General features: G+C 61.2%; 52 protein-coding genes and 1 other RNA gene (1 of these 53 only partly in view). 30 read left to right on the top strand and 23 right to left on the bottom strand.

Features of this window, described 5'->3' with window-relative positions:
* Positions 1 to 574: 574 nt before the first annotated feature.
* The 3 genes from LC298_RS12365 to LC298_RS12355 all read left to right on the top strand — a co-directional run bounded on the left by LC298_RS12365 (position 575) and on the right by LC298_RS12355 (position 4,728).
* Positions 575 to 1,567 carry a 2-hydroxyacid dehydrogenase gene (locus tag LC298_RS12365; protein WP_131567587.1) on the top strand — a complete coding sequence of 331 codons (993 nt, stop codon included), beginning with the start codon at positions 575 to 577 and terminating at the stop codon, positions 1,565 to 1,567.
* Between the two features lie 209 nt (positions 1,568 to 1,776).
* On the top strand, positions 1,777 to 3,843 hold the full coding sequence (locus LC298_RS12360; RefSeq protein WP_131567585.1) for a putative bifunctional diguanylate cyclase/phosphodiesterase: 2,067 nt from the start codon (positions 1,777 to 1,779) through the stop codon (positions 3,841 to 3,843).
* 159 nt (positions 3,844 to 4,002) lie between these two features.
* On the top strand, positions 4,003 to 4,728 hold the full coding sequence (locus tag LC298_RS12355) for a DUF1013 domain-containing protein (RefSeq protein WP_131567583.1): 726 nt from the start codon (positions 4,003 to 4,005) through the stop codon (positions 4,726 to 4,728).
* A gap of 34 nt (positions 4,729 to 4,762) precedes the next feature.
* Here the strand turns inward: LC298_RS12355 and LC298_RS12350 are convergent, their stop codons facing one another.
* The 11 genes from LC298_RS12350 to LC298_RS12300 form a co-directional block, all read right to left on the bottom strand.
* Entirely contained in the window at positions 4,763 to 5,473 is a 711-nt protein-coding gene (locus LC298_RS12350; protein WP_131567581.1) for a helix-turn-helix transcriptional regulator, read from the bottom strand.
* Positions 5,474 to 5,477: 4 nt separating this feature from the next.
* Positions 5,478 to 5,855, bottom strand: a complete 378-nt coding sequence (locus LC298_RS12345) for a VOC family protein (protein WP_131567579.1) — start codon at positions 5,853 to 5,855, stop codon at positions 5,478 to 5,480.
* A 72-nt stretch (positions 5,856 to 5,927) separates the two neighbouring features.
* Complete coding sequence (locus LC298_RS12340) at positions 5,928 to 6,719, bottom strand: SDR family NAD(P)-dependent oxidoreductase (protein ID WP_131567577.1); 792 nt, start codon at positions 6,717 to 6,719, stop codon at positions 5,928 to 5,930.
* A gap of 109 nt (positions 6,720 to 6,828) precedes the next feature.
* Positions 6,829 to 7,221, bottom strand: a complete 393-nt coding sequence (locus LC298_RS12335; protein WP_131567575.1) for a TadE/TadG family type IV pilus assembly protein — start codon at positions 7,219 to 7,221, stop codon at positions 6,829 to 6,831.
* Positions 7,222 to 7,224: 3 nt separating this feature from the next.
* A complete protein-coding gene (locus LC298_RS12330) occupies positions 7,225 to 7,737 on the bottom strand; it encodes a TadE/TadG family type IV pilus assembly protein (RefSeq protein WP_131567573.1) in 513 nt (170 codons plus the stop codon).
* A gap of 9 nt (positions 7,738 to 7,746) precedes the next feature.
* Complete coding sequence (locus LC298_RS12325) at positions 7,747 to 9,015, bottom strand: TadE/TadG family type IV pilus assembly protein (RefSeq protein WP_131567571.1); 1,269 nt, start codon at positions 9,013 to 9,015, stop codon at positions 7,747 to 7,749.
* Positions 9,016 to 9,159: 144 nt separating this feature from the next.
* Entirely contained in the window at positions 9,160 to 11,109 is a 1,950-nt protein-coding gene (locus LC298_RS12320; RefSeq protein ID WP_131567569.1) for a propionyl-CoA synthetase, read from the bottom strand.
* Between the two features lie 173 nt (positions 11,110 to 11,282).
* Entirely contained in the window at positions 11,283 to 12,164 is an 882-nt protein-coding gene (locus LC298_RS12315; protein ID WP_428977536.1) for an SGNH/GDSL hydrolase family protein, read from the bottom strand.
* 28 nt (positions 12,165 to 12,192) lie between these two features.
* Entirely contained in the window at positions 12,193 to 13,086 is an 894-nt protein-coding gene (locus LC298_RS12310) for a fructose bisphosphate aldolase (RefSeq protein ID WP_131567567.1), read from the bottom strand.
* A gap of 44 nt (positions 13,087 to 13,130) precedes the next feature.
* On the bottom strand, positions 13,131 to 14,330 hold the full coding sequence (locus LC298_RS12305; protein ID WP_131567565.1) for a phosphoglycerate kinase: 1,200 nt from the start codon (positions 14,328 to 14,330) through the stop codon (positions 13,131 to 13,133).
* A gap of 778 nt (positions 14,331 to 15,108) precedes the next feature.
* Complete coding sequence (locus tag LC298_RS12300) at positions 15,109 to 16,023, bottom strand: LysR family transcriptional regulator (RefSeq protein ID WP_131567563.1); 915 nt, start codon at positions 16,021 to 16,023, stop codon at positions 15,109 to 15,111.
* An 86-nt stretch (positions 16,024 to 16,109) separates the two neighbouring features.
* Between LC298_RS12300 and LC298_RS12295 the strand changes: the two genes are divergently transcribed.
* The gene (locus LC298_RS12295; RefSeq protein WP_131567561.1) at positions 16,110 to 16,748 is read left to right on the top strand and encodes a class I SAM-dependent methyltransferase; all 639 of its coding nucleotides are present in this window, start codon (positions 16,110 to 16,112) and stop codon (positions 16,746 to 16,748) included.
* 77 nt (positions 16,749 to 16,825) lie between these two features.
* Here LC298_RS12295 and gap read toward each other — a convergent pair whose 3' ends face one another.
* Complete coding sequence (gene gap / locus LC298_RS12290; protein ID WP_131567559.1) at positions 16,826 to 17,836, bottom strand: type I glyceraldehyde-3-phosphate dehydrogenase; 1,011 nt, start codon at positions 17,834 to 17,836, stop codon at positions 16,826 to 16,828.
* 30 nt (positions 17,837 to 17,866) lie between these two features.
* Entirely contained in the window at positions 17,867 to 19,870 is a 2,004-nt protein-coding gene (tkt, locus tag LC298_RS12285; protein WP_131567557.1) for a transketolase, read from the bottom strand.
* 292 nt (positions 19,871 to 20,162) lie between these two features.
* On the opposite strand from tkt, the gene LC298_RS12280 reads away from it, so the two are divergent.
* From LC298_RS12280 to LC298_RS12260, 5 genes are all read left to right on the top strand, one after another.
* On the top strand, positions 20,163 to 20,435 hold the full coding sequence (locus LC298_RS12280; protein WP_131567555.1) for a DUF4164 domain-containing protein: 273 nt from the start codon (positions 20,163 to 20,165) through the stop codon (positions 20,433 to 20,435).
* Positions 20,436 to 20,454: 19 nt separating this feature from the next.
* Positions 20,455 to 20,808, top strand: a complete 354-nt coding sequence (locus LC298_RS12275) for a cell division protein ZapA (RefSeq protein WP_131567553.1) — start codon at positions 20,455 to 20,457, stop codon at positions 20,806 to 20,808.
* 53 nt (positions 20,809 to 20,861) lie between these two features.
* Positions 20,862 to 21,017, top strand: a non-coding RNA gene (gene ssrS, locus LC298_RS12270) — 6S RNA.
* A 55-nt stretch (positions 21,018 to 21,072) separates the two neighbouring features.
* A complete protein-coding gene (locus LC298_RS12265) occupies positions 21,073 to 21,639 on the top strand; it encodes a 5-formyltetrahydrofolate cyclo-ligase (RefSeq protein ID WP_131567551.1) in 567 nt (188 codons plus the stop codon).
* Positions 21,640 to 21,647: 8 nt separating this feature from the next.
* Positions 21,648 to 22,469, top strand: coding sequence for a TIGR00282 family metallophosphoesterase (locus tag LC298_RS12260; protein ID WP_131567549.1), 822 nt, complete (start codon positions 21,648 to 21,650; stop codon positions 22,467 to 22,469).
* 79 nt (positions 22,470 to 22,548) lie between these two features.
* On the opposite strand, the gene LC298_RS12255 is transcribed toward LC298_RS12260, so the two are convergent.
* The 8 genes from LC298_RS12255 to LC298_RS12220 form a co-directional block, all read right to left on the bottom strand.
* Positions 22,549 to 23,223 (bottom strand): type 1 glutamine amidotransferase domain-containing protein, encoded by a 675-nt coding sequence (locus tag LC298_RS12255; RefSeq protein WP_131567547.1) that lies wholly within the window; start codon positions 23,221 to 23,223, stop codon positions 22,549 to 22,551.
* A 257-nt stretch (positions 23,224 to 23,480) separates the two neighbouring features.
* Entirely contained in the window at positions 23,481 to 26,138 is a 2,658-nt protein-coding gene (locus LC298_RS12250; protein WP_131567545.1) for a bifunctional diguanylate cyclase/phosphodiesterase, read from the bottom strand.
* Between the two features lie 281 nt (positions 26,139 to 26,419).
* The gene (gene minE, locus LC298_RS12245; protein ID WP_131567543.1) at positions 26,420 to 26,683 is read right to left on the bottom strand and encodes a cell division topological specificity factor MinE; all 264 of its coding nucleotides are present in this window, start codon (positions 26,681 to 26,683) and stop codon (positions 26,420 to 26,422) included.
* A complete protein-coding gene (minD, locus tag LC298_RS12240) occupies positions 26,680 to 27,495 on the bottom strand; it encodes a septum site-determining protein MinD (protein WP_131567542.1) in 816 nt (271 codons plus the stop codon). The genes minE and minD overlap by 4 nt, the downstream gene beginning before the upstream one ends.
* Before the next feature lie 40 nt (positions 27,496 to 27,535).
* Positions 27,536 to 28,273 carry a septum site-determining protein MinC gene (gene minC, locus LC298_RS12235; RefSeq protein ID WP_131567540.1) on the bottom strand — a complete coding sequence of 246 codons (738 nt, stop codon included), beginning with the start codon at positions 28,271 to 28,273 and terminating at the stop codon, positions 27,536 to 27,538.
* A 136-nt stretch (positions 28,274 to 28,409) separates the two neighbouring features.
* Positions 28,410 to 29,240: an MBL fold metallo-hydrolase gene (locus LC298_RS12230; protein WP_131567538.1), complete on the bottom strand. Its 831-nt coding sequence runs from the start codon at positions 29,238 to 29,240 to the stop codon at positions 28,410 to 28,412.
* Positions 29,241 to 29,322: 82 nt separating this feature from the next.
* Positions 29,323 to 29,772: a GFA family protein gene (locus tag LC298_RS12225; RefSeq protein WP_131567536.1), complete on the bottom strand. Its 450-nt coding sequence runs from the start codon at positions 29,770 to 29,772 to the stop codon at positions 29,323 to 29,325.
* A 6-nt stretch (positions 29,773 to 29,778) separates the two neighbouring features.
* Entirely contained in the window at positions 29,779 to 30,066 is a 288-nt protein-coding gene (locus tag LC298_RS12220) for a hypothetical protein (protein WP_131567534.1), read from the bottom strand.
* Positions 30,067 to 30,162: 96 nt separating this feature from the next.
* On the opposite strand from LC298_RS12220, the gene LC298_RS12215 reads away from it, so the two are divergent.
* The 5 genes from LC298_RS12215 to ruvB all read left to right on the top strand — a co-directional run bounded on the left by LC298_RS12215 (position 30,163) and on the right by ruvB (position 33,685).
* Positions 30,163 to 30,915, top strand: coding sequence for a YebC/PmpR family DNA-binding transcriptional regulator (locus LC298_RS12215; protein WP_131567532.1), 753 nt, complete (start codon positions 30,163 to 30,165; stop codon positions 30,913 to 30,915).
* A 97-nt stretch (positions 30,916 to 31,012) separates the two neighbouring features.
* Positions 31,013 to 31,531, top strand: coding sequence for a crossover junction endodeoxyribonuclease RuvC (gene ruvC, locus LC298_RS12210; RefSeq protein ID WP_131567530.1), 519 nt, complete (start codon positions 31,013 to 31,015; stop codon positions 31,529 to 31,531).
* On the top strand, positions 31,528 to 32,142 hold the full coding sequence (ruvA, locus tag LC298_RS12205; protein ID WP_131567528.1) for a Holliday junction branch migration protein RuvA: 615 nt from the start codon (positions 31,528 to 31,530) through the stop codon (positions 32,140 to 32,142). Before ruvC ends, ruvA begins: the two co-directional genes overlap by 4 nt.
* Positions 32,139 to 32,645, top strand: a complete 507-nt coding sequence (locus tag LC298_RS12200) for a hypothetical protein (RefSeq protein WP_131567526.1) — start codon at positions 32,139 to 32,141, stop codon at positions 32,643 to 32,645. Before ruvA ends, LC298_RS12200 begins: the two co-directional genes overlap by 4 nt.
* Positions 32,642 to 33,685, top strand: a complete 1,044-nt coding sequence (gene ruvB / locus LC298_RS12195) for a Holliday junction branch migration DNA helicase RuvB (protein WP_131567524.1) — start codon at positions 32,642 to 32,644, stop codon at positions 33,683 to 33,685. The genes LC298_RS12200 and ruvB overlap by 4 nt, the downstream gene beginning before the upstream one ends.
* Positions 33,686 to 33,698: 13 nt before the next feature.
* On the opposite strand, the gene LC298_RS12190 is transcribed toward ruvB, so the two are convergent.
* Positions 33,699 to 34,955 (bottom strand): glycoside hydrolase family 5 protein, encoded by a 1,257-nt coding sequence (locus LC298_RS12190; RefSeq protein WP_131567522.1) that lies wholly within the window; start codon positions 34,953 to 34,955, stop codon positions 33,699 to 33,701.
* Between the two features lie 58 nt (positions 34,956 to 35,013).
* Here LC298_RS12190 and LC298_RS12185 point away from each other — a divergent pair, with 58 nt between their 5' ends.
* The 14 genes from LC298_RS12185 (at position 35,014) to serA (ending at position 50,260) form a co-directional block, all read left to right on the top strand.
* Positions 35,014 to 35,463 (top strand): YbgC/FadM family acyl-CoA thioesterase, encoded by a 450-nt coding sequence (locus LC298_RS12185; RefSeq protein ID WP_131567520.1) that lies wholly within the window; start codon positions 35,014 to 35,016, stop codon positions 35,461 to 35,463.
* Positions 35,464 to 35,701: 238 nt separating this feature from the next.
* Positions 35,702 to 36,433, top strand: a complete 732-nt coding sequence (gene tolQ, locus LC298_RS12180) for a protein TolQ (RefSeq protein WP_131567518.1) — start codon at positions 35,702 to 35,704, stop codon at positions 36,431 to 36,433.
* A 21-nt stretch (positions 36,434 to 36,454) separates the two neighbouring features.
* A complete protein-coding gene (tolR, locus tag LC298_RS12175; RefSeq protein WP_131567516.1) occupies positions 36,455 to 36,907 on the top strand; it encodes a protein TolR in 453 nt (150 codons plus the stop codon).
* 5 nt (positions 36,908 to 36,912) lie between these two features.
* Positions 36,913 to 37,977 carry a cell envelope integrity TolA family protein gene (locus LC298_RS12170; protein WP_131567514.1) on the top strand — a complete coding sequence of 355 codons (1,065 nt, stop codon included), beginning with the start codon at positions 36,913 to 36,915 and terminating at the stop codon, positions 37,975 to 37,977.
* Between the two features lie 53 nt (positions 37,978 to 38,030).
* Positions 38,031 to 39,347, top strand: coding sequence for a Tol-Pal system beta propeller repeat protein TolB (gene tolB / locus LC298_RS12165; RefSeq protein ID WP_131567513.1), 1,317 nt, complete (start codon positions 38,031 to 38,033; stop codon positions 39,345 to 39,347).
* Between the two features lie 132 nt (positions 39,348 to 39,479).
* Positions 39,480 to 39,986, top strand: a complete 507-nt coding sequence (pal, locus tag LC298_RS12160; protein ID WP_131567511.1) for a peptidoglycan-associated lipoprotein Pal — start codon at positions 39,480 to 39,482, stop codon at positions 39,984 to 39,986.
* A 141-nt stretch (positions 39,987 to 40,127) separates the two neighbouring features.
* Positions 40,128 to 41,051 (top strand): tol-pal system protein YbgF, encoded by a 924-nt coding sequence (gene ybgF / locus LC298_RS12155; RefSeq protein WP_158284731.1) that lies wholly within the window; start codon positions 40,128 to 40,130, stop codon positions 41,049 to 41,051.
* Complete coding sequence (gene tilS / locus LC298_RS12150) at positions 41,045 to 42,151, top strand: tRNA lysidine(34) synthetase TilS (protein ID WP_131567507.1); 1,107 nt, start codon at positions 41,045 to 41,047, stop codon at positions 42,149 to 42,151. Before ybgF ends, tilS begins: the two co-directional genes overlap by 7 nt.
* Positions 42,152 to 42,261: 110 nt before the next feature.
* Positions 42,262 to 44,193, top strand: coding sequence for an ATP-dependent zinc metalloprotease FtsH (ftsH, locus tag LC298_RS12145; protein WP_131567505.1), 1,932 nt, complete (start codon positions 42,262 to 42,264; stop codon positions 44,191 to 44,193).
* Positions 44,194 to 44,330: 137 nt separating this feature from the next.
* A complete protein-coding gene (gene glmM, locus LC298_RS12140; protein ID WP_131567503.1) occupies positions 44,331 to 45,683 on the top strand; it encodes a phosphoglucosamine mutase in 1,353 nt (450 codons plus the stop codon).
* A 186-nt stretch (positions 45,684 to 45,869) separates the two neighbouring features.
* Entirely contained in the window at positions 45,870 to 46,724 is an 855-nt protein-coding gene (locus tag LC298_RS12135; protein ID WP_131567501.1) for an outer membrane protein, read from the top strand.
* Positions 46,725 to 46,895: 171 nt separating this feature from the next.
* Positions 46,896 to 47,246 carry a hypothetical protein gene (locus LC298_RS12130; RefSeq protein ID WP_131567499.1) on the top strand — a complete coding sequence of 117 codons (351 nt, stop codon included), beginning with the start codon at positions 46,896 to 46,898 and terminating at the stop codon, positions 47,244 to 47,246.
* Positions 47,247 to 47,424: 178 nt separating this feature from the next.
* Complete coding sequence (locus tag LC298_RS12125; RefSeq protein ID WP_131567497.1) at positions 47,425 to 48,603, top strand: phosphoserine transaminase; 1,179 nt, start codon at positions 47,425 to 47,427, stop codon at positions 48,601 to 48,603.
* A 64-nt stretch (positions 48,604 to 48,667) separates the two neighbouring features.
* Entirely contained in the window at positions 48,668 to 50,260 is a 1,593-nt protein-coding gene (serA, locus tag LC298_RS12120; RefSeq protein WP_131567495.1) for a phosphoglycerate dehydrogenase, read from the top strand.
* 139 nt (positions 50,261 to 50,399) lie between these two features.
* Here serA and LC298_RS12115 read toward each other — a convergent pair whose 3' ends face one another.
* A complete protein-coding gene (locus tag LC298_RS12115) occupies positions 50,400 to 51,314 on the bottom strand; it encodes a DMT family transporter (RefSeq protein ID WP_131567493.1) in 915 nt (304 codons plus the stop codon).
* 183 nt (positions 51,315 to 51,497) lie between these two features.
* On the opposite strand from LC298_RS12115, the gene LC298_RS12110 reads away from it, so the two are divergent.
* On the top strand, positions 51,498 to 52,796 hold the full coding sequence (locus LC298_RS12110) for an adenylosuccinate synthase (RefSeq protein ID WP_131567491.1): 1,299 nt from the start codon (positions 51,498 to 51,500) through the stop codon (positions 52,794 to 52,796).
* Positions 52,797 to 52,832: 36 nt separating this feature from the next.
* On the top strand, positions 52,833 to 54,414 hold the 5' portion of the coding sequence (locus tag LC298_RS12105; protein WP_131567490.1) for a hypothetical protein. Its footprint extends 104 nt past the window's final position; 1,582 of the gene's 1,686 nt are visible here — the first part of the coding sequence; its start codon is at positions 52,833 to 52,835; its stop codon lies beyond the right edge, outside the window.

The raw sequence follows: 54,414 nt of genomic DNA, 5'->3' as shown, positions 1-54,414 counted from the left end.
CGGGGCGTGGCAACCAAGAGGCGCGCCCGCAGGGACCCGCCAGCGACGAATGAAATGAGGAGCTTAAGGGCGGGACAAACGACTCCGCGTGGCGATGAGGAAGTGTGTCTCAATGATGAAGGTTTCCGCCGCAGCCAAACCCAACATCGTCATCCTCGGGCTTGACCCGAGGATCCATGGACCGAAAGCGCCGTGTAGCCGTGGATCCTCGGGTCAAGCCCGAGGATGACGAGGGGAGTACAGGGCACAGCGCCCTTCGTCGCTCCCACGGCGTGGGGGAGAGGTGTCGCTAAGCGACGGAGAGGGGGCCGTGCGATCGGCGCGCCTAGTGAGGAGGGAAAGAGGGCCCAAGGACCCGCCAGCGAAGGTACGGATAGCGGCTTGCCGCTTACGAAAGAAGAAAGCGACGCTCAAGGGCGGGACTGACAACTCGGCGGGACAAAGGACCCGGTCCGGCGCCTATGAGGAAAAGAGGAACTAGGCTCTTCACCCGCTACAAATTGCAATGCCTTTGTGAAAAGAGATAATTCGGATTGCAGCGCGAGATCATGATGGCAGCCTGACGGGGAAAATCGTGAAGATAACCATGTTCAGCGCGCGATCCTACGATCGCGAATCCTTCAACCGCATCGATCATCCACATTCCATCGCCTTCGAACCCGAGCTCCTGAGCGAGCGCACGGTGGCGCTCGCAGGCGACTCGGCGGGCGTGTGCATCTCGGTCAACGACACGGCCGACCGCGCCGTCCTCTCCACGCTGGAGAGCCAGGGATGCCGGATCATCGTCACGCGGTCGATGGGCCATAACCATATCGATCTCGACGCTGCGGAGGAACTCGGATTCGCTGTAGCCAGCGTCCCCCACTACTCGCCGAACTCGGTATCAGAGTTCACTGTCGGCCTCATTCTTACGCTCACCAGGAAGATCCACCGCGCCTACATTCGCAGCCGCGAATGCGATTTCGATTTGCGCGGCCTTGTCGGCAGCCAGTTGTCCGACAAGACCGTCGGTGTGGTCGGCGCCGGGCAAATAGGAGCGCTCGTCCTGCGCGCCCTTTCCGGTTTCGGTTGCCGCCTGATCTATCACGATCTGATCGAGCGGAACGAACTTCGCGGCATCGCGGAATACGTCTCCATCGCCGACCTGGCGCGTCACAGCGACATCGTCACTCTGAACGTTCCGCTGACAGAGAAAACCTACCACTTGGTCAATGCGGAAATGATCCCGGGGCTCAAGCGTGGCGTGCTGATTGTCAACACAGGACGCGGCGGCCTCATCGATGCTGCGGCACTGGTCGAGGGGATCAAGTCCGGCGCGATCGGTGGCGCGGCGCTTGACGTGTATGAAGAGGAGGCCGGGCTGTTCTACATCGACCGTTCCGAGGATATCTTGGAGGACGACACGTTTTCCCGGCTGCTTACATTTCCGAACGTGATCGTGACGTCGCACATGGCCTATCTCACCGACCATGCATTGAGCGATATCGCCAAGTCGGTAATCGGATCCTTCGATGCGTTCGGGGCCGGCCGTCCTCCCCCCGATGCACTTCGGCCTGACCGGTTGTGACATTGAATTGGATGTGTATTGCCAACAGCGGCTTCGAAGTCTTGTGGCGCCAGAGCGCCGTCGCGCTGGTGCGCCCCGTTAATACTTTCACAAACAACTATCATTAGTGTGCGAGAAGCTGCGGTCTGTCATTAACCGTACCGGGATGGTGCGACACTTGTACCGGCGGGCACGGATGTCTTCGAGGTTCCTTCTTTTGGACGGCTCTCTTGTCTTTCCAGATAAACAGCAAGAAACAGGACGAGATAGCCTCACTGGCCAAGCGGCTCACCATGGACGGGGCGGGGGGCGACCCGTATAGCGCCGAAGTTCGAGAACTGATCGGGGAGCCGGACAGGACCGGACTTCCGATCCGTTTACGAGATGCCCGCACCTCTGGCGCGATTGCGATGACGGATGAGATGAAGGGCCATCTCGCGCGATCGTATCAGCCGATCTCGCGGGCCGTTCTCGCTGCCGCCGCCTTCTATTTCGCACTCATTACTGTTGCGCATTATTTCGACGAAAACTTCGTCGGATTTCTCCTTTTGGGCAGCATCTCCGTCATTACCTCCATTGCGTGCCTTTCGATGTACCTCGAGTTTCGCCGGCGTGAGCTCGCTTATGAAGAACTCGAACTGCGCGCGCTGATCGTTTTTGGCTTGATCCACGGAAGCCTGGTCGCGCACCACATCCTGCACCTCGAGCCGCCCAAGCTGATCTACTTCACCTTCCTAGCGCTCGTGATCGCGACCGTGAGCATCAGCGCGAGAACGGCTGCCGTGGCCGTCCTCATCCCACTGTTCACCATGCTATCGTTCGCCTACCAGGCGGGACCGGAAACTCTGAGACAGCATATTTTCATCGGCATTGCCGGGACCCTTGTCGCCTATTGCATGGCAAAACTAACCGGGACTGCCATCAGAAGAGAGATCCAGGCGCGGATCGTTGCGGATCAACTCCGTAATTCGTCGGAGAGTCTGGCCGACGCCGACATGCTGACCGGGCTGCCGAATCGCAGGCACTTTTTTCGTGAACTCAAATCATATCTGAAGCGGTCGCGCCGCGCGGGCAACGGGTTCGCCCTGGCCATCATTGATCTGGATGGATTCAAGCCCGTGAATGACAAGTTCGGCCATGCGGTTGGTGACAAGTTGCTGTTCGAGGTGGGACGCAGGCTGGCAGTGGCGGGGGGGCAAAGCTGTTTTGCCGCGCGCCTTGGCGGCGACGAATTCGCCGTTCTTGTTGAAAACGCGCCCGAGGTCGGAGACCTCGAGGGACTGGGGCAACACCTTAGACACGCGATCAGCCAGCCCTACGAGATCATCGGAATACAAATCTCCATTTCCGCCTCGGTGGGTTTCGCCTTGGAGCAGGCAACCATCCTGACGGAGAGCGACCTGATCGAACGGGCCGACTACGCGCTCTATCAGGCGAAGGAAACGCAGAGCGGCGTGGTGATCTATTCCGACGAGCACGAAACGGCGCGCCGCGACAGCGCCGCGGTAGAGCACTGTCTGCGCCACTGCGACGCCGACAGGGAAATGTACGTCCTGTACCAGCCACAGGTCGACATCCTCTCCGGAAAGACGGTCGGCTTCGAGGCGCTGGCGCGCTGGAACAGCCCCGAACTGGGCGAGATAAGGCCGGATGTCTTCATCGCCGCCGCCGAGCGCACCGGCAGGATCGTAGAGATGACACCGATCCTTCTCAGGAAGGCGCTGGCGGCAGCGGCTGCCTGGGACGGTGATTTTAAGCTTTCGTTCAACCTGTCGACCCGCGATATCGACTCCTCCGCGGCGATCGACAACATTTGCCAGATCGTTTCCGCGAGCGGATATCCGGCCCATATGGTGGAATTCGAAGTGACCGAAACGCTTGTCATGGCTGATTTCGCCCAGGCGAAATCGTCGCTTGCGAAACTGAGCGCGCTTGGCGCACGAATCGCTCTCGACGATTTCGGCGTCGGGTATACAAACTTCGATTACATCGATCGTCTGTGCGTCGACACCATCAAAATCGACCGCACCTTCGTCCGCCGGCTGGATGAGCGCGGAAGTGCCGAGAAGGTTATCCGCGCGATGATCGACATGTGCGCCAAGCTGCGGATCGATATTGTGGTCGAGGGCGTCGAGACCGAGAGGCAATTGGCGTTCCTGCGGGCCGCGGGAGCGCGGTGCATTCAGGGATACTATTTCAGCGTACCGATGAAAGCTGCCGAAATTCCGGCCTATCTGGTGCGCGGGCATGCATCTGCCCCGAAAGAAAATGCGGAGTTTTCCCTGATGGCCGGCTGACCGCCTCGCCGCGCTGCTGCCGCATGCTATTGACGTTGCTGCCGCCCGGTGATTGCACTCGCTGTTCCGACGCTGTATAGGACGCCCATTATCCGGAAAATTCAGTGGTGAATACCACGCCCGCGACCCCGGCGCGGACGATCAGGGAAGGCATCTTCAATGGCAAACACGCTTCTTATGCCCAAGGCAACGGCAGTCTGGCTCGTCGACAACACTGCCCTGTCGTTCGATCAGATCGCAAATTTCTGCAAGCTCCATCCGCTCGAGGTCAAGGCAATCGCCGATGGCGAGTCGGCGCAGGGCATCAAGGGGCTGGACCCGGTCAGCACGGGCCAGCTCTCGCGCGAGGAAATCGCAAAAGCGGAATCGGACCCGAGTCACGCCCTCAAATTGGCGGACTCGAAGTATGTCGTCCCGGAATTGCGCAAGAAGGGCCCGCGTTATACGCCGGTGTCAAAGCGCCACGATCGCCCGAACGCCATCCTGTGGCTCGTCAGGAATCACCCTGAGTTGAAGGATGCGCAGATTTCGCGTCTCGTTGGCACGACTAAGAACACGATCGAGCAGATCCGAAACCGCACACACTGGAACTCTGCCAATTTGCAGCCCATTGATCCGGTCGCGCTCGGTCTCTGCACACAGATAGACTTGGATTTCGAAGTTCAGAAAGCAGCCAAGTCCCGGCCCGCGGATGTCCCCTCGGAACAGAGCGACAGCCTGCTGCCTGCTTCCGAGACCGAGACGATGCCGGTAACCGACATCCTGTCGACGCCGACGAGGCCGCGGGAAGAGGAAGAAGAGCTTGACGCCGACGCTGTGTTCGCGAAGCTGAAATCGCTGAAGGGCAGTGAAGAGGACGAGGAAGCCGAAGACAGCACCTCCTGATCGCGGGCGAGACAAGCTCTTCGGAGTGTCCGCATCAGTTCCAGTCGTAGCCGGGCGGGACATCGCCCGACTTCTCCATTCTGGCGTAGAAGTCACGGATTGACTTTCCCCGTTCGGCTGCAAATTTCTCAGTCGTGGACTCTACCCATTGGATACGGTCGATGCGGAACATCCGGAAGTCTTCTCGCAAAAGACACCAGCCAATACAGGTCCATCGACCGCCCCAGAACCACAAGCCGAGCGGGCGAATGGCGCGCTCCGTCGCCTTTCCGTCCCCGTCGACGTAACCGAAGCGGATTACGTGCCGGGTTTCCGCCGCGCGTTCCATGAGGTCCAGCCTATGCCGATCCTCGTCGCGCATCATGAATGACGGCGCGTGGATTTCTACCGAACGCAGCCGGTCACGCTCCTCCTCAGGGAGGACCGCTCCTATCTTGATAAGCGCTTCTTCTGCTGCGCGGGCGATTGTCGCTCCACCCCAAGCCTTGATCAGCCGGGCCCCCGCCACCAATGCGACCACCTCGTCACGGGTGAACATAAGCGGTGGAAGGTCGAAGCCTTCGCGCATCAGGTAACCGACGCCTGCTTCGCCGTCGATCGGCACGCCAGTTGATTGCAGGTCAGCGATGTCGCGGTAGATCGTTCGCTCGGAGACCTCTAGAATTCCGGAAAGCTTTCTTGCGGTGACAAGCCGACCACCACGCAGGTGCTGGACGATCTGGAACAGGCGGTCGGCACGTCGCATGATTTCAGGCAGAGTAGTTGAATAGCCCGATAGAATTTCCATCCGGGTCGCGAGCGTATACGAAGCTGCCGCTCGGAATCTCGATCACCGGCGAGACGATTTCTCCACCGGATGCACGGACTCGCCCCATCACGGCCGTCAACGGTTCGCTGGCCCGAAGATGAATGGTGCTTCCCGTTCCCTCGCTGGCCGGATTACCCTCATAGAGGTGACCCGAAACCCCGGCATCTTGCGAATGCGTGAACATGACCATCGGGTTCGGGCCGTTGTCGTCCCGCGTCATCGAGATCGACAAAATTTCTTCGTAGAAGCGCTTTGACGCGTCGAGATCCTTGACCGGGATCTCGAACCAGACCGCAGCATTGTAGGGTTGATTGGACATGGGAGACTCCTTGATGTTTGGCGATATCCGCAATGTCGCACAGCCATCCTGACACCATCGTGTCAGGAGTGATCAACTCGTTTCGGGCACTTGCACGACGTAGTTCAGTGCCAGCCTGCCGCCGTCCGCATGTATCGTCTGTCCCGTGATGTAGCTGGCGTCTCTGGATGCTAGGAAGGAAACCACGGAAGCGATCTCCGACGGTTCGCCGATCCGCAGTAGCGGTGTGCGTGACAGGATCCGGTCGCGCGCGGCAGGATCGTCGTTCACCGAAGCGAGCATTTCCGTCATAATCGAGCCTGGTCCGACTGCGTTTACCGTGATTCCATAAGGTGCTAGCGACAATGCCATCACTTTTGTGAGCTGATCCAGCCCTCCTTTCGAGACGCAGTAGGGGACCTGGTTCGGGATGGCGACGGTACCGTTTATAGACGACATGTTGATGATCGTACCGGCCGGTCCGCCATTATTGATCTTCTCGACCATCATCTTGGCGGCGGCCTGTCCGCATAAGAACGCCCCCTTCAGATTAACCCTCATGACACGGTCGAAATTCTCTTCCGAGATGTTGAGAAAGTCCTCGCCGTGGACGATGCCGGCATTATTTACGAGGATGTCGATGTCGCCGAACTCATCGAGGGTCGAAGCCATCAGATTGTGAACGCTCAGGCGATCTCCCACGTCTACCGGGAAATATCGGACCTCCCCGAATTGTGAGAGTTCTTTTTCGGAAAGTTTGCCTTTCTTCTCATCGGTATCGGCGAGGGCGATTTTCGCGCCATCTTGAAGCAAGCGTTTCGCGATCGCGTAACCGATGCCTCGTGCAGCGCCGGTCACAACGGCAATTTTTCCGTCGAGTGCCATGGTGAAGATCTCCCTCCAATCGTGGGGAGACGCTATTGCAGTTCGCTGGCAAATGGAATTGCGGAGCTATCTTCGCTGCGTTTGCCGTGTGGCGAGAAAGCCGACGCTGCTAGGTGGGGAAGATTCTCGAAGTTGCTATGGAGACCGGTCCAAAAATGGAGCTGATGCCGAGATCGATGACGTAGGCGATTTCAGCTCGCACATAAAGAATGCCGCTGGACGAGCCCCGCTCCAGCGAGATCGTGATCTGGCTTCCATCGTAAGTCGGAAGACTGGAGCGAATTATGTTCTCAAGCTGAGCATCGCTTTCTTCATTGATCAGGGCGTATCGCTCTGCAACCGTGATCGACTGCTCGATGTCCGACTTCACCACGAACGCATAGCCTATAGCGAAGATCCCTAGAACGATCGCAATGAAAATATTGGCAACGATCGCGAATTCCACCGCAGCGGTGCCATCTTCGCCTTTGAGAAATTGGGTGAGATATCGACCGGCCTGCATCGGCTATTCCGAGAAGATGTGGACCGTGGCGCCAATGTTGAACGTCTTGCCAAACATTCCGGTCACCGTTCCCGCAGTGGTGAGTTCATACCAGGTTTCATAATTTGTGCAGGACGGACTCTCCGACGGCGCGAATGTGGCGAACGTCCCGTCGACATTCCTGCAGATGTAATAGGGGTCGACGACGAGCGTCGAATTGTTCACCGGAGCATCCGGGGAGGAGGGAAAGGCCTCGTTCCCCGAGTTGTTCGCGAACGCTTGGACTTTCGCCGTGTCGTCGCCGTACCGGATTATACCTTCGATGGCGAGTCTCATCTTGCGCTCGGTGTCATATTTGGCGGCGATACCCTGGGCGATATCGAGCATCAGAACGAATGCAAGTGCAAGAACGGGCACCAACAGACCGAATTCGACGGCCGCAATGCCGTTGCGGTCGTCGCGCAAGCGGCGTGCCGAGATCCCCAGCGACACGAAGAGGGCTCGGGCTCGGCTAATATGCGGGAAGAGTGCACGCATTTTCTTAACCTACTTCACGATCACGACGGCATCGGCGGTCGCAATCTCGTATCCACCCGTGAAGTTTGTGCAGTTGGTGCTGAAATTAGCGTTACCGTAAAGCCTCACAGTGTCGCCTATGATGCGGGCGCAGTCGGAATTCAATCCCGAGTTGCCGGTAAACTCGACCGTGTCACCCGGAAGGTAGATCGCCCCGGAGAAAAACGAAGACGAGTTCCCGGTAATCTTATGAATAGCCCCATTGTCGGCAGCGCCCCAGAACAGAATGCCGGGGTAGGGCTCGCTCGAAGTCTCGGCCGGCGCGGTGAGGTTGATCGTTGCCGTCCCGGCGAAATCGAGCGTGGCGCCGTTCTTCAACACGAACGTCACATCCGTTCCACTAACCACGGCGTTCGAGTTGATCTTCAGGCCAACCCCATCGAGAATGTAGACACCCGGCTGAAACGTGACATTACCCTTAAGTGAGAGGGGTGTGGAGAAACATCCGGAGCTGAGTGTGTAGGTTCCCTTCGGTGCGAACGCAGGGGATGGCGGGCAATAATAAGGCGTGGCCGGTTGTTCGAGGCTCGCAAACGGATCGCGGGTCGCTCTTCGGTTCGTGCGATTGTTCAGGCAGTCCGTAGTGGCGTTCACCTCGCCGCTAATACCGCCCGATGCGACCATACAGTCGGTCGTAAGGCTTGACGATCCCGCCAGCAGGATGGAACTGGCGCTCGTCGAGTTTGACGCAACAACGCAGCCGGTGAGCGTTGCGGTTGCAGAACCGCTGAGCGTCACAGCCCCGCTTGCGCTCGAATTAAGACCCAGAATGCACGCAGGTTTACCGAAGATTGCCACGATCGTCTCGCTGGCGATGGTTACAGTGCCGTCCCACAGAACCTGGCTGAAATATTTATCGGTCTCGTATGAGACCTGAATCGTCATCAGGTCGCTCGTCAGGGTCGGGTAAGTGACCCCGAGCGAGAGTGTCGAAGCGGGATAGCCTTCGGAAAGCAGCGTCTGACGGATCGCACTTTCGATGTGTGGGTTCGAAATTCCGCGGTTGTAGAGACTTCCCGCCGATATTGCGGCTGCGTCGGTGGCGAAGTTGAGCTTGGATTTTTCGACGAACCAGTGGCTCGCCTCGGTGCCAAAGGCGATACCGCCGATGAACATGGGCAGTGTAACCACGCCCATGATCGCGATATTGCCCCGCTTGTCCGCGAGAAAATTGGAAATATGCTTCCGTATTGACCTTCTGTACGGCGTCATCATGCCGCCCCCGGCGATCTTTTTCAATCTGCCAATCTAGCGAAGCAAAGCTAAAGAAATTCACAAGATATTTGGTTTGAGATTTGTGTCCGGAGTACCGAAATTTTTAGATAATTTCCGGCGTAAGATCTGCGTGAATTATTTCACGGATCGCTCGAAGTTCGAATTCATTTACGAATACGTACCGGTACTAAAGATGCCGATTCTATGCGCTTCAAGCGCGCCCCTGATTTCGTCCGGGACGGCGTCGTCGTCGATCGTCGCCGGCATCTTCCATTCCTCGCCATTGGCAATCTTCTGCATGGTTGCACGCAAGATCTTTCCCGATCTCGTTTTGGGCAGGCGAGGAACAGCGATCGCGATCTTGAACGCGGCTACCGGACCAATCTTCTCGCGAACGCGAGCCACGACCTCGCTTTCGATCTCCTCGACGGGCCGACTGACTCCGCTGTTCAGAATGAGGAAACCGGCCGGCACCTGACCCTTCATCTGGTCATCGATCCCTATCACGGCACACTCGGCGACATCGGGATGACCTGCGATAACCTCCTCCATTCCCCCCGTCGAGAGGCGGTGCCCGGCCACGTTGATGATGTCGTCGGTGCGGGCCATGATGAACAGGTAGCCCTCGTCGTCCACAAAGCCGGCGTCGGAGGTTTTGTAGTAGCCGGGGAACTCGTCGAGGTAGGCCGACCGGAACCGTTCGTCGGCGTTCCACAGCGTCGGCAAACAGGACGGGGGCAGCGGCAGTTTGATCACGATATTACCGAGGGTTCCTGGCGTGACCGCCTGACCGGAATCGTCGACGATTTGTACATCGTAACCCGGCATGGCGACGGTCGGCGAGCCGATCTTGATCGGAAGCCGGCCAAGCCCGACAGGATTTGCGGCGATCGCCCATCCAGTCTCGGTCTGCCACCAGTGGTCGATCACCGGAACGCCGAGCTTTTCCGATGCCCAGTTCACGGTGTCGGGGTCGGCTCGTTCGCCGGCGAGGAAAAGCGTGCGAAGACTCGAGATGTCGTAGTCGGAAATCAACGCGCCCTCCGGATCCTCCTTCTTGATCGCGCGAAACGCCGTCGGCGCAGTGAACAGGGCCGAGACCCCGTATTCCTCTATGACGCGCCAGAATGTACCCGCATCGGGGGTTCCTACCGGCTTTCCCTCGAAAAGCACGGTCGTCGCGCCGTAAATGAGCGGTGCGTAGACAATGTATGAATGGCCGACCACCCAACCCACATCCGAGGCCGCCCAGAATACTTCCCCAGGCTCAATTCCATAGAGCGCGGACATCGACCAGTTAAGCGCAACCATGTGTCCGCCATTGTCACGTACGACGCCCTTCGGCTGGCCTGTCGTTCCGGAGGTATAGAGAATGTAGAGCGGGTCGATCGCATCGACGCGCGTGCAATCGACTTTTGTCTGCGCCGCCAAATGCCGGGCCACGCTTTTGGTGAAATCGACATCCCGCCCGTCCGCCATCTGGCATAACTTCTGCTCGCGCTGAAGGATCAGGCAGTGGTCGGGCCGGGCGCTCGCCATCTCGATCGCGCCATCAAGCAGCGGCTTGTATTCCACTATCCGCGACGGCTCGATGCCGCATGAGGCGGAGATTATCACCTTCGGTTGACAGTCGTCGATGCGGGTCGCGAGCTCATTCGAGGCGAAACCTCCGAAGACGACGGAATGAATCGCGCCGAGCCTCGCAACGGCGAGCATGGAGATGACGGCCTCCGGCACCATCGGCATGTAGATCAGGACACGGTCGCCTCTTTCGACGCCGAGGTCCAAGAGGGTCGCAGCCGTCGCCTGAACCTGCTCGAAAAGGTCCCGGTATGTGAGCTTTTGCTTCTGCCCGGTGACCGGACTGTCATAGATGAGCGCGGCCTGACTGCCGCGGCCTGCCAGGACATGCCGGTCGACAGCATTATGGCAGGTGTTGCAGGTGGCGCCGGGAAACCAGCGCCCGTAGACATCCTTGTTCGGATCAAAGACCGTATCCCATGGAGAGAACCAGTCGATCGCTTGCGCGCAGTCGGCCCAAAAGGCTTCAGGATCGCGCTTCCAGAAATCATAGATGTTCCGATATGCGGACTTGCTGGCGTCAACCCTCCCGGCCATGACCCGATCTACCTCCCCGATTTACGGTGTGACGGCAGCGCGCGTGCGCCAGCATCGGTTTCTATCTGCCAGAAGCGATGGTATCCGTCCATTTGACTTAGGTCGGGGACCGCCAATCGCCGGCCGCGCGCCAAGACAGACAGTCCAAACCGGGGACCTTCGTGATCAAGCTCCTATCGATTTTCATCATACTTGCGATGGTGATCCAGATCATCAAGCCGGTCGGCCTGCCCGGCATGCGCAAGCGCAGCGATTTCTGGAAGCTCCCGCTGGCCGGGCTGATCATTATCTTCATCGTCAGCGCCTTCCAGTTGTGAGGATCGGGTAAGCCCGGATCCCGCTCGTTGGGGATATAGATAATCGGCCAGATGCCCGGCCCAGCTCCGATAACCGGCGGGTCCCGCGTGAAAGCCGTCGCGGGCAAAACCTTCGGGGCCCAGAATAGGCACCGGCTCCACGATCGTCAGTCCGCGTTCCCGGCAGAGCCGCGCGCCCATCTCGTTGATCAGATCGGCGCGTGCCTTGAGGATCTTGCCAAGGGTCTTCGGCAATGCCGGAATGAGCGTCATGTCGGCGACCGGCGCCCAGTAGATTCGTGCATGCGGAAAGCGGGTTCTGACCGCGTAGACAAGCGATCCAAACTCTTTTTTGAACCGGCGCACGGCATGAAAGTTCTTCATGTCGTTGGTGCCGACGACAAGCACAACATCGGTGTAATCGCGCCGGTCGAGATTCGGAATGACATGGTCTCGCAGGTCACCGGCGGTGGCGGAATTGGCTCCCGCCGCCCGCCAGTATAGGGGTCGTCCCGTACGCTCATTGACGATTGTGGCCAGATTGTAGGTAAGCGTCTCCTCAAGCGACGCCATGCCTACGCCCGCCACCGAGGAGTCGCCGGCCACGAGTAGACGGATTTCCTCGCCCTCACCCTCGAAATCGCCTTCGGGCGCAATGTCTGGCGGGTGCAGGCGCTCGATTTTCAGGCGAAGCGCAATCCCCTGCCAGACATAGAAGGGAAACGCGATCCAGCTGAACAGGGCCTTTCGAAGCAGCATTGCCGGACCTCCCCTCTCAGCAAGTCCGTCAACCGGCCCTGGAGGCCTCGAAAATGCTGTCGATAGCCGACGCCAGTTCGGCATCGAATTCCTCGTCCGTCTGGTCGGCCGAAAGGCCTTCGCTCAGAGCGCGCGAGAAGCTGGCGATCATACCGGTGTTTTGCGCCAGTTTCTCATTCGCCTCCTTGCGGGAATATCCGCCTGACAAAGCAACCACGCGCATAACGCGGGGATCGTCGATCAGCGGCTTGTAAAGGTTCGCTTTCGTGGGCAGCGAGAGTTTCAGCATGATCTGCTTGCCGGCGGGGATGTCATCAAGACGCTTCCTGATCTCGGCAAGAAGGATGTCTTCGGCATCCGCCTTGTCCTCGATTGAAATCGTCACTTCCGGCTCGAGAATCGGGACAAGTCCGCGGGAAAGGATCTGCTTTCCTATCTCGAATTGCTGAGCGACATTGGCGGCGATACCTTCGGGATCGGCGGCATCGATTACCGAACGCATTTTCGTTCCGAAGACGCCATTGGCGATGGCGCGTTCGAGCAACGTGTCAAGGTCCGGGATCGGCTTCATCAGCCGGACGCCGTCTTTCGGCTCGGCAAGGCCCTTGTCGACTTTCAGGAAAGGAACCACGCCGCGTTTTTCCCACAAGTATCGGGCTGTCGGCGTGCCGTCGATGTCGCGATCCATGGTTTGTTCGAAAAGAATCGCGCCCATCACCTTGTCGCCGGTAAAGGCGGGTGACTTGATGATCCGCGTGCGCATCCGATGAACGAGATCGAACATCTCGTCGTCATTCGACCAGGCGGTTTCCGGGACGCCATAGAGTTTCAGAGCTTTCGGCGTCGAGCCACCCGATTGGTCCAGGGCCGCGATAAAGCCGTCCTTGTTTGCGACCTGCGCCGCCATATCCGCTTGCGTCATTTGTTTCTCCCAGAGTCGAAAGGCTTAAAAAAGTTCATACCCGCTTAGCGCAACAAAACGGCCACACCCGGCAATTTCTTGCCTTCCATCCATTCCAGGAACGCGCCGCCGGCGGTGGACACATAGGTGAAATCCTCCGTCACGCCGGCATGGTTTAGCGCCGCCACCGTATCGCCGCCGCCCGCGACCGAAACCAGCGATCCCGCCATTGTCTCTGCTGCCGCATGCCTGGCTGCCGCCACGGTTGCGGCGTCGAAGGGCGGAATCTCGAACGCACCGAGCGGACCGTTCCAGACCAGTGTCGCGGCCTGCGTTATCCAGCCGTTGATCCGGCCGACCGAGGCAGGACCCAGATCGAGGATCATCATGCCGGCCGGCACGTTCTCGACGTCGACGGTCTCGCTGTCGGCGCCAGCCTTGAACTCCGCCGCGACCACCGCGTCGACCGGCAACACGATGGCGCAGCCGGATTTCGAGGCTTCAGCCATGATGGCGTTGGCGGTATCGGCGAGGTCGTGCTCGCACAACGATTTGGCGACGTCGATGCCCTTGGCGGCGAGGAAGGTGTTGGCCATGCCGCCGCCGATCACCAGCGCATCGACCTTTTTCACGAGGTTCTGCAGGAGATCGATCTTGGTCGAGACCTTGGCTCCGCCGACGATCGCAACAACGGGTTTTTCGGGCGAGCCGAGACCCTTTTCGAGCGCTTCCAGTTCGGCCTGCATGGCGCGGCCGGCATAGGCGGGCAGCAAGTGCGCGACGCCTTCCGTGGAGGCGTGAGCCCGGTGAGCCGCAGAGAACGCGTCGTTGACATAGATGTCGCCATTGGCGGCCAACGCCTTGGCAAGGTCGGGATCGTTCTTTTCCTCCCCTGGATGGAAGCGCGTGTTTTCGAGCAATACGATGTCGCCCGACGCCATTTCGCCGACTTCGCTGTGGGCCTCGTCTCCAATGCAGTCGCCCGAGAAGTCGACACGGTGATCGAGTTCCTCCTCCAGCGCCTGGGCGACCGGACGGAGCGACATTTCCTCGACGCGCTTGCCCTTCGGACGACCGAAATGGGCCAGCAGAATGACCTTGGCGCCCTTGCCAGACAGTTCGGCGATCGTGGGAACGACGCGTTCGATCCGCGTGCGATCGCTAACGGCTCCATCCGCCATGGGAACATTCAGGTCGACGCGTACCAGGACGCGCTTTCCGCGGATGTCTTCTGGAAGGTCATCGAGGGTGCGGAAGTTCGGCATGGATCGATCTCGCTGGCAGCTGGCTGGCATTGGCCCCTCTAGTGCAATGCCGACATGCCTCCGGTCAACTGGCCTGGCGATATCGGGCGTTTCTGCCATGCGGCGCATGTCCGTTGTCTCGCCGGGCAGTCTGTCCCCGCCCTTAAGCTCCTCATTGTTTGCCCTGCCCTTAAGCGCCTCCGCTTCGCGTCGTTGCTGGCAGGGGCCCGGTCGCTCGCTGGCGGGTCCCTGCGGACGCGCCTCTTGGTTGCCACGCCCCGTTACCGGTCTGGCTATTTCAAAGATCAGGAAGACGGGCGGTCGGGGGATCGCTTCGTCTATTGTAGTAGTGCGATCTTCCGACCGCCCCTTTCGGCGTTCTTCCGGTTCGGGAATGCATTGGCGCTGGGAGATCGCTCGTCCCGACTGCCCCGGCGGTTAAACCTTCGGTCCGCAAGCGACGGAACCTCTTGGCCGGGCGGGGATTGAGGAGCTTCCCATGTCACCGGCGGTACGCCGGCGTCACTGTCGTCAGCGGCAAGCCGCTTTACGGGGTCGCTCCAACACCGCAAACCTTCTTCCGGCCCGACGTGGGGGTTCATCACCCAGGCAGGGACCTCTCCCCGCCCCGTCAGGCGCCGGCCTCTCCCTTTGTGCCGGTGTGCACCCAGGCTTCCTGCGAGAGACAGCATCAAGGATACGCCAGGCCCGGGAGGTGTTGATAAGTTTTCTGCGGGAAAAATATAATAACCAGTCAGGACAACGGGTTAGCGAGAATCGGGCAAAAAACTTATCCACGTTATGCCGCGTGCACTGCTCTCATTCCGGGGTCCGACAGGAACTCGCCCAGCATGTCGAACGCCAGACGGATACGGCGGCTGGTGTGCAGCTCGCGATGCGTCACGAGCCAGACCGGAAAGACCACCGGCGCCATGTCGGGCAGCAATCTCTCCAGGCCCGGAGTGGCCTCGGCCACCTCCTGCGACATGATCCCTATGCCCAGTCCGTGTTTCACAAGTTCCCAAGCCACCACGCCGCTTTTCGATCCATGCCGGAAATTGGCCGTCGTCAGCGACAGGCCGAGCGGTTCGAAGTGCTCGATCATCTGCCCGGCATCGCCGAAGCTGATGAAGTTATGAGCGGTCAGGTCTTCGAGGGACCGTGGAACGCCGCGCCGTTCAAGGTAACCGGAGGAGGCGTAGAAATATGCGGAGGCCTCGCGCACCAGCCGGGCGATCAGATCCGGCTGGTGCGGGCGGACGTGGCGAATGGCGATGTCAGCCTCGCGGCGCAACAGATCGCGGACATCGTTGGCGGCGACGAGGTCGATTTCGAGCAACGGCGCGACCGCCTGAAGCCGCAACAGGACGGGCGGCAGGACGTGCGCCGACATCACGTCGCTGGCCGTAATCCGAAGCTGGCCCTCGATCGATTCCGCCTGACCGGACGCCGCAAGCGACAGGCGAGTGGCCGCTTCGCCCATCGCCTGAACATGTTGGACCAGTTCCTGTCCGGACGGCGTGAGCGCCATCGCCCGCCCGGCCCGCGCAAACAGGACCACGCCGAGCTCGGCCTCAAGCGCGGATATCTGGCGGCCGACCGTCGGCTGGGTCAGGCCCAGAACCCGCGCCGCGGCCGAGAGCGAACCCTCCTCGACCGTGGCGAGAAAAGCGCGCACCTGATTCCAGTCAAAGGTGATGGCCTGCCAGTTCATGCATTTATGTATAATGACACTGCCGATTTCGGCAATTCCCAGCTTTGAGTGCATGGATTAGGGGAGGGGGCCAAAGGAGCAGAACCATGTCAGATACAGCAGCCTTCTGGGACAAAATTTCCCCCAAATATGCGCGCAGGCCGGTTTCCAACCCGGAAGCCTACCAGCAGACACTTGAACGGACACGCTCATATCTGAGACCGACCGACAATGTGCTCGAACTGGGATGCGGAACGGGGACGACGGCGCTCATCCTTTCGGAAAGCGCCGGGACGATCACCGCCAGCGACTTGTCGCCGGGCATGATCCGGATCGCCCGGGAGAAGGCGGAGAAAAAGGCGAATTCGAACACGCGGTTCGTTACCGGCGATGTTTTCAATCCGGCGCTCGGGGAGGGGCCCTACGATGTCGTGCTGGCCTTCAACCTATTCCATCTCCTGGAAGACCCGGGAGAGGCCGCCGCGCGCGTGCATGGCCTGCTGAAGCCCGGCGGACTGTTCATCTCCAAGACCTCGTGTGCGCCCGAAAACGGAGCGCCGATCTCCTATCGGGCGATCAGGGTGATCCTGCCCGTCATGCAGTTTTTCGGGAAGGCGCCCTATGTCAACTTCATGCGGATCAGGGAACTGGAAGAGGCAATTACGTCTCGGGGATTCAAGATCATCGAGGTCGGGAACTATCCGGCGTCGCCGCCGAGCCGGTTCATCGTCGCGCGCAAGAGCTGAAACGAAAACGGCGGAGCAAGGCTGCCCCGCCGTCGGATCTGGAACGGATGCCCGCGAACGCCGCGCGGGCGTGAGGATCAGATGAGCTTGCCCATTGCGACGGCGGTGTCGGCCATGCGGTTGGAGAAACCCCACTCGTTGTCGTACCAGGACAGGACCGACACGAAGGTGCCGTCCATGACTTTTGTCTGATCGAGGTGGAAGATCGACGAATGCGGGTTGTGGTTGAAATCGATGGAAACGTTCTTTTCCGCCGTGTAGGCGAGAACGCCCTTCAACTCCTGGCCGGCCGCCGTCTTGATCGCATCATTGATCTCGTCCACGGAGGTCTCGCGTTTGGCGAGGAATTTCAGGTCAACGACTGAAACGTTCGGCGTGGGTACGCGCATGGCGAACCCGTCCAGTTTGCCGTTCAACTCCGGCAGCACGAGACCCACGGCCTTTGCCGCACCCGTGGAGGTCGGGATCATAGACATCGCGGCGGCGCGCGCCCGATAGAGGTCCTTGTGCATGGTGTCGAGCGTCGGCTGGTCACCCGTATATGAATGGATCGTCGTCATCATGCCGCGCTCAAGGCCGATCGCTTCGTGCAGGACCTTGGCGACGGGCGCCAGGCAGTTTGTCGTGCAGGAGGCGTTTGAGACGACCAGGTCGTCCCTGGTCAGCACGTCATGGTTCACGCCGTAGACAATCGTCTTGTCGGCACCGGATGCAGGGGCTGAAACGAGCACGCGTTTGGCACCGGCATCCAGATGCATCGACGCCTTTTCCTTGGCCGTGAAGATGCCGGTGCATTCCATCACAATGTCGACGCCGAGATCTCCCCAAGGAAGGCTTTTCGGATCGCGTTCGGCGAGCACCTTGAACGAGTCCCCGCCCTCGATCCTGATCGTGTCGCCGTCGACCTCGATCCCGCGCGGGAACTTCCCGTGAACCGAATCGTAGCGCATGAGATGCGCGTTCGTCTCGACCGGGCCCAGATCGTTGACGGCAACGACGTCGATGTCGGTGCGGCCGGATTCGTAGATGGCGCGAACCACATTTCGGCCGATGCGGCCAAATCCGTTGATGGCAACTTTAACGGTCATGGGGACTTTCTCCGGTTCGAGGTGGCGATTTCATTTCCGGCCGGCATGGTCGTGCAGGCGAGACTCGGCTGCGGCTGTCACGGCCTCGGCCGTGATGCCGAAATGGGCATATAGCTTCTGATAGGGGCCGGATGCGCCGAACGAATTCATGCCCACGAAAATGCCGTCATAACCAAGCAGGGCGTCCCAGGGCTGGCGAATGCCCGCTTCCACGGCGATCTTTACCGGCGCATCGCCGATGATCGCGTTGCGGTAGTCCTCGGACTGTTTCGCGAAGAGATCGAGGCAGGGAACCGAGACGACGCGGGTCGGATGCCCGTTGGCCTCAAGCGCGGATTTCGCCTGCACCGCGATCTCGACCTCCGAACCGGACGCAAAGATCGAGACGACCGCATCGTCGGCGGCGGAGGCGATCTCGTAGGCGCCGTAGGCGCAGCGGTTGTCCTTGTCGAACTCGGTGCGCAGCGCCGGCAGGTTCTGGCGGGTCAGCGCGAGCGTCGACGGAGACCCGGTGTCGGCAAGCGCAAGCTCCCAGCATTCGGCCGTCTCCATCGCATCGGCGGGACGATAGACCATGTGGTTGGGGATTGCGCGCAGTGCGGCAAGGTGCTCGACCGGCTGGTGGGTCGGCCCATCCTCGCCGAGGCCGATGGAATCATGCGTCATGACGAAGATCGACCGGATGCCCATCAGCGACGCCAGGCGCATGGCCGGACGGGCATAGTCGGAAAAGACCAGGAATGTTCCGCCATAGGGGATCAGGCCGCCATGCAGGGCAATGCCGTTCATCGCCGCGGCCATGCCGTGCTCGCGGATGCCGTAGTGCAGGTAGCGGCCGGAGAAATCGTCGGGCGTGATCGGCGCGGTCTGGGCGGTTCTGGTGTTGTTGGAGCCGGTGAGGTCGGCCGAGCCTCCGATGGTTTCGGAGAGCGCGCCGTTGATCACCTCGAGCGCCATTTCGGACGATTTGCGGGTGGCGACCTTGGGCTGGTCATCGGCGAGTTGCTTCTTGTATTTGGCCATTGCCGATTCGAAGCCGGCGGGAAGGTCGCCGCGCATCCGGCGCTCGAACTCGCCACGCACCGTCGCGTCGGCGGCATCGAGCCGCTCCTGCCACGCGACCCGCTTCTTGCCCGCGGTCAGGCCGACGACGCGCCAGTCGTCGAGCACCTCCGATGGAATCTCGAAGGGCTCGGATGTCCAGCCGAGCGCCTTGCGCGCGCCGATGATCTCTTCCGGCCCGAGCGGAGAGCCGTGCGCCTTCGAGGTTCCCGCCCTGGTGGGGGCGCCATAGCCGATGGTGGTCTTGCAGGCGATCATGGTCGGCTTGTCTGACGAACGGGCTCGCTCGATCGCCGCCGCGATGGCGTCGGGATCGTGGCCGTCGACGCCCACCGTTTCCCAGCCGGAGGCCTCGAAGCGGGCCTGCTGGTCGGTGGAATCGGAGAGCGAGACCGCGCCGTCGATCGAGATACCGTTGTCGTCCCACAGGACGATCAGCTTGTTAAGCTTGAGATGGCCGGCCAGCGCGATCGCTTCCTGGCTGATGCCTTCCATCAGGCAGCCGTCGCCGGCAAGAACGTAGGTGTGGTGATCGACGAGATCGGAGCCGTATTCGTCGGCAAGCTTGCGCTCGGCAATCGCCATGCCGACGGCGTTGGCAAGCCCCTGTCCGAGCGGCCCGGTCGTGGTCTCGATTCCCGTCGCGTGGCCGTATTCCGGGTGGCCGGCGGTCTTCGAGCCGAGCTGGCGGAAATTCCGGATCTCATCGATGGTCATGTCCTCGTAACCGAGAAGGTAGAGGAGCGAATAGAGGAGCATCGAGCCGTGACCCGCGGAAAGCACGAAGCGGTCCCGGTCCGGCCAGTGCGGGTGGATGGGGTCGAAGCTCATGAAGCGCGAGAACAGGACCGTCGCGATGTCGGCCGCGCCCATGGGAAGGCCGGGATGCCCGGAATTCGCCGCCTCGACGGCGTCCATGGAGAGGAATCGGATCGCGTTCGCCATCCGGTCGTGTTTTTCGCGTGCCGTCATGTTGTATCCTGGTTTGCGTCAGCCGGCAGTGATTTGAGGGCGGCTCGCTCCTGCCGAACGAAAAATCGCGCGACACATAGCAGGTCGCTATTGCGAGTCAACAAAACCGGGCGCGACGCGCGGCGAGGGCCGCAGCGCAGCGATGGCGGGCCTTCTGTCCTGTGGGTTATCTGCGATCGCGTTTGAAAACCGCTGCCGAACTGGCTAGGTTGAACCACTGCCTTATCCCTCTGGCGTAAGGCACTCAATTGAAAGGTATTCGTCTTTCCACGAACGTTGAGAGTGTTCCGGAATGGCTTCGCAGCAGACATTATCCGAGGTTTTGAGCAGGCTCGACAAGGCGGTCGGTTCGCTGGAGGACGCCGTCGAGCGTCAACTGGAGGTCCGCGAGAATTACCGCGACGCGGAAGAAGAAGTGCAGCGGATGAATTCGGATCGCAGCAAGCTGGCCGGAGAACTCGACGCCTCGGAAGCGCGCGCCGAGCGGCTGGAAGAAGTCAACAAGGAAGTGTCGCGCCGGCTGGTGACGGCGATGGAGACGATCCGCGCCGTGCTGGACCGGTGACGATCGGGTTGGAGTCGTCATGTCACAGGTAACAGTAACAATCGACGGCAAGGCCTATCGCCTGGCCTGCGATCCTGGGCAGGAAGAGCATCTGCAGGACCTTGCGGCCCGGCTCGACCGCTACGTCAACCATTTGAAGGGCTCGTTCGGCGAGATCGGGGACCAGCGCCTGACCGTGATGGCCGGCATCATGGTGATGGACGAACTGGTGGAGATGCAGAAGCGTGTCAAGGGACTGGAGGCGGAAATGGAATCGCTGCGCCGGACCCGCGACGAGGCTCTGCAGAAGGCCGACAGCGCCGACACGCTGCTGATGACGCGGTTGTCCGAGGTGGCCGGACAGATCGAGAGCGTTGCCGCGAAAATCGCGTGATCAGTCGGTCATGCCTCTGGCGGCGGCCGGGGCAAGGGACTATATCGCGCTCTGGCTGACTGCGCTCCGCGGCAGGAAACATTTCTCCGGGGCCTTACGCATCTCCAGGGAGCTGTCCCTGATTGGACTCGTGGGTCCTCTCACACGGCGCCCACCTACTAAAGTAGGTTCCCGGGATACGGCGTTCCACCGGTTGTCGCGGTTGGCCTTTCGAATTTGAAGATGTAGTCGACAAGGTGTGCGGTGAATCTCAGCGCGGGTGACATGAAGCGGGAGATTCGCCGGGCTTCGCTTGCGCGCCGGGACGCCATGGCGCCGGAGCTTCGCATCGAAACGAGCCTCGCCATCGCCGAACACGGCGCTTCGATCGATGCCGGGGCGGAAAATATCCTGTCAGGCTTTCTTCCGATCCGCTCCGAGGTCGATCCGCGTCCGCTGATGTTCGCGCTTCGCCAGAAGGGCGCGAGGCTTTGCCTGCCGGTCGTGCTGGACCGCGAAACCATCGCCTTTCGCGAGCTGGTGCGCGGCGCGGCGATGGTGGATACCGGGTTCGGCACCGTGGGGCCGGACGATACCGCCGAAATCCTCGATCCGGACATCATGCTCGTCCCGCTGGCGGCTTTTGATCGGCTTGGACACCGGATCGGCTACGGGGCGGGACACTACGACAGGGCAATCGCGCGTCTGCACGCCAAGGGTATGAGGCCGCGTCTGGTCGGGGTCGCGTTCTCCTGCCAGGAAACAGAAGCGGTGCCGGTGCAGCCGCACGACATTCCGCTGGATGCGATTGTCACCGAGGACGGGTTGCGCGACTTCCCCGTGCGCGCATAGGAGAGTGGATGCGACTTCTTTTTCTGGGCGACATGGTGGGGCGATCCGGGCGGACCGCCGTCTACGAGAGATTGCCCGGCCTCATCTCCGATCATCGAATCGATTTCACCGTTGTAAACGGCGAGAACGCCGCGGGCGGTTTCGGCATCACCGAGGCGATCTTCAACGACACGATCGATGCCGGCGCCGACGTCATGACGACCGGCAACCATGTCTGGGACCAGCGCGAGGCGCTGGTTTTCGCGGACCGGCACGAACGATTTCTAAGGCCCGCGAACTATCCGGACGGCACGCCGGGAAAGGGCATGGGGGTTTTCGAGGCGAAGAACGGCGCGCGCGTGATGGTTTCCAACATCATGGGCAGGGTGTTCATGTCGCCGGATCTCGACGATCCGTTCGCCTGCGCGGAACGACAGCTCGAAGGCGGCGGCCTCGGAACGGCATTCGACGCGGTGGTGTTCGATTTCCATGCCGAGGCCACCTCGGAGAAGATGTGTTTCGGTCATTTCGTCGACGGGCGCGCCAGCCTCGTCGTCGGAACCCACACCCATACGCCGACGGCCGATCACCAGATACTCGATGGAGGCACGGGTTATCTGTCGGATGCCGGCATGTGCGGCAGCTACGACTCCTCATTGGGCATGGACAAGGAGGAGCCCTTGAACCGATTCCTGTCGAAAATTCCGAAGGGCCGGTTCGAGGCGGCTTCCGGCCCGGCGACGCTGTGCGGCGTGGCGGTCGAGATTTCGGACCGTACGGGCTTGGCCGAAAAAATCGGGCCGCTGAGGCTTGGGCCGAGGCTGGAAGAGGTCATGCCAGCCTGGTGGTGACGGGCATCCGGCCTGAGGCCGGCCCGCGAGGGCTTCATTGAGATTTCGAATCGGCCGCTCCCGGGCTCACTCCTTCGTTTTACAACAGAGCGAGGAGCTTGCTGGCCGCTTCCTCCGACGAGGCCGGATTTTGACCGGTCACCAGCTTGCCGTCGGTGACGACAAAAGAGGCCCAATCGGCGCCCTTTTCGTATTGGCCGCCATTTGCGATCAGCATGTCCTCGACCAGAAACGGCACGACGCCGGTCAGGCCCACTGCCTCTTCTTCGGTATTGGTGAAACCGGTCACTTTCCTGTTTGAAACCAATGGCTCGCCGTCCGCGCCTTTCGGGTGTTTGAACACGGCGGGAGCGTGGCAGACCGCCGCAACGGGCCGATCGCTGTGCGCAAAAGCTTCGATCAATCGTGTGCTGTCGGCATCCTCGGCCAAATCCCATAAGGGGCCGTGGCCACCGGGATAGAAGACTGCGTCATAGTCGTCGGCGCTGACCGTGGACAGCTTTACAGTGTTTGCCAGAGCCTTTTGCGCAGCGTCGTCGTCCTTGAAGCGCCTGGTGGTTTCCGTTTGTGCATCCTCCTCATCGCTTTTCGGGTCCAGTGGCGGCTGGCCCCCCTTCGGTGAGGCCAGCGTAATATCGGCACCAGCGTCCTTGAAAACGTAGTAGGGGGCTGCGAATTCCTCGAGCCAGAACCCCGTCTTCTGGCCGGTGTCCCCGAGCTGGTCGTGCGATGTGAGAACCATCAGAATCTTCATGGCGTTTCCCTTTCTGGTATTGCTCCAACGCACTTCCCGCGCGCCGCCTTCTTCAAGGGATTAATGAATGCCGAAGGCGCTTGTTCCCCATTTCGACGATCTCTTCGCGAAATCAGTCCTGGCTGCCGGGCAGGGGGAAGCAGGTCAAGGTTCCGAAGCGGTGGTGCGGGCCGACAGGCTCCAGCCCGAAACGGTTACCCGACAATCCTAACCGGCCTTCGGGGCTCGCTGAAGACCGGTGCTTCAGAGCAGTTTTTTCACGCCGCCCGCCGCCAGCGTTCTTCCCGAACGAACTTCATAAGTTCTGCCGAGGCCATCGGGGGGGCGAAGAAGTACCCCTGGAGTGCATCACAGCCGAGCTCGCGGAGCAGGTGGGCATGTTTCATGGTTTCCACGCCCTCCGCTAAAACCTCGATCCCAAGGGACCGGCCGATGTCTATGATGGAAGCGACAAGGCGGCGCTGACTCTGGGATTCGATGATTGGTGCGATCAATTGTCGTTCGATCTTCAGGCGGCTCGGGCGAAGGCGAAGAAGACTGACGATCGATGCGTAACCGGTACCGAAATCATCGATCTCGATGTCGATTCCCAGACCCTTGAGCCGTTCGATATTGCTCGTGATGGTCTCGTTTCCGTCGTCCAGGAAGATCGACTCGAGGAGTTCGAAAGATAGCGTACCAGGTTCGATTGCGAGGCCGTCGAGATGATCAAGAAGATCGGTGTCCTGTAGCCGTCCGGCTGACACGTTGACCGAAACTTTCGGTATCGAGATTCCGACCGACCGCCACCGGGTCGATTGCCATAACGCCTCCTCCAGGATGTCGTGATCGATCAGGTGCACGACGTTCAGTTCCCCGGCGGTCTTAAGGAAAGCGTCGGGTGCCAGCACACCTTCCGCCGGATGATGCCATCGGGCGAGCGCCTCCACGCCCACGATGTCAAGCGTCTGCGCATCAAATTGGGGCTGGAAGTATGGCAGGAATTCCCGCCGCTCAAGACCACTCAGAATTTCGTCGGCGATGCGCTTGTTACGAACGATCTCGGCCTTCAGCGATGCGTTGAAGAATGCGAAGCGATTGCGGCCGTTGCGCTTTGCCCGGTAGAGCGCGATATCGGCGTGAATAAGCAGGCGTTTGCCTTCATCAGCATCCGCAACGGCGACGCCGATACTGGCGCCGAAGCGGCACTCATGGTTTTCGTAGGGAACAGGGCGGCGCATTTCCTCGATAATCCGCTCCGCCATTGCGGACAGGGTCGCATCGTTCACGTCCGACATCGTCACGATTACAAACTCGTCGCCGCCGATTCTGGCAACGACATCGTCGTCGTCCGTGTGCGCCTTCAAGATGGCGGCGGCGTGTATGAGCATCGCATCGCCCGCGGCGTGGCCCAAGGTGTCGTTTATGTGCTTGAACCGATCGAGGTCTATATGAAGGAGAGCGGTCGGCCGGCGACCTGAGTGGCCGCTCAGAACCCGCTCGTCCAGGAAACGCCGATTGGGAAGACCGGTCAGACTATCGTGGAGCGAATTGCGCTCCATCTGTGCACGCGCGTCTTCAAGCTCTCTATTTCGTGCCTCGGCATCTCGGTTGGCTTCCAGCAAACGCGTCTTCAGTTCCATGTCTTCGGACGCGTCCACATTGACACCGAGGATATGACGCTGGCCGCCTATGTCGTGCTGTACAGCGCCCATCGACCGGATCCACCGCAGCGTCCCGTCGGGGGTGACGATGCGGAACTGCGTGGAGTAGGGACCGCCATTGGTGACCGTGTCGCGGAATTCGTCCATGACGCGGTCTCTGTCTTCCGGATGAAGCGCCTGCGCCCAAGTGCCCTCCACCGTCGGTTCAGCGTCTTCCGGAACGCCGTAGAGTTCCTTCATGCGCCGGTCCCAGACGGGCCGGTTCGTGTCAAGGTTCACTTCCCATACGCCAATCTTCGAGGTATCCAGCGCCAGCTTCAGGCGCTGCGACAGTTTCTGCATTTCGTGCTGGCCGTGGCGAAGTTCCAGGACGTGCGCCCGGCGCACGTCGTAGAGGCGACCTGCAATGCTGATCGGAAGAATGACGAGCAGGCCGGCAAGTACGACGAGGATGCGGACCTGCCAGGCGTCTGGAGGTGCACTGGACCAACCACCCCGCGGGATTGCCGCCAGCCGCCAGACGCCGCTTGGCAGGGTTACCTCGGAAAGAACCGGGTTGCTCCCAAATATTCGGTCGGAGCCGAAGAAGGCCCTGCCGTCCCATGCTGCGCCATCGCGGCCGGCAATAGCGACCTCGATCGGCAGGTTGCGCGCGTAGAGCCCGCTCTCCCGATAAAGCCTTTCGACGTCGACGACCGCCGAGACGAGACCCCAAAGCTCTTCGCCGCCGTCAGCCCGCCGGGTGAACACGGGAAAACGTCCGACAAATCCCTGTCCGCCCTGCACCAGATCGATCGGGCCGGCGAGAACCATTTCCCGGGACTCGACGGCCTGCAGGGCTGCAGCGCGCTGCTTTTCGTTGTCGCGGTAGTCCAGACCGATCGCCTTCTCGTTCCCAGCGATCGGATACATTAGGCGGATCACCAGCTCCGGGGCACCGGCAAGGTTGCGCAACTGAGAATGGTCGCCAATCAGATAGGCCGCGATATCGCTAAAGCGCTTCTGGTCAATATCCGGCTGCGTGGCGATGACGGCAACCAGCCCGCGCACGAGCTGAATGTTGCTGTTGATGTTGCCTTCGAGTTTGGCGCGCACCACTCCGAGTTGTTCGCTGACATGGGCGCGGACCTGCTCTCGATGAATTGCCCGGTTCTGATATTCGGCAAAAATTCCAGCAACAATCGTGACCGCAAGAGCAATACCTGAGGCTATCGCGCTTGGCCGAGACAGCGATCGTCCGATCCTTAGACAGGAAAGAGAAAGAATCGACATAGTTGAATGAAGAATTCCATCGGCCTATCTCACGGCCGGCTACCGCAGCCGGTTTCGCCACCAAGACTGCCCCGAAAACCTGAAACAAAAGGTGAAGAGCCGCGGGTTTGCGGTGCGGGGCGGGCCGAAGGTCTTCCCGGCCATCGGCGTCAGCAGCCTCTCCGCTGCCGAGCCGGACGGACATCGCTGCTATGGAAAGCGGGCTGGTCTCCGATTAACCTTGCGCGCAAATGGTTCGGCGGAGGCGACGACTTTTCCCGGATTTCGCGGTGCGGGGGGCCTCAGGCCGCCCGCCTGTTTGCTTCCAGGGGAATCTCGATGTCGACGGCCAGCGTCGAGACCTTCGCGCCGCGTTCCATCTTGACGCTGACCCTGTCCCCGTCGATCTGCATGTGCCTGGCGATCACACCCATGATCTCGTCGCGCAGGAGCCCGACGAGGTCCTCATCGTCCACCGTCGCCCGCTCATGGGCGAGCAGGACCTGCAACCGCTCGCGCGCCGCGTTGGCCGAGGCCGGCTTGGCGAAGAAACGAAAGATGCTCATGCTGCCTTCCTTCCGAATATCTTTCCGAAAAGGCTGCGCTTTTCTCCTGGAACCGTGACCGGCAGGGATTCGCCCGACAACCGCCGCGCCGCCTCGAAATAGGCCTGCGCCGTTGCGCTGTGGTTGTCGGCGAGGGTGACCGGCGCGCCGATGTTGGAAGCGCGCAGGACATCCATGCTTTCGGGAATGATACCGAGCAGCGGGATCGACAGGATTTCCAGCACGTCGTCGACCTTCAGCATGTCGCCGCGCTCGGCTCGGGCGGGATCGTAGCGGGTCAAAAGCAGGTGCTTCTGCATGTGCTCGCCACGCTCGGCCATGGCCGTCTTGGAATCGAGGAGGCCGATGATGCGGTCTGAATCGCGCACCGAGGATACTTCGGGATTGGTGACGACGATCGCCACATCCGCGTGGCGCATCGCCAGTGTGGCGCCACGCTCGATGCCGGCGGGGCTGTCGCAGATCACCCAGTCGAAAGCCTTCTTCAGGGCGGCGATCACCTGCTCGACCCCTTCGGGCGTGAGCTTATCCTTGTCGCGCGTCTGGGATGCCGGAAGCAGGTAGAGCGTATCCACCCGCTTGTCGCGGATCAGCGCCTGGGTCAGCTTTGCCTCACCCTCGATGACATTGACCAGATCGTAAACGACCCGCCGTTCCGCGCCCATGACGAGATCGAGATTGCGCAGGCCGACATCGAAATCGACCACCACGACCTTTTCGTTCCGCTGCGCCAGCGCGGCACCGAGCGCTGCCGTGGACGTGGTCTTGCCGACGCCGCCCTTGCCAGATGTGACTACGATCACCTTTCCCATTTCGTCTCCTTTTCCCGGCGCGCCGCCGTCCTCGCTTCGCTCAACCCAGTGTTTCCGCCCTGATTGCGTCATCCTCGAACCAGAGCTGAACGGGACGTCCTCGCAGTCCCGGCTCCATGTCCTCGGCGGTCTTGTAGAAGCCCGCGATCGCCACGAGCTCGGCCTCGAGCTTGCGGCAGAAGATGCGTGCTGACACGTTGCCCATCGCGCCGGCCTCCGCTCGTCCGCGCAGTGTTCCGTAAACGTGGATCGAACCGCCGGCGACGACTTCCGCACCCGAAGCGACCGATCCGACGATGGTCACGTCGCCATCGAACATGAGCGACTGGCCGGAACGCACCGGCTGCGTGACGATGTTGGAGGGAAGCGGCGCAGGTGGCGCGGAAGTCTCCACGTCCGCCGGGGCGCTGGAAAGATCGCCGGCCGGCGTTTCCGCCTCGGTTGCCTCGAAATCCGAGGCCGGGCGCCCGCCGGTCATGGCGGGAGGCATGTCGGCGCCGAGCAGCGACGGGTGCGCGCCCTCGATGCCCATGATGCGGACGTTGCGCCGGCCGAGCTGATCGAGAAGGTCCCGCAACTGCTGCAGGTCGATCTCGAGGCCCTCGACATCCAGCACGATCGGACGGCGCAGGAAGAACCCGGCCGAACGGGCGGCCAGATCGTCAAGCCGCATAAGCCAGTCCTCGAAGGGCAGGTCGGGGGAGAGCACGAGCGCGAGGAAGGAGCGTCCCTTGAGGCGAATCGATCGCGTGTTCGTCGTGGTTAGCACTTCGGTCATCTTCGTTAATTTTGCGTATTCAAGGGCTATTCGAATGGTAGTTAACGAATGGTTAGCGGCGCGGTAACGAATGGTTACCGCCGCGAGCTTGCGGGAGGATGGAGAGGTGGCCGCGAGGACACTCGGCGCGAAGCCTTTAACCCCGGCTGGCCAGACCGGCGGGAACCATGATGGTGGGCCGGGCCGGGAGATCGCGGGTTGTGACCGTGATCGAATTTCCGTCCATGAAATCGATCGCAAATTCGCTGCTCATCATCGACAGATAGGACTGGATGCGGGTGCCGCGCAGATGCATCGGCAGCACGATCGAGGACCGCAGCCGGGTGGTGATCTCCGCCATGCCGGTATGCGATAGCGTCAGACCCCCGTCGACCGGCACCATGACGATGTCGAGGCGCCCGATCTCGGCATAGTGAGCCTCAGTGAGGGCGTGATGAAGGTGACCGAGATGGCCAATGCACAGGCCTGCTAACTCGAAGATGAAGATCGAATTGGCGTCGGGGATCATGCCGCCGTCGCCCCATCCGCGGATATCGGTCGTGACGTTGCGGATATAGACGTCATCCACCACGACATTGTGTCTTGCCGGTTCCGGCCCGTCCGGGTTCCAGCCGGGGAGCACGACCTCGATGCGGGCGTCGGGCGACAGGGTGTAGTGAGTCGAATGGGCGCGGTTCATGGTGATGACGCGCGGCGGCGGTTCTGCGCCGTGCACGCCAGAAAAATCGGTCGCGACAACGACGCCCGAGGAGCTTTCGATGCGGTAGGTGGAATGGCCTGCGAAAGTGATGGTCACGGCATCAGGAACGGCGAGCGGATCGTCCGCCGCTGCCGCCGCGAAGATCACGTTCGGCAGCGCTTGCGCAACCGCGAGGCACTGGCTGACGGGCGGCTCGGCGCCGGCATTCTGAGCGGCAGCATGGCCGGCTGCCGCCAGCATCGCCGCCATGGCCAAGAATGAGAGCATCCACTTCTGCATCGGGACCGCCTCGCCGGGTATCGGGGTGTGGCAGCAAGTTTAACCCAGGTCCGCGAGATTGCCAGTCACATCAGGGGCCGCTCGCGTATCGTGCGATCATTCGATCGTAGGATTCGGGCTGGCGCTCGTAGGTGAGGGCGTCGCGCGGGATGGATACCCAGGGCTGCCTCGATGCAGTCCAGATATGACCAGCCGGAACCAGCCAGGAGGTTTCGTCGAAGGACCCTCCCTTGATGTTCAGATGTTCGGAATAGGACGCGCGCCGGTGAAAAAGACGGGTCCCGCATTCCGGGCAGAACTCGCAACGAACCTCGCCAGAGGAGGAGGGCCGGATATAGGCGCGGATTTCTCCACCGATCTCGAGATCAGCAGCGCGGACGCGCACCGATTCACCAAACGCGCTGGATGATTGTTTCTGGCATTCCGTGCAATGGCAGACATAGACCACCAACGGACGTGACTTCAGGGTGTAGCGAACCGCACGGCACTGGCACCCGCCTTGCTGAAGAAAAATAGCCACGGCGTTCTACCCCCTCCAACCGGCCTTTTCCGCGGCCTTGATCAATGCCGCCTGGCGACCCCGGTAATGTGCTTGCAGATAGAGCATCGTGTCGTGGATATCGCGCTTGCGCAGAGACTTTCCATCGACGTCCGATGCCGCGCGGGCTTTCTCGACGTCCGCGCCATTTCCGATCGCCCTGATAAAGAGGTAGGCGCGGACCGTCCGCACACCCCGCCGCCTGTTCTCCCGCAGGAACAGCAGGATAAGCCCTCCGGCCACCAGGACGAGGATGAGGAGGCTCACGAGGTCCAAATCGTTCTCCTTTGCGTTCTCGCGCCGCTGGACGTCTTCGACGTTCTCTCCTAAAAGCGCGCGAGATTTCACACACCATAAAAAGACGGGTCTGTCATGGCAGGTCATTCCAAATTCAAGAACATCATGCACCGCAAGGGGCGCGCGGACGCTGCCCGCTCGAAGCTGTTTTCGCGGCTCTCCAAGGAGATCACCGTGGCGGTGAAAGTGGGCGGCGGCACCACCGATCCCGACATGAACCCGCGGCTGCGGCTGGCGATCCAGAACGCCAAGGGCCAGTCGATGCCGAAGGACAACATTCAGCGGGCCATCAACAAGGGGTCCGGCGGCGATGCCGAGGATTACAAGGAGATGCGCTACGAGGGCTACGGTCCGGGCGGCGTCGCGGTGATTGTCGAGGCATTGACGGACAATCTCAACCGGTCCGCCTCCAACGTACGCGCGGCGTTTTCCAAAAATGGCGGTGCTCTGGGCGAGACCGGCTCGGTCTCCTTCATGTTCGACCGGGTCGGGGAAATCGTCTATTCGGCGGATGCCGGTGACGCGGATACTGTGATGGAAGCCGCGATCGAGGCGGGGGCGGAAGACGTGACCTCGGACGACGACGGGCACACAATTATCTGCGCGTTCGAGGACATCGGCGCGGTGTCGAAGTCGCTCGAGGAGCAACTCGGGGAGGCGGAGTCGGTCAATATCGTGTGGAAGCCGCAGAACCGCACGCCGGTCGACGAGGACAAGGCATCGACGCTGATGAAACTGCTCGATGCGCTCGACGAGGACGACGACGTCCAGAACGTCTATTCCAACGAGGACATCGACGAGGACGTGATGACGCGCCTTTCGGCCTGACGACCGCCATGCCGGGTGGTTTCGTCGGCCGTCAGCCTGTGAAAAGCCGACCGAATGTTTCGCTTTTGTTCACAAATCATGTTTAGTGCATGGTGTGATGGCAAAGCATGACGTGATTCGGATTATCGGGATCGATCCCGGCCTGCGGCGGACGGGGTGGGGCCTCGTCGAGTGCGCGGGCAACAGCCTGCGATTTCTCGGGTCGGGAACCATCCGGTCCAACGACAAGGCCGATCTGGCGTCGCGGCTGTGCCAGCTGCATGACGGGTTGGAGGCGATCCTGCACCGGCACCGGCCGGACGAGGCGGCCGTGGAGCAGACATTCGTAAACAAGGATGCGGCAGCGACGCTGAAGTTGGGCCAGGCGCGGGGAATCGCGATGCTGGTTCCGGCGCGCGCCGGGCTGGCGGTGGCGGAATATGCGCCGAACGCGGTCAAGAAGGCGGTGATCGGCGTCGGGCACGGCGACAAGAAGCAAATCCACATGATGGTGAAGGTGCTGATGCCGAAGGCGGAATTCGACAGCGACGATGCTGCCGACGCGCTGGCGATCGCGATCTGCCATTCACATCACCGCGCCAGCCCTGTTGTTCAGGCGAGGCTGGCGCACGCATGATCGGCAGGCTGAAGGGCACGATCGACGAGATTGCGGAGGACCACGTAATCCTCGACGTCCACGGCGTCGGATATGCGGCCTATTGTTCGGGGCGCACGCTGGCGGGCCTGAGCGAGAACGAAGCCGCCATCCTGCATATCGAGACCTATGTGCGCGAGGACATGATCCGGCTCTACGGGTTCTCGTCGGCGCTGGAACGCGAATGGTTCCGGCTGCTGCAAAGCGTGCAGGGGGTCGGCGCGAAGGTGGCGCTGGCGGTGCTGTCGACGCTGACGCCATCCGACCTCGCCAATGCGATTGCGTTGCAGGACAAGGCGATGGTGGCGCGAGCGCCGGGGATCGGGCCGAAGGTGGCGCAGCGTGTGGTTTCAGAGCTGAAGAACAAGGCGCCGGCGTTCGCGGGCGAGGCGACAGGGACGATCGGGCTGAAGCGGGAACTGGGCGAGGGCGCCGCCTCCGGGCCGGTGACCGACGCGGTCTCGGCGCTGTCCAACCTCGGCTACAGCCGCGACCAGGCAGCCAATGCCGTCGCCGCGGCCATGAAAGAGGCGGGCGAGGGCGCCGACAGCGCCAAGCTGATCCGGCTGGGGTTGAAGGAACTGGCGCGGTGAGCGTTGATTTACAAAGGCAACTCGATACGGCGACTGCTTTTTTTCTGGCTGGGGAGCGATGCACCCTCAATCTCAAGTTCGGAAGATACGGGATTCATACCCTCGATGCGCCTACCATTGTTAACTACGCATTTTCGGTAGAGTTAGCTTTGAAGCTAATCCACCTGTTAGTATGCGAAGGAAAAGCTCGGGGACATGGACTGAAGAGTCTTTACGCGTCGCTTCCATCAGAAAATCGAACCATGCTTCCGCACTTGGACGGCTGCGTGGACGAGATTGACAGATATTTCGAGGATTGGCGCTATCCGTTTGAGAAAGGCTGTCTATTTGGGGATACAGAAAATCCGCGCCGGGCTTTTCTAGAATGCTATCGAGAAATTAGACGCTTGCGACCGGAACTGACGAGCGTCTACGAGAATAATTGGGGTTCATTCGAGCCGGATTGGTTTCATGCATGGGCCAAAGGGGATACTTTTGAAGTTATGGATCCTCTTCAGGGATGAGTGAGCCGGCACGCCTGATCACCCCGGACAAACGCGGCGAGGACGCCGATGCGCCGCTGCGGCCGCAGACGCTTGATGATTTCACCGGTCAGGCGACTGCGCGGGCGAATCTGAAGGTGTTCATCGAAGCCGCCAAGAAGCGTGGCGAAGCGCTGGATCACGTGCTTTTCGTCGGGCCGCCAGGCCTCGGCAAGACGACGCTGGCACAGATCATGGCCAAGGAACTCGGCGTCAATTTCCGGGCGACGTCGGGTCCGGTGATCGCCAAGGCCGGCGATCTCGCGGCGTTGCTGACCAATCTGGAAGATCGCGACGTCCTGTTTATCGACGAGATTCACCGGCTGAGCCCGGCGGTCGAGGAGATCCTCTATCCGGCGATGGAGGACTTTCAGCTCGACCTGATCATCGGGGAGGGGCCGGCGGCGCGATCGGTGAAGATCGACCTGTCGAGATTCACTCTCGTCGCCGCGACGACAAGGCTCGGCCTTCTGACCACCCCGTTGCGCGACCGCTTCGGTATTCCGGTTCGGCTCGACTTCTACACGGTCGGGGAACTGGAGACGATCGTCAGGCGCGGCGCGCGCATCATGGGGCTGGCGATGGCGGATGATGGCGCGCTCGAGATTGCCCGGCGTGCGCGGGGTACTCCGCGCATCGCCGGACGCCTGCTTCGCCGCGTGCGGGATTTCGCTGATGTGGAGAAGGCCAGCGAGGTAACCCGCCGGATCGCGGACGAGGCGCTGTCGCGCCTCGATGTCGACGCGATCGGTCTCGACCTGCTCGACCGGCGCTATCTCGAGATGATCGCGAGAAACTTCGGCGGCGGCCCGGTCGGGATCGAAACCATTGCCGCGGGACTGTCCGAACCGCGCGATGCCATCGAGGACATCATCGAGCCGTTCCTGATTCAGCAGGGGTTCATCCAGCGCACGCCGCGCGGGCGGCTGCTGACCGCCAATGCATGGGGGCATCTCGGACTGACCCCCCCGCAAAACCTGTCGGCGGTGCAGGCTTCACTCTTCCAGGAGGAGGCCGACTAGGTGCTGACCAACGTCAGCGCAGTTCCGGCATGATCCGCCAGAGGACGTCCGGATCGGCCTTTTCACCAGAAAATCCGTCGATCACACCGAACGCCCCGCCATAGGACCAGATCGCCCACGCAAATCCCTGTTCCTCAGCGAGCGCAATCATGTCGCGATAGTAGGCTCCGCGCCAGCGTGGTTTCGTCGCGGGCGGCTTGCCGTATTCCCGGCGGATCATCCCAAATTCGCCGAGCATGATGCGCTCGCGCGGCACACGATGGTCATCGGCCCAACGGGCCGCCCTTTCAAAAGGCCGGCGCATCTCCCGGGCCAGCGCGCTCGGCTCTTCGAACTTGCGCATCTGTTTTCTCAGAAAAGAGGCGGCGGATCGCTTCTCGCCGTCGGAAGCGTCCGCCTCGATCCGTTCGAGATTGGCGCGGAGGAGATCGCCGGCCTCTTCCGGCCCGAGCCGCGACGGCGGATAGGGGATACCGGCGATGTGTTTGACCAGTTCGCCGGCCCAGTTTGCGCTCTGATGGGTCAGGATGAACGGCTCGTACGAATGAAAACTGTAAATCGTGTTCGCATCCCCGATTTCGGTCGGGTCGATTGCCGCAAGACCTCCCGCGGAACCCCAGCAAGCACCCTGAAGAACCAGTGTGATTTCGGAATTTCCCGTACGCGCCGCCTGATGCAGTTGTCTGAGGCGTGGACCCCAGTCGCGATTGCCCGCCCGACATTCGAGCGTTGGCTCGTTGATAAGTTCTAGCGCCACTTTGTGCGGATCACGGCTGCGCAGACGGGACGCGGTATCGGCAACCAGCATCCGGTACGCTTCGAACAGATCCGGATCGTCCAGGATCTGCCCGACGCCCGGCGCATCGGTATCGTCACCTCGCGGGATCGTATGCAAATCGACAATGACGTTGAGGCCGGCCGCCAGGAGCCGGTCGACCGCGCCGTCGACACCGGCGAACAAGACGTCACGAACCGCCGGGTCGCTCTGGACGAGGAAGACCGCCGGATCGACCGGCAGGCGAACGAAATCGAAGCCGGTTTCCTTCAGCCGGCGCAGGTCGGCATCTGTGACACGCGCCTTCCATTCGGGGAAGTTGCCGGTGACCGCCGGTTCGGTCCAGCGGTAGGCAGGCGGCCATGTCACCCATTGGTCCATGTTGAGGCCGCGCTTCGCAGTAAAGCGGGCGGACTCGGCGAAGGAGGGGCCTGCCAAAATGAGCGCCAGCGCCACGCCCGCCAGGGTTGCGCGAATACGGCAATTTATGGTCATGGTGCCTCTATATCACCTGGCCGGCCGCCCGGCAGGAAATTGAGGTCGCAAGGTAAACATGTCTGATGGCGCAGACCCGATCGCGGGAAGGCTGACGGAATACGGCCACGAGCTGACGGCACGGGTCTACTATGCGGACACCGATTTCTCGGGCGCCGTATATCACGCCCGCTATCTCGAGTTCCTCGAACGCGGGCGGTCCGATTTCCTGCGGCTGGCCGGAGTGCATCATGCCGAACTCGAAGCCGGGCAGGCGGGAGAAACCCTGTATTGGGTCGTTCGCCACATGGACATCGAGTTCAGGGCGTCCGGCAGGATCGACGATTTGCTGTCGATCCAGACGCGCGTGGCCTCGTTGAGCGGCGCACGCATCCGCATGCTGCAGCGGATCGGAAGGGGCGACACGGATCTCATCGTCGCGAAGGTGGAGGCGGCGCTCATCAACGCGAACGGCCGACCCCGCCGTTTTCCGAAAGAGTGGGCCGAATTGTTCGCGCCAAGGTCATGAAGCCGAATTTCCGCGTAAATGCCATGAAAAGACCTTAATCAACCCCGTTTCACTAACGCGCCGTTAACGGTAACTATTCATGAATAGGCTGTCCGGACAGCGTTCTGAACGACGCCTTTGTTTGACCCAATTTGTCGTTGAGAGCCTGTCCATTGGTCCGTTTTGACACGGCCGGGTGGGCAGGCTGGCGGTTGGCGGGACAACACCGAACCTGCGCAACGGGATTTAGGGAAGTAAAATGGAACAGATTGGGTTGGCGGCAGCCGGAGGCGAGGTTTCGCTCTGGTCGCTCTTCATCGAAGCCGGGTTTGTCGTCAAACTCGTCATGATCGGTCTGCTGGCCGCGTCTGTCTGGTCGTGGGCGATCATGATCGACAAGACGCTTGCGTTCGGGCGGCTGCGTCGCGCCTTCGACCGTTTCGAGGATACATTCTGGTCAGGGCAGTCGCTCGAAGAGCTCTACCGCTCTCTCTCGGACCGCAAGCCCGCTGGGATGGGCGCACTTTTCGTCGCCGCGATGCGCGAGTGGAAGAAGTCGTTCGAGCGCGGTGCGCGCTCGCCGATCAGCCTGCAGAGTCGGATCGACCGAGCGATGGATGTCGCTCTGGCGCGCGAGATGGAGAACATTGGAAGCCGGCTTAGCTATCTGGCGTCGGTCGGATCCGCGGCACCGTTCATCGGCCTTTTCGGGACAGTCGTCGGTATCATGACCTCGTTCCAGGCGATCGCGGGATCGGAATCCACCAACCTCGCCGTTGTAGCGCCGGGCATCGCCGAGGCGCTGCTTGCGACCGCGCTCGGTCTCGTCGCCGCCATTCCGGCGGTCATCGGGTATAACAAGCTGAGCAGTGACGCCGGCAAACTGGGCGGCCGCATGGAAGCGTTCGCGGACGAATTTTCCTCCATCCTTTCGCGGCAGATCGACGAGCGCGCCAGCACCACAACCTCGCGCGCGCAGGCCGCCGAATAGGCGCCTGACAGGAGCATTCCCATGGCGATGTCCCTCAACCCGAATGGCGCACGCGGCTCCCGCAGGGGACGCCGGTACCAGTCGAACCACCTGATGTCCGAGATCAATGTCACGCCGTTTGTCGACGTGATGCTGGTGCTGCTGATCATCTTCATGGTCGCCGCTCCGCTCCTGACCGTCGGCGTGCCAATCGATCTGCCAGAAACAAAGGCATCGGCGCTCAACTCCGATACGCAGCCGATCACCATATCGATACGCGAGGGCGGCGAGATATTCGTTCAGGAAACGGCGATTCCGCTCGACGAGGTGGTGCCGAAGCTCGAGGCCATTGCCCAGACCGGTTACAAGGAGCGGATCTACATTCGTGGTGACCAGACCGCCGACTATGGCACGATCATGCAGGTGATGGGCCGGATCAACCAAGCCGGTTTCAAGAATCTTGGCCTGGTCACGCTTCAGGAGCAGGACGGCTAGATCGAATGCGTGCCGGCCTCCTAACATCGGGAACCCTGCATGCCATCGTCCTCGGATGGGGTCTGTTCGCGTTGAGCGCACCGGACTCGTTCGACGTGCCCGACGTCGAGTCGCTGCCGATCGAGCTGGTTTCGCTCGCGGAGCTGACGCAGATCCAGAAGGGAGCCGAGGAAGCGCGCAAGGACGGTCCCGCGGCGCCCAAGCCGACAGAAAAGCCGCCTGTGCAGACGGAGGCGGTAAACCTAGGGGAAAACGAACGCGACCAGAGCGCGCCGCAGACCGAGGAGCAAAAGGCGGTCGAGGTGGAACAGGCGGTTTTGCCGAAGCCATCGGAGGCACCGACGCCGGCCACGCCGCCGCGACCCGAGCCCGTTCGGGAAGTCGAACCGGAGCCGCAGCCCGAATCGGCTCCTGCGACAGAAGTTGCGGCACTGCCGGAGCCGCCTCAGGCGGTCGAGCCCGATCCGGAGCCCGCAGCGGTGGATTCCGCAGAGCCCCTTGCGGTTGAGCAGCCCGAGCAAACGCGGATCCCCGACCGGGTGCCGGTACCTGCCGCCCGGCCCGAACAGCCGCCGGCGCGGACGGCGAAGACGCCAGAGCGACGCGAGACGGAGCCTAAGCGGCAGGCGGCCGCGGCACCGAAAGCGCCGGACAGCGAGTCGATCGAAGACGAGGTCGCGGCGCTTCTCAATCAGGAGAAGGCGTCCGGCGGCGGCGCTCAGCGCTCCAACCAGCAGGCTTCGGTCGGCGGCCAGCAGAACACTGGCGGTTCGGAGCTGACGCAAAGCGAGATGGACGCACTGCGCGCCCAGATCCAAGCGTGCTGGAGTCCGCCCGCAGCACTGGATGCGTCAAGCCTTAAGGTGTCGGTTCGTTTCAAGCTCGACCAGGCAGGGATGGTCGATGGACGACCGTCTGTTACGGCCAGCTCCGGAAATCAGGCGGCAGACGAAAGCGCGCGGCGCGCGATTCTGATCTGTGGGCAGCGCGGCTACAAACTGCCGACAGAAAAATACGATGCATGGCGCGACGTGGTGGTGAACTTCGATCCGAGCGAGATGTTCCGTTGAGTGTGATGTCCAGCCGCATTTCTCGCGCCGCAACGAATCCTGGGGAAAGACAAATGAAAAATACAACCATTCGGCTCACCGCGCTGGTCGCGATACTGGCGGCCTTTCTGACGGCGGCGGTGGCGCCGGCGCGGGCGCTGGTCGAAATCGATATCAACCAGGGCAATGTCGAGCCGCTTCCGATCGCGATCACCGATTTCCTATCGAGCGACACGATCGGTTCGGAGATCGCCGGCGTCATTGCGGCCGATCTTAAGCGGTCGGGACTGTTCGCGCCTGTTGACCGCGGCGCCTTCATCGAGAGGGTCAGCAATCCGGACGTCGCGCCGCGATTCGAAGACTGGCGGGTGATCAACGCGCAAGCGCTCGTCACCGGTCGCGTGGTCGAGGAAGGCGGCGGCCGTCTGCGCGCCGAATTCCGCTTGTGGGACACGTTTGCCGGGGAGCAGATGCTGGGCGAGCAGTTCTTCACGACACGCGAAAACTGGCGCCGCGTCGCCCACATCATCGCCGACGCGATCTATGAGAGGCTTACCGGCGAGAAGGGCTACTTCGACACGCGGATCGTGTTCGTGGCCGAGACCGGGCCAAAAGACAATCGCACCAAGCGGCTGGCGATCATGGACCAGGATGGCGCGAACGTGCGCTACCTGACGCGTGGGGATGACATCGTTCTGACGCCGCGTTTTTCGCCGACCCGGCAGGAGATCACCTATATGGACTTTGCCGGCGGGGAGCCGAAGGTCTATCTGCTGCAACTCGAAACAGGGCAGCGCGAACTTGTCGGCGATTTTCCCGGCATGACGTTCAGCCCGCGCTTCTCGCCGGACGGCCAACGGATCGTGATGAGCCTGCAGCACAACGCCAGCGCCAACATCTATTCGATGGATCTGGGCTCACGGCAGACGACGCGCCTGACCAGTTCGACCGCAATCGACACCTCGCCGTCGTTCTCGCCCGACGGCCAGCAGGTGGTGTTCGAGTCGGATCGTGGCGGCCGCCAGCAGCTCTACGTGATGAGTTCGGCGGGCGGCGGCGAGCCGCAGCGCATATCGTTCGGCAACGGCTCGTATTCCACGCCCGTGTGGTCTCCACGCGGCGACCTGATCGCCTTCACGAAGCAGTCAGGCGGGCAGTTCTCCATCGGCGTGATGCGTCCTGACGGGTCCGGCGAGCGCATTCTGACCACGGGCTTCCATAACGAGGGGCCGACATGGGCGCCGAACGGCAGGGTGATCATGTTCTTCCGCCAGCCGGCGGGCGGTGGCGGCCCGAAGCTGTACTCGATCGATCTGACCGGGCGCAACGAACAGGCCATCCCCACCCCGGATTTCGGTTCCGATCCGGCATGGTCGCCGCTGCTCGAATAGAGCACCGTTCGATCCGGCTCCACGCGCGGATCGTGATTTAGATTCCGTTAACCCTGTTCCTTGAGCGGCGGTTAACACAAACAGGGTTACCAAAGGTTCAAGATGACACATCGCATTTTAGGAGAGCCGGCCATGGGCCGAATTCCGGGAAAATCCCTCAAGATCGCCGCCGTAGTGCTGTTGGCAGGTCTCGCTGTCACCGGCTGTGCCAGCAAGAAACCGCTGCCAAACAACGCCAGCGACCTCGGCCTCGGCGCCAACGGGGCGGTGCCTGGTTCGTCGCAGGACTTCACGGTCAATGTCGGGGACCGCATCTTCTTCGACACCGACTCCTCGGCCGTTCGACCGGACGCCCAGCTAACGCTTACCAAGCAGGCGCAGTGGCTGAACCGGTATCCGAACTACGCCATCACCATCGAAGGCCATGCCGACGAACGCGGCACGCGGGAATACAACATCGCACTGGGTGCCCGCCGTGCGGCGGCAACCCGTGACTTCCTCGCCTCGCAAGGGGTCAATGCCGGACGGATCAAGACGATCTCCTACGGCAAGGAACGTCCCGTTGCGACCTGCGATGATATTTCCTGCTGGTCGCAAAACCGTCGCGCCGTCACCGTGCTCGGCGGCGCCGGAAGCTGACACCAAAGGCGAGCGCACAATAAAAGAGCGGCTTCGGCCGCTTTTTTACGCCCGGCGGCAGACAAAGTTTTGTCGAACTTCCGCGCTTAATGCTACTGCTCCGGCGGCTGAAATCCGACGCAGGGGAGCATGCACAGCAACATGACATTTGGAAAATTCATCGCGGGGCTTGCCGTCACGGCGGCAGTGACCGCCAACGGCGCCGCCAATGCAGAAGACCGGCACTCGTTGCCGCCTGGAAGCTATGAGATCGCGCAGGTAACCGATCCAGGGGTTTACGCACTGCAGGAAGAGATGCGGCAACTGAATGGCAGGATCGAGGAACTGACCTTCCAGCTTCTCGAACTTCAGGAGCAGATGCGCCGCATGCAGGAAGACAACGAGTTTCGGTTTCAAGAACTCGAGAGGACCGATCAAACCGATGCCGGGGGGAGCGCCGCTCCCGCCGCATCTCAAGACAAGGATGTGGCGGCGGTTACCCCGGATCCGGCCCTGCCTACGGTCAATCAGCCGCAGACGGTCACCGGCAACGCCTCGGAGGAGCGCGCCGCGCCGCCGAGAAATCTCGGTACGCTGACCATTGACGGGTCCGGTAATATCGTCGGGGGCGATGTCGATTTTTCACAGGGTCAGATCGATTCTGCGATCGACGGAAAATCGGTGGCGAGCGTGGCGACCGGGGGAAGCGCCGAAGACCTCTACCGCGCAGGCTACAAGCATGTACTCAATGGTGAGTACGGTGTTGCCGAGGAAATCTTCCGGTCGCTCGTGGAGCAATATCCCGACGATCCGCTGGTGGCCGATGCCCGGTTCTGGCTTGCCGAGAGCGTGCGCGGTCAAGGCCGTCTCCAGGAAGCCGCCGAGATCTTCATCGCCGTGCGCACGGATTATCCTTCCGCGCAGAAGGCGCCGGAAACCCTGCTCAAGATAGGCCAGATCATGTCTATGCTCGGGGATCGCGACGTCGCCTGCGTGACTTTCGACGACGCTGAAGCGCGCTATCCGTCGATGTCCGAAACCGTTCGCACGCATATCCGCGACGAGCGTGCGAAAGCGCAGTGCTGACCAAGGCCTGCCCGCCGCTCGACAGCGAGCGGATTTTCGATCCCATTCAGTTTCCCGAGAACCGAGCGGTTCTCGCCGCCTATTCCGGCGGAGGCGATTCCACTGCGTTGCTCTTGCTGGCGCACGGATATTTCAAGACACGTGGCCGCGCGAACGAGCTAGTCGCGGTGACCGTGGATCACGGTCTGCGCGAGGCCTCGACTGAAGAAGCGCGGCGCGCCGGCGAGATTTGCGCATCGCTCGGCCTGCGGCATGTCATCAAGACGTGGAGCGGCCACAAGCCGGTCAACGGAGTACAGGAAGCAGCGCGAGAGATGCGCTATCGTCTGCTCTTCGAGGCGGCCGGCGAAGCGAACGCGGGCCTGGTGCTCACCGGCCATACGCTCGACGACCAGACGGAAACCATCGCAATGCGAAGCGCGCGGGGCGAGGGGCGCGGCCTCTCCGGAATTGCGCCGGCGACCCTCTATTGCGGCCAGTTGTGGTTTGTGCGTCCCCTGCTGACGACAGCGCGGCGCAGTCTGCGCGATTATCTGGAAGAGCGCGGCGCGGGGTGGCTGGAGGATCCGTCCAATCGCGATCCGCGCTTCGAGCGCGCGCGTGTGCGCCTGGCAGGGCGCAAGGCGCGAGATGGCGTGACGGACGAGCATCGCCTGGCTTTCCAGATGCGATGTCGTGAAGCAGAGGAGGCCGCCGCCTCAATCGCCGACGATTGCCAGTGGCATTTCAACAGCGAGGCGGACCGCCTGTCGGCATTGTGCTTGACCGATGCATCCGTGCCCGGTTTCAGGCTCGCGCTTTCCGCTGTTTTAAGCCGGGTGGGCAATACGCCGCATCTGCCGCCGGAACAGACCATAGTGCGGGCGCTCGACTTTGCCGGAAGCGCCCCAAACGGCGCGGGCATCACCCTCTCGGGATGCCTGATGACCAAGGGCCGGGCGGGTATCGAAATCGCTCCCGAGAAGCGGAACACGCGGGTTGCGGGCTATGGCTACGATACCCTGCTGGCGAGCCCGGATTATCCTCTCGCCAGCGCGCTTGCCGCGCGAACGGGCGGACGTCCCTACCCGGCGCCGCCACTCCACGGTTACCTTGTCTAAAGAAGATCGTGTTCCGGCAGCGTCTTCGCCTTGGCAATGACGACCTTCCTACCTATGTTGAGACAACAACAGGCCGCACACCGCCGGCAAGGCGTAGCCAAGGGAAAATCATGAACCCTAATTACCGCAATTTCGCGCTTTGGGCGATCATCGCCCTGATGCTGATCGCGTTGTTCAACATGTTCGACAACCAGCCGCAATCCTCGGCCAGCCGCGACGTCTCCTACTCGCAGTTCCTGCAGGATGTCTCAACCGGTCGGGTGAAGACGGTGACGATCGCCGGGGAACGCATTACAGGCACCTACAGCGACTCGGGGGCCAGCTTCCAAACCTATTCGCCTGGAGACGCGAGCCTAGTGGAACGGCTGGAAAACCAGGGTGTGGAAATCCGTGCGCGGCCGGAGACCGACGGCTCAAATTCTTTCCTCTCCTACATCATCACCTGGCTGCCGATGATCATCATCCTTGGCGTGTGGATATTCTTCATGCGGCAGATGCAGGGAGGGGGTTCGCGGGCGATGGGCTTCGGCAAGTCGCGCGCCAAGTTGCTGACCGAGGCGCACGGCCGGGTCACGTTTGCGGACGTTGCCGGTGTTGACGAGGCCAAGCAGGATCTTGAAGAGATCGTCGAATTTCTTCGTGACCCGCAGAAGTTCCAGCGGCTCGGCGGCAAGATTCCGCGCGGCGTGCTGCTGGTCGGCCCCCCCGGGACCGGCAAGACCCTGCTCGCCCGTTCGGTGGCGGGTGAGGCGAACGTGCCGTTCTTCACCATTTCCGGTTCGGACTTCGTCGAGATGTTCGTTGGTGTCGGTGCTTCACGCGTACGCGACATGTTCGAGCAGGCGAAGAAGAATTCTCCCTGTATCATCTTCATCGACGAGATCGACGCGGTCGGACGTCATCGCGGCGCCGGACTTGGCGGCGGCAATGATGAACGCGAGCAGACCCTCAACCAGTTGCTGGTGGAGATGGATGGCTTCGAGGCCAATGAATCGATCATTCTCATCGCGGCCACGAACCGCCCGGACGTTCTCGACCCGGCGTTGATGCGCCCGGGGCGGTTCGACCGGCAGGTCGTGGTGCCGAATCCGGACATCATCGGCCGTGAAAAGATTCTCAAGGTGCATGTCCGCAACGTTCCGCTGGCGCCGAATGTCGACCTGCGCGTGATCGCGCGGGGAACGCCGGGCTTTTCCGGCGCCGACCTGATGAATCTGGTCAACGAGGCCGCCCTGATGGCGGCCCGGCGCAACAAGCGTCTCGTCACCATGGCGGAATTCGAGGACGCGAAAGACAAGGTCATGATGGGGGCCGAGCGGCGGTCCAACGCGATGACCGAAGAGGAAAAACAATTGACGGCCTATCACGAGGCCGGTCACGCGATCGTCGCTTTGAACGTCCCGTCAGCCGATCCGGTGCACAAAGCGACCATCATTCCGCGCGGACGTGCGCTCGGTATGGTGATGCAGTTGCCGGAAGGCGACCGCTATTCGATGAGCTACAAATACATGATATCACGTCTCGCCATCATGATGGGCGGACGGATCGCTGAGGAGCTGAAGTTCGGCAAGGACAACATTACGTCCGGCGCATCGTCAGACATCGAGCAGGCGACCAAGCTTGCCCGCGCCATGGTGACGCAGTGGGGTTTCTCGGACAAGCTGGGTCAGGTCGCATACGGCGAAAACCAGCAGGAAGTGTTTCTCGGTCACTCGGTGGCTCAGCAGAAGAACATTTCCGAGGACACTGCGCAGATCATTGACATGGAGGTTCGCCGGCTGATTGACGAAGCTTATGCCGAGGCGCGCAGGATCCTGACCGAGAGAAAGGACGAGTGGATCACGCTCGCCGAGGGGCTGCTCGAATACGAGACGCTGAGCGGGGACGAGATCAAGGCCCTGATCGCCGGCGAGAAGCCGAAGCGTGACATGGGTGACGACACGCCGCCGTCACGCGGTTCGGCGGTGCCGAAAACGGGCGCGAAAAAGAAGTCGGACGGCAGCCCCGATACCGGCGGCATGGAGCCCCAGCCGCAAGGTTAACCCTGTTCGTCATCAGTGCCGGAAAATGGCCGCTTGCGCGGCCTTTTTTGCCGTATTTGGATATTTTATACGCAGCATCGCGTATGTTGGCGCGTACATCAGCTTCTCGACGTGAACCGGGCAGGGCGGTATCTGGCATGAAACGAAAATACTTTGGCACCGATGGCATCAGGGGTACGGCGAACACCCATCCGATGACGCCTGAGATCGCAATGCGCGTCGGTATGGCCGCCGGCGTTGCCTTCCAGCGAGGCGGGCATCGGCACCGGGTGGTGATCGGCAAGGATACGCGGCTCTCCGGCTACATGCTCGAAAATGCGATGGTCGCGGGGTTCACATCGGCGGGGATGGATGTGTTCCTGCTCGGGCCGGTTCCGACCCCGGCGGTCGCGATGCTGACACGGACGCTGCGTGCAGACATAGGCGTCATGATTTCCGCCTCGCACAATCCATTCGAGGACAACGGTATCAAGCTGTTTGGGCCGGACGGTTACAAGCTGTCGGACAAGATCGAGCTGAAAATTGAATCGCTGGTCGACCAGGACCTATCCTCGCGGCTGGCGAAAGCCGGATCCGTCGGTCGTGCGAAACGCGTGGATGGCGATCTCTATCGCTACATCGAGTTTGCCAAGCGGACCTTCCCGAAGGAGATGACGCTGTCGGGGATGCGCGTGGTCGTCGACTGCGCCAACGGGGCGGCATACAAGGCTGCGCCATCGGCCCTCTGGGAACTCGGCGCCGAGGTGGTCACGATCAACAACGAACCGGACGGCCTCAACATCAATCTCGATTGCGGCTCGACCAATCCGGTTGGACTGTCGAAGAAGGTTCACGAAGTGCGGGCCGATCTCGGCATCGCGCTGGATGGCGACGCGGACCGGGTTCTCATTGTCGATGAAAAAGGCATGCTGGTCGATGGCGACCAGTTGATGGCGATGATCGCCGAGGACTGGCACCGGCGCGAACAATTGCGCGGCGACGGGGTGGTCGCAACCATCATGTCAAATCTCGGTTTCGAGCGGTTCCTCAAAGGCAAGGGCCTCGATCTGGCGCGCACCCAGGTGGGCGACCGCTATGTGGTCGAGCACATGCGGGTCCATGGCTACAATGTCGGCGGCGAGCAGTCCGGCCATATCGTGCTCTCCGACTATTCAACCACCGGCGACGGGCTGATTTCCGCTCTGCAGGTGCTGGCCTGCATTCGCGCCGAAGACCGGCCGGCAAGTGAGGTCTGCAAGAAATTCGATCCGGTTCCGCAAATATTGAAGAACGTTCGGTTCAAGGGTGGCAAGCCGCTCGACAGTGACAGCGTGAAATCTGCCATCAAGGGCGGCGAAACGCGCCTCGGCGACAACGGGCGCGTGGTGATCCGGCCGTCAGGAACCGAACCGGTGATCCGTGTGATGGCCGAAGGCGACGACCGTGGCATGGTCGAACAGGTCGTCGACGATATCGTCGGTGCGATTGCGGAGCTCAGAACAGCCGCCTGAAGATCTGTATCAAAATACTACAGCCAATGGCGCCCACGGGGCGCCATTTCCATTTCCGCGATGATCGCATCGACAGCAATTACGGTAAAGAAAGACGGTTAAGTCGGATTTAACCTTTCCGCGCCAGTATCCGCCGCAGACATTGCAACCCTGTACTCGAGCATTGGCTGGTGGAAGGAACGAAAGATGAAATTCGCTGCACAAAACATCCTACTCGGCACCGCGGCGCTGGTGGCCAGCGCGATCCCAGCCTTGGCCGCTGACGTTTACGAGCCGCCGATTATCGAGGCCCCCGTATTCGAGGCTCCCGAACATGTGCCGGGCGAGGTGAGCGGCTGGTATCTGCGTGGCGACATCGGCTATGCATGGAATGATTTTCGCGGTGCCGATTATTACACCTTCCCAGGCGGTGTGGTGGCAGGAAGCAATTCCCTCGCAGGTGACTTGAAGGGGTCGTTCACATACGGCGCTGGCGTCGGGTACCAGATAAACAGCTATCTGCGCAGCGACGTGACCATCGACTGGTTCGAAACCGATTTCGAGGGATCGACGCGCGGCTCGTGCGGCGTTGCGACAGACTGTATCTCCACAGACGTTGCCACGGCTTCCGCCTTGGCGCTGATGGTCAACGCCTATGTCGATCTTGGCACATACGGCAGGTTCACTCCTTATGTCGGCGCCGGCTTCGGCGGAGCGCATGTTGATTGGGGCAACCTGACCAATACGGCCTGTGACGCCGCAAATCCGTCGTCTTGCGATCCGAGCGTTTCGCATTGGGGCAATGCAGAGTGGCGGTTCGCCTACGCTGTCATGGCCGGCGTATCGGTTGATGTAAGCTGCCGCGTCGCCGCGGATCTGGGCTATCGATTCCGCCGTATCGAGGGCGGTAGCCCGTTTGGCTACGCTGCGGGAACCGGACCGGTGTACGACAAGGGTATCGACAGCCACGAAATCCGGGCCGGCGTTCGCTACAAGTTCGGCAATTGTGCCGAGCCGACGCAGGTCGTGTTCCAGCCCGAACCGTTGCCGGTCTACAAGTAAACGGATCAGCAAAGATAACGACGTCCCGATCGCCAAGCGATCGGGACGTTTTCGTTTGCGCGGAAACGTTCTTAATTGGCATGCTTAACCGGGACTTAACGGTTGCCGTTAATAGTGTGTGAAGAGGGCAGGCGAGCCATCACGTTCCGGTCAAAGCGGGAGTACCCTACCATGACGAACGCGATAATTCGAATGATCCGGGCCGCGATTGCCGCGCTCTGCCTCACCGGCACAAACGCTGCCATTGCCGACACGGACAAGCCGGCGTTCGCCGACCATACGACCTCCGCCAGACCCGCGGAACTAGGTTCGGGCTGGTACATACGCGGCGACCTCGGACTCCATCTCGGCAGCGAACACGATGTCGGAATGTCTGGCAGCCGGTCGTTCGGGTTGCTTTCCAGTTTCAGCGCGGAGCGGCTCACCCACAGAATGGATGCGGCTTCCCGGTCGAACGGCCTTCAGCAGTCGAGAACTGCTCCGGACGGCTTGCGGAAACGGATTGTCGCGAGCCGAAACTGACGTCGGGCACTAGCAGGATCGAGCTCCAAATTCCCGGCACAGACATTATGGCCGACTAGTTGCAGATAATGACGCATTCAGGCCAGAAATCGGCTTGACCGCGACGCGTCGAAGCGATAACGCCGCACGTGGGACACCTCTCCCCAACGAGAGGCTTACTATCTGGAAGGATAGATCCATGACTGCGACCATGCCCACGCCGGACGTCCGTCCGGCCAATCCCCGTTTTTCCTCAGGCCCATGTGCGAAGCGTCCGGGCTGGACGCCGGAAGCGCTTGACGTTTCTGTTCTCGGACGATCGCATCGTTCGAAGCCGGGAAAGTCGCGCTTGGCGGAGGCAATCGACCTCACCCGCGAAGTTCTTCAGGTTCCCGACAACTACCTGATCGGCATTGTGCCGGCCTCCGACACGGGCGCCGTCGAGATGGCGATGTGGTCGCTGCTCGGCCCGCGCGGCGTCGACATGGTCGCCTGGGAATCGTTCGGTACCGGCTGGGTGACGGATGCCGTGAAGCAGTTGAAGCTCAACGACGTCCGCTGCATCGAGGCGGACTACGGCAAGTTGCCCGATCTCGGGCAGATCGATTTTGACCGGGACGTCGTCTTTACCTGGAACGGAACGACTTCGGGCGTCTGCGTTCCAAACGGTGATTTTATTCCCGGCGATCGCGACGGCCTGACGATATGCGACGCGACCTCCGCCGCCTTCGCGCAGCGTCTCGATTTCGGCAAGCTCGATGTGACCACCTTCTCGTGGCAAAAGGTGTTGGGCGGCGAGGGGGGGCACGGCGTTCTGATCCTTTCTCCGCGCGCCGTCGAGCGCTTGGAGAGCCATACTCCGGCGTGGCCCTTGCCGAAAATCTTCCGGCTGACAAAGGGTGGCAAGCTCATCGAGGGCATCTTCAAAGGCGAGACCATCAACACGCCGTCCATGCTCTGCGTAGAAGACTACATCGATGCGCTCAACTGGGCGAAGAACGCTGGCGGTCTGGACGGTCTGACTACGCGCGCAGATGCCAATTTCAAGACAATCCAGAGCCATGTCGATGCGTCCTCCTGGCTGGAAAATCTCGCCGTCGATCCCGCGACTCGCTCGAATACCTCCGTCTGTTTGAAGATCGTCGATCCGGCAATAACGGCTCTGTCCGGTGACGAGCAGGCAGCCTTCGCGAAAGGGATGGTCGCCCTGCTGGACAAGCAGGATGTGGCCTACGACATCGGAGCCTATCGCGATGCGCCGCCGGGACTCCGCATATGGGCGGGCGCCACGGTGGAGACCGCCGATCTCGAGGCGTTGATGCCGTGGCTCGACTGGGCCTTCGAGAGTGAGAGGGCGAGCCTCAGGGCCGCTGCCTGATTCTACCGGGGCGGCGGTTAGCCGCCTCGCCATCCTTATTTCTTTCGACTTCCAGGAGGCCGCCATGGCGCCGCGCGTACTCGTTTCCGACAAACTTTCCGAAACCGCCGTACAGATATTCAGGGATCGGGGGGTGGATGTCGATTTCATGCCCGACCTCGGCAAGGACAAGGACAAACTGCTCGAGGTCATAGGCGACTATGACGGGCTCGCAATCCGCTCGGCCACGAAGGTCACCGAGAAACTGATCAACGCGGCCACGAAGCTGAAGGTGATCGGCCGCGCGGGTATCGGGGTCGACAATGTGGATATTCCCGCCGCGTCGCGACGGGGTATCATCGTGATGAACACGCCCTTCGGCAACTCGATCACGACGGCCGAGCACGCCATTGCGATGATTTTCGCCGTCGCCCGCCAAATCCCGGAAGCGGATAACTCGACCCGCGCCGGCAAGTGGGAAAAGTCAAAGTTCATGGGCGTCGAGATTACCGGCAAGACGCTTGGTCTTATCGGCTGCGGCAACATTGGCTCGATCGTCGCCGCCAGGGCAGTCGGCCTGAAAATGCACGTCGTCGCCTTCGACCCGTTCCTGTCGGCGGAACGCGCAGTGGAACTGGGGATCGAGAAAGTGGAACTGGACGAGCTGTTCGCTCGGGCCGATTTCATCACGCTGCACACGCCGCTGACCGATAAAACACGCAACATTATCAACGCTGAGGCGATCGCCAAGATGAAGGACGGCGTGCGCATCATCAATTGCGCGCGCGGCGGACTCATTGTGGAGGAAGATCTGGTCGAGGGCCTGAGAAGCGGCAAGGTTGCCGGTGCGGGCATCGACGTCTTCGAGGTCGAACCCGCTACGAAAAACGAACTGTTTCACATGCCGAACGTGGTCTGCACACCACATCTCGGCGCTTCGACATCGGAAGCACAAGAGAACGTGGCGCTGCAAGTGGCGGAACAGATGTCAGATTACCTGATCAAGGGCGCGGTCACGAACGCGATCAACATGCCCTCTATCACCGCCGAAGAGGCGCCGCGACTGCGGCCATTCGTCAAGCTTGCCGAAGTTCTTGGCGCATTTGTCGGGCAGGTGACCGAAAGCGCGATCAAGGAGGTCGAAATCCTCTATGACGGATCAACCGCCGAGATGAACGGTAAAGCGCTTACCAGCGCCGCGCTTGCCGGATTGATCCGCCCGCAAGTGGCCGACGTCAATATGGTCTCGGCTCCAGTGATGGTGAAGGAGCGGGGTATAGTCGTTTCGGAGATCAAACGCGATAAGACTGGCGTCTTCGATGGCTACATCAAGCTGACCGTCAAGACCGCGAACCAGACCCGCTCCGTGGCCGGCACGGTCTTCTCAGACGGCAAGCCGCGGTTCATTCAGATCAAGGGCATCAACCTCGATGCCGAGATCGGCCAGCACATGGTTTATACGACCAACAACGACGCGCCGGGCATCATCGGCATCCTCGGAACCACATTCGGCAAGCATGGCGTAAACATCGCCAACTTCCAGCTAGGGCGAAACCGGCCCGGCGGCGATGCTATCGCGCTTCTGTACGTCGACGAGCGCGTCAGCGAGGAGGTTCTCGACCAGGTTCGCGCCTTCCCGGAGATCCTGTCCGCCAAGCCGTTGGTGTTTGACGTCTAGCAAAGATATCCGCACGGTTAAATTTGTGATTGCCACCGGCTTCGTTCGGCGGCCTTTTTGTGTTACGTTACGTTATCCGGTGGTTGCCCGGACGCGCCTCAATATGGGCGAAGGTTTGACCTGAAAGCGCGGTCTGACGTCAACCACCGGATTTTTTTGGCCTGCCTGCGCCCCGCTCCGCAAGCCAGATTCCGCCAATCACAAGGATCAACGCCAAGGCGTGATAGGGATAGAAAGCCTCTCCCAGAATAGCGATTGCAAGCAGCGTTCCGAACACCGGAACAAGATTGATGAACAGGCTGCCGCGATTGCTGCCGATCATCTCTACACCCCGCATGTAGAAGATCTGGGCGAGAATGGCCGGAAAGACCGCCGTGTAAAGAGCGACAGCAAGTCCGGTGAGGTCAGGCAGCTTGCCGCTTCCCGATGCCTGCTCCCAAACAGCGAACGGCAAGGCGGTCACCATGGCGGAAAACGACATAACCGTCATAAGCGACTTCCAGTGCAGGGCCGGCTTCCAGCGTAGCGCCACGGAATAGCCCCCGTAAAGAACAACCGCCAACAGCATGATCGCGTCGCCACGGTTGATGTCGAGCGCAGCAAGTCGCCCGAGGTCGCCGTTGGCCGCGGTAAGCGCAACGCCGAGAATCGACATCAGGAAGCCGACGATCTGGGCAAGCGTGACCCGCATTCCAAATAGCAGGAAATTGGCCAGGAAAACGAGCATCGGCATTCCCGATTGCTCGATCGTGACATTGATCGCGGAAGTGTGGTTGAGCGCGGTGTAGAGTGCGATGTTGAACAGGGCAAAGCCGGTCATCCCGTAAGCAAGAAGAAGCGGCAAATAGCGACGGATATTCCGCCAGTCGCGCCGGAGCTGGGGCAGGCTGAACGAGGCGAGGATCAGAAACGCTATGATCCACCGGACCGCCGTGAGGGTCATTGGTGATATATGGCCCACCGCAAGTTTTCCGGCGATGGCGTTTCCTCCCCAAAACAACGCCGTGAAGCAAAGAAAGGCATACGCGACACGGCTCGAATTCGACGATGGCATCGGGGAAATGTCCGGTTGCGGCAAGAACGGCTTGCTATCCGATCCGTCTTCTGCCGTAAACCGGGCACATTTTGCATCGCAGAACGATGGGATATGCGACTGAAGCGCGATTTAGAGTCGCGCTTTGCGCGGTCACCGTCTAAGACCTCGCGGGTTTGATGCTAAAATTGGAAAGCGAGCAATATGACCAACGTCGTTGTGATCGGCAGCCAATGGGGAGACGAGGGCAAGGGCAAAATCGTCGATTGGCTGTCAGAGCGGGCTGATGTGGTCGTGCGCTTCCAAGGTGGGCATAACGCAGGACATACGCTTGTCATCGACGGGGTCAGCTACAAGCTTTCGCTTTTGCCGTCCGGCGTTGTGCGCGAGGGAAAGCTCTCGATCATCGGCAACGGCGTCGTTTTCGATCCGCATGCGTTCGTCGCCGAGATCGAACGGTTGAGCGATCAAGGCATCGAGATCGGACCCGACCGCCTTCGCGTCGCTGAGAACACCTCGCTCATTCTGTCGCTGCATCGCGAACTGGATGCAATTCGCGAGGACGCGGCCTCGAACTCGGGCACCAAGATCGGCACGACGCGGCGCGGTATCGGTCCGGCGTATGAAGACAAGGTTGGACGCAGGGCTATTCGGGTTATGGATCTTGCCAATATGGATACGTTGCCGGAAAAGGTCGATCGCCTGTTGACCCACCACAATGCGCTGCGACGCGGCCTGGGACAGGAGGAGGTCGAGCACGCGACGATCATGGAGGAACTGCGTTCGGTCGCCCATGTCATCCTGCCCTATATCGACCGAGTCTGGAAAATTCTCGAAGAACATCGCCGCCGCGGCGCGCGAATTCTCTTCGAAGGCGCGCAAGGCACACTTCTCGACATTGATCACGGAACCTATCCGTTCGTTACCTCTTCCAACACGATTTCCGGCCAGGCCTCCACTGGATCCGGCGTCGGACCGGGTAGCGTCGGATATGTACTCGGGATCACAAAGGCCTATACGACTCGCGTGGGCGAGGGGCCCTTTCCAACCGAGCAGGAGAACGAGATCGGCCAGTTTCTTGGTGAGCGGGGACACGAATTTGGAACCGTCACAGGGCGCAAGCGCCGATGTGGCTGGTTCGATGCGGTGCTGGTCCGGCAGGCGGTTGCGATCAACGGAATTACCGGTATCGCGCTGACCAAGCTTGACGTTCTGGACGGTCTGGACGAGATCAGCGTGTGCGTCGGATACAAGCTCGATGGAGAGACCATCGATTACTTCCCTGCCAGCCAGGGGGCACAGGCGCGGGTGGAGCCTATTTACGAGACGATCGAGGGCTGGAAGGACACAACCGCTGGCGCGCGGACGTGGAACGATCTTCCCGCGCAGGCAGTTAAATATGTTCGGCATATAGAAGAGTTGATCGGCGCGCCGGTTGCACTTCTTTCCACAAGCCCTGAACGCGACGACACCATACTTGTGACCGACCCCTTTCAAGACTAGGTTACGCGCCGAAAAGACTCACAACGGATTGAATACATGGCAGATTTTTCCGCCGTCCTCAGAAGGACCCTTGAGGGGATGGCGAATCCGACACCGGAGATGCGCTCGAAAGTCTACGAGCGTGCGCGGGGGACAATTGAACGCCAGATCGAAGCGATGCCAAAGCGGCCCTCGGAGGAGGCGATCCAGCGGCAGTTCGCCAAGCTCGATGCCGCGATCGCGGAGGTGGAGGCGTCCTATAGCGTTGCCGTCGCAGAGCAGGCCCAATCCGGCTACGACGACGATCTCGATCATTTGTTCGCGGACGATATACCCGCAGCGAAGGACCCAGCAGCCGTCGAATCCGAGACTATTGCGGAGGCGGATGCATCCGGCCACGAGGCTCCCGAAGCGGTTGATCCAACGGCGTCGGAGGAGACTGCCAATTATCCCGCCGAAACCGTTCACGACCCGGTCGAGCCCGTCGACGAATTGCACGATCCTACCTACGACCCGGTGGAACCCGTGGGTGAGCCAGCTGACGAGGTCGATGCCTTGGAGGCGTTTCTTGCCGAACAAGAGAAAGAGCCGGAACTCGAGGTCTTCGAGGAGCCGGAGGAAGTTGTCATCGCCGAGCCGCGTTCCGAGCCACGTGAACCTGTCGAGGAGCCGATAGACGAGACAGAAACCGAGCGGAGTTTGCCGACGCCGGAGCGGCGCAATTATCGGGGATTGCTGCTGGCTGCCGCTCTTGTCCTGCTGCTGGCGGGTGGCGGGTACCTCGCCTACGCCAACCAAGATCGCATCATGGCGCTGTTCGAATCCACCGGACCATCGGTTACGGAAACGATTGAAAACGGAGTGCCGGTTCGCAGCGTGCAAAGCCAATCCGTCACAGTAGAGGACACAGCCGGCAGCGAGCAGGCAGAGGTTCCGGCCGATTCACCGGATCCGGCGGTCAGCGAATCCACGCCGGGGACCGACGGACCGGAGAAGTTTACGCAGCGCCTTACCTCCGATGGCCGGGAGGTCGACGAAGGCCCCGCCGGTACGCCGGATAGGACGGGCGAAGGAACATCAGTGGCGGGTCTGACGGAAGACACCGCGACCGAATCCGGAACAGCCGGGCCGGATGACGCGGGTACGGCCGGCGACACGCCTGCGGGAACCGGGACGCAGTCACCACTTCCGGTCGGCCAGCGGGCGATTTTCTATCAGGAAAGGACCGGAGCGCAGGCCGGAACGGCAGAGTCGGGGGCCACCGTCTGGTCGGTCGTACAGGAATCGCCTGGCGGCGACGCCCCGGTCGAGCCGGCCGTCCGCGCCGAGGCGAGCGTTCCCGAACTGGGACTGACGATGGAGATGACGATCCGCCGCAACGCTGACGAGACTTTCCCCGCAAGCCATGTGATCGAGTTGTTCTACCGGGTTCCGAATACTTTCGAAGGACGCGGGATCGCGGACGTTCAACGCATCACCTTCAAGGAGACGGAGCAAGATCCTGGCAATGCGCTGATCGGCGTGGCGGCACCGCTCGATACCAATATCTTCATGATCGCCCTCACTGATGCCGAGACAGCCATCGAGACCAATCTCGCCCTGATCCGCAGTCAGGAGTGGATCGATATCCCGATGCAGT

It is taken from the genome of Oricola cellulosilytica (assembly GCF_019966575.1).
In the GTDB taxonomy this organism is placed as follows: Bacteria; Pseudomonadota; Alphaproteobacteria; order Rhizobiales; family Rhizobiaceae; genus Oricola; species Oricola cellulosilytica.
The sequence above is the reverse complement of the archived record's forward strand: the minus strand, read 5'-3'. Positions and strand labels throughout refer to the sequence as shown.

Coding starts and splice junctions, on each gene's coding strand:
- LC298_RS12355 (WP_131567583.1), top strand. CDS start 4,003: ATGGCAAACACGCTTCTTATGCCCAAGGCAACGGCAGTCTGGCTCGTC.
- LC298_RS12350 (WP_131567581.1), bottom strand. CDS start 5,473: ATGCGACGTGCCGACCGCCTGTTCCAGATCGTCCAGCACCTGCGTGGT.
- LC298_RS12345 (WP_131567579.1), bottom strand. CDS start 5,855: ATGTCCAATCAACCCTACAATGCTGCGGTCTGGTTCGAGATCCCGGTC.
- LC298_RS12340 (WP_131567577.1), bottom strand. CDS start 6,719: ATGGCACTCGACGGAAAAATTGCCGTTGTGACCGGCGCTGCACGAGGC.
- LC298_RS12335 (WP_131567575.1), bottom strand. CDS start 7,221: ATGCAGGCCGGTCGATATCTCACCCAATTTCTCAAAGGCGAAGATGGC.
- LC298_RS12330 (WP_131567573.1), bottom strand. CDS start 7,737: ATGCGTGCACTCTTCCCGCATATTAGCCGAGCCCGAGCCCTCTTCGTG.
- LC298_RS12320 (WP_131567569.1), bottom strand. CDS start 11,109: ATGGCCGGGAGGGTTGACGCCAGCAAGTCCGCATATCGGAACATCTAT.
- LC298_RS12315 (WP_428977536.1), bottom strand. CDS start 12,164: ATGCTGCTTCGAAAGGCCCTGTTCAGCTGGATCGCGTTTCCCTTCTAT.
- LC298_RS12310 (WP_131567567.1), bottom strand. CDS start 13,086: ATGACGCAAGCGGATATGGCGGCGCAGGTCGCAAACAAGGACGGCTTT.
- LC298_RS12305 (WP_131567565.1), bottom strand. CDS start 14,330: ATGCCGAACTTCCGCACCCTCGATGACCTTCCAGAAGACATCCGCGGA.
- LC298_RS12300 (WP_131567563.1), bottom strand. CDS start 16,023: ATGAACTGGCAGGCCATCACCTTTGACTGGAATCAGGTGCGCGCTTTT.
- LC298_RS12295 (WP_131567561.1), top strand. CDS start 16,110: ATGTCAGATACAGCAGCCTTCTGGGACAAAATTTCCCCCAAATATGCG.
- gap (WP_131567559.1), bottom strand. CDS start 17,836: ATGACCGTTAAAGTTGCCATCAACGGATTTGGCCGCATCGGCCGAAAT.
- tkt (WP_131567557.1), bottom strand. CDS start 19,870: ATGACGGCACGCGAAAAACACGACCGGATGGCGAACGCGATCCGATTC.
- LC298_RS12280 (WP_131567555.1), top strand. CDS start 20,163: ATGGCTTCGCAGCAGACATTATCCGAGGTTTTGAGCAGGCTCGACAAG.
- LC298_RS12275 (WP_131567553.1), top strand. CDS start 20,455: ATGTCACAGGTAACAGTAACAATCGACGGCAAGGCCTATCGCCTGGCC.
- LC298_RS12265 (WP_131567551.1), top strand. CDS start 21,073: ATGAAGCGGGAGATTCGCCGGGCTTCGCTTGCGCGCCGGGACGCCATG.
- LC298_RS12260 (WP_131567549.1), top strand. CDS start 21,648: ATGCGACTTCTTTTTCTGGGCGACATGGTGGGGCGATCCGGGCGGACC.
- LC298_RS12255 (WP_131567547.1), bottom strand. CDS start 23,223: ATGAAGATTCTGATGGTTCTCACATCGCACGACCAGCTCGGGGACACC.
- LC298_RS12250 (WP_131567545.1), bottom strand. CDS start 26,138: ATGTCGATTCTTTCTCTTTCCTGTCTAAGGATCGGACGATCGCTGTCT.
- minE (WP_131567543.1), bottom strand. CDS start 26,683: ATGAGCATCTTTCGTTTCTTCGCCAAGCCGGCCTCGGCCAACGCGGCG.
- minD (WP_131567542.1), bottom strand. CDS start 27,495: ATGGGAAAGGTGATCGTAGTCACATCTGGCAAGGGCGGCGTCGGCAAG.
- minC (WP_131567540.1), bottom strand. CDS start 28,273: ATGACCGAAGTGCTAACCACGACGAACACGCGATCGATTCGCCTCAAG.
- LC298_RS12230 (WP_131567538.1), bottom strand. CDS start 29,240: ATGCTCTCATTCTTGGCCATGGCGGCGATGCTGGCGGCAGCCGGCCAT.
- LC298_RS12215 (WP_131567532.1), top strand. CDS start 30,163: ATGGCAGGTCATTCCAAATTCAAGAACATCATGCACCGCAAGGGGCGC.
- ruvC (WP_131567530.1), top strand. CDS start 31,013: ATGGCAAAGCATGACGTGATTCGGATTATCGGGATCGATCCCGGCCTG.
- ruvA (WP_131567528.1), top strand. CDS start 31,528: ATGATCGGCAGGCTGAAGGGCACGATCGACGAGATTGCGGAGGACCAC.
- ruvB (WP_131567524.1), top strand. CDS start 32,642: ATGAGTGAGCCGGCACGCCTGATCACCCCGGACAAACGCGGCGAGGAC.
- LC298_RS12190 (WP_131567522.1), bottom strand. CDS start 34,955: ATGACCATAAATTGCCGTATTCGCGCAACCCTGGCGGGCGTGGCGCTG.
- LC298_RS12185 (WP_131567520.1), top strand. CDS start 35,014: ATGTCTGATGGCGCAGACCCGATCGCGGGAAGGCTGACGGAATACGGC.
- tolQ (WP_131567518.1), top strand. CDS start 35,702: ATGGAACAGATTGGGTTGGCGGCAGCCGGAGGCGAGGTTTCGCTCTGG.
- tolR (WP_131567516.1), top strand. CDS start 36,455: ATGGCGATGTCCCTCAACCCGAATGGCGCACGCGGCTCCCGCAGGGGA.
- LC298_RS12170 (WP_131567514.1), top strand. CDS start 36,913: ATGCGTGCCGGCCTCCTAACATCGGGAACCCTGCATGCCATCGTCCTC.
- tolB (WP_131567513.1), top strand. CDS start 38,031: ATGAAAAATACAACCATTCGGCTCACCGCGCTGGTCGCGATACTGGCG.
- pal (WP_131567511.1), top strand. CDS start 39,480: ATGGGCCGAATTCCGGGAAAATCCCTCAAGATCGCCGCCGTAGTGCTG.
- ybgF (WP_158284731.1), top strand. CDS start 40,128: ATGACATTTGGAAAATTCATCGCGGGGCTTGCCGTCACGGCGGCAGTG.
- ftsH (WP_131567505.1), top strand. CDS start 42,262: ATGAACCCTAATTACCGCAATTTCGCGCTTTGGGCGATCATCGCCCTG.
- glmM (WP_131567503.1), top strand. CDS start 44,331: ATGAAACGAAAATACTTTGGCACCGATGGCATCAGGGGTACGGCGAAC.
- LC298_RS12135 (WP_131567501.1), top strand. CDS start 45,870: ATGAAATTCGCTGCACAAAACATCCTACTCGGCACCGCGGCGCTGGTG.
- LC298_RS12130 (WP_131567499.1), top strand. CDS start 46,896: ATGACGAACGCGATAATTCGAATGATCCGGGCCGCGATTGCCGCGCTC.
- LC298_RS12125 (WP_131567497.1), top strand. CDS start 47,425: ATGACTGCGACCATGCCCACGCCGGACGTCCGTCCGGCCAATCCCCGT.
- serA (WP_131567495.1), top strand. CDS start 48,668: ATGGCGCCGCGCGTACTCGTTTCCGACAAACTTTCCGAAACCGCCGTA.
- LC298_RS12115 (WP_131567493.1), bottom strand. CDS start 51,314: ATGCCATCGTCGAATTCGAGCCGTGTCGCGTATGCCTTTCTTTGCTTC.
- LC298_RS12110 (WP_131567491.1), top strand. CDS start 51,498: ATGACCAACGTCGTTGTGATCGGCAGCCAATGGGGAGACGAGGGCAAG.